This window comes from Novosphingobium guangzhouense (genome assembly GCF_002896965.1).
In the GTDB taxonomy this organism is placed as follows: Bacteria; Pseudomonadota; Alphaproteobacteria; order Sphingomonadales; family Sphingomonadaceae; genus Novosphingobium; species Novosphingobium guangzhouense.
Map to the genome: position 1 here is coordinate 111,655 of NZ_LYMM01000029.1, position 57,671 is coordinate 169,325.

Below are 57,671 nucleotides of genomic sequence, written 5' to 3' on the forward strand. Positions count from 1 at the left end.
GCGCGCATCGATTCTTGCCGCGATCCGCGCCACCTGTTCGGCCCGGCCGGTTTCGCCACCGGCGCCGACGCGCTGAGTGGCCTTGTCCCGCGCCAGCCGGAAGGCCACCCGCTTGTCGTCAGCATCGTTTACGGAAAGGACGACAAGGTGCACCCCGAAGCTCTGTTCCAGTGCCTGCGCGACGCCATGCGTGCCTGCCTTCCCGACCCTATGGCGCATCACCCGCAGTCAAGCGTCGAACAGTTCTCGCACGCCGCCTGACTTTACCCATTCCAACGGAAAAAGGCCCCGCGAGCAGTCTCGCGGGGCCTTTTTTTTTCTTTACTCAGGCGCTCAAGCCTCCTGACCGGCCATTCGGTTCAGGCGATCGGCATCTTCGTGGCGCATGAACATCTTCATGATATCGCCCGAAGTGACGGGGCGCACTTCACCCTCTTCCAGCGGGCGTTCGCCCAGCGAGGATTTGGGACTGGTATCGACGCCTGCGGCTGCCGCTTTCGCCCGTAGCGCGCCAACCGTCAGATCGGCTCGCGCATGGTGTCTGAACGGATCGAAGCGGAACCAGCGCATCGCATTGAGATGCGTGATCTTGTCTATCTGACTGTCTGTAAGGTGGTTGATCGTCGGCCAGAGCCGCTCGGGCACTTCGGGCCAGAGGGTGTCGGAATGCGGATAATCGCATTCGTAAGCGATGTTGTCCTCTCCGATGAAGCCGATGTTCTGCAGGCCGAACGCATCGTCGATGAAGCAATTCAGGAAATGGCGCCGGAACATCTCGCTTGGCTTCAGGTCCTGGAAACGCGAATGAGTCCAGTACTTGTGGCGGGAGTTCGAGAAGTCCGCGCGCTCGGTGAAGTAGGGCACCCAACCGATCGAACCTTCCGACAACGCGATGCGCATGTCGGGATATTCGTGCAGCGCCTCAAGCTGCAGCCAGTCGGAGGCGGCATAGGCGATGGTCATCGGCATGGTCGAAATCCATGCCTCGATCGGCGTTTCCATCGAGGCATGCGGCGCCGGGTTGCCGCCACCGATGTGGATGCAGATCGTCATGTCCAGTTCGTTGATGGCCTTGTAGAACGGCTTCCAGTATTCGTTGTGGATGCTCGGCAAGCCCTGGCACGTCGGGTTTTCGCTGATCGAGACGGTATGGCACCCCTTGGCGCTTACGCGTTTCAATTCGGCGACGGTGGCTTCCATGTTCCATGTCGGCAGGATGGCACAGGGGATGAAGCGCCCCGGATGCGCGCCGCACCATTCATCGATGTGCCAGTCATTGTAAGCACTGACATGCTTCACGGCGAGGTCGCGATCGGGCACGCGATGCAGGCGTCCGCCCGCAAAGTCGAACACCGATCCGAAGTTCAGCGAGGCCGCGATGCCGTTGACGTCCATGTCCTTCACGCGCTCGTCCACCATGTAGACGCCATCGCGAAGCTGGTCGAGCGAGGTCGGCTCCATGCCGTATTCCTCGAACGGGCGACCGACCACGGCGTTAAGCGCCACAGAGGCGAAGCTTTGCCCCTGATAGACCCAGACATCCTTGCCGTTTTCATCCTTCACCATCTTTGGCGCGGATTCGAGCAGATCACCGGACAAGTGGTTCCTGAACATGTCCGGCGGTTCGCTGATGTGGTCATCGACGCTGATGATGACCATGTCGTTCATTTCCATCTCTCGTCTCCCTTGCGTTTCGCCGGTGCTTCTTCCCGCTTCTGTTTTGCCCGCGAGACTATCGTTCCCATGTCTTGCTAGCCACACGCGCGCGCCACCCATCGCTTGTGCGATTGGCGCTCTCGTTCGCTCGCCGCATCGCGCCCGCGATTGCGGTCGGGGCCGGATTGAACGCCTTTCGAACCTGTGTTCAGGACCATGGAGAAGCAAAACGATAAGCTCCGGGAAAGCCTGACATGAACTTCGACCTCACCGACGAACAGGAAATGATGCGCGATACTTTCGCGCGCTTTCTCGACGAGCATTCAAGCATGGTCCGCGTCCGCAAGGCGCAGGAAACGGATGGGTTCGACCCGGCACTCTGGCACGGCCTTGCAGAGCTTGGCGCCTTCGCCATGCGGGTGCCCGAAGACGCGGGCGGCATGGACCTTGGCCTGTTCGATGCGGCGCTGCTGATGGAAGAAGCCGGACGCACGCTTGTCTCCGGCCCTCTTGCAGAAGCGCTGGTCGCCGCGCGCCTCCTTGGCCAGCTTGGCGGGCAGGAAGAACTGCTTGAAGCCGTGATCGGCGGCGAGGCTGTGGCGACGATCGCCATGCACGATGCTGCGCAGCACACCAAACAATGGATCGCAGGCGGGGCCGTGGCGAAAGCCGTGATCGCGCGGCAAGGTTCGGATGTGGTTCTGATCACGCCTGCCGCAGCAAAGGCGGAAGCCAACCTTGCCACCACGCCGATCGCAGAGATCGACCTGGCTGCAGGTGAAACGGTCATCCTCGGTTCGGGCGAAGAAGCGCTCGCGCTATTTGCAGCCGCGCTGGAAGAGTGGAAACTGTATATGTCCGTCGCCTTGTCCGGGATCGGGCGGCAGGCGTTGCAGATGGCGGCAGTCTACGCCGGAGAGCGCAAGGCGTTCGGACAGCTGATCGGCACCTTCCAAGGCATTTCGCACCCCCTTGCCGACCTTTTGTGTGATGTCGATGGCGCCAAGTTCCTGGCGTGGAAGGCGATCCGCGACATCTTCGACAATTCGGACGAAGCCGCCGCGACGATCTCGCTCGCCTACTGGTACGCCTGCGATGCTGCCGCGCGGTCCGTCGCGCAGGGCCTGCACACATTTGGCGGCTACGGCCTTTCCAATGAATACGATGTCCATCTCTACAATCTGCGCGCCAAGGCGTGGCCTCTGGTTGCGGGCGATCCGGCGCTGGCGCTGGAAGAGGCCGGCCGCCGCCTCTATGCGGGTGAAACCGTGCCCCTGCCCGCTTCCGGCGAAGTTCCGCTCGACTTTGACCTTGGTGACGAGGCCCGCCAGGTCTGCGCGGAAATCGCCGACCTGTTCGCCACCAAGGTGACGCCTGAACAGAAGGCCAGGTTCCACTACTCCTGGGAGGGGTATGTGCCCGAAGTGCACAAGATGCTGGCCGATCACAACCTGCTGTTCCCCGGCCTGCCCGAGCACTTGTCCGGCCGCAACATCACGCCCTATGCGCGCATCGCGGCGATGGGCGAAATGGAACGACAGGGCTACAACACGCCCGGCGCGAACGTCGCTGCGATGGTCGCGATGATGATCGACAAGTACGGTTCAGACGAACTCAAGGCCGAAGTGCTGCCCAGGATCGTGGGCGGGGACGTGCTGTGCTCTCTGGGCTATTCGGAACCCTCGTGCGGTTCGGACGTCTTTGCCGCGCAGTGCAAGGCGACGCAGCTTGAAGACGGTTCCTGGCGGATCGACGGCACCAAGATGTGGACCAGCGGCGCCAACCTTTCCAGCTACGTGCTGATGCTGACGCGGACCAACCCGGATGTGCCCAAGCACAAGGGGCTGACGATGTTCATCGTGCCCCTCAAGACCGAGGGCGTGACGGTGCAGGCCGTTCACACCTTCCAGGACGAACGCACCAACATCACGTTCTACGATGGCGTCGTCATCCCCGATTCCTGGCGTCTGGGCGAGATCGACGGCGGCACGAAGACGATGAGCGCCGCGCTTGAGCTGGAACACGGCGGCGGCTTCTCCAAAGTCATGAAAGCGATGATCGAGGCCGCAGAGGAAGTCACCGGCGAACTTGGCATCCTGGGAGAAGTGCGCACCCAATGCCGGCTTGCCCGCAGCGTGGCGCATCTGTGGATCTCGGACATGCTGACCTACCGCGCACAGTGGTCCAGCATCGAGAAGAAGCCCAACCACGCCTTCGGCCCGATGTCCAAGATGTATTCCTCCGAGAAGTTTCTCAGCGACAGTCGCGATCTGCTGGACCTGACGGCGCCTCTTTCTCTGTCCAAGCGCGAAGGTGCGGTGGCGCTGCTCAACCAGTGTTACCGCCATGCAGCCGGCACCACGATCTACGGCGGCACCAGCGAAGTGCATCGTTCGATGGTGGCCGAACGCGGGCTTGGCCTGCCGCGCACCCGCGGGTGAGGAGATGACGATGACCGAAAAAGCTCCGCACCTGCTGACCCAGGAAGTCGACGGCATTCTGATTGCCACGCTCAACCGGCCCGACAAGCTCAACGCCATCAGCCGCGAGATGATGGATCTGCTGACCGAGGCCGTGCTGCGCCTGCGCGAGCGGGAAGACCTCAAGGTCATGCTGATCCGCTCTGCCGGGCGCTATTTCAGTTCGGGCGCCGATTTGCGCGGTGGCAACCGCAACATCGTCTCTGATGCGAATGTCGCAGCCAATTCCGCCAGCAAGATCCGCGAGAACCACCGGCTCAACCTCAACAACATGCAGCAGCTCTGGGACGAGATAGAGCATGTCGAAAAGCCGATCGTCGCTGCCCATCACGCAATGTGCGTGGGCGGCGGGCTGGAGATGAGCCTGTCGTGCGACTTTCGCCTTGCCGCGAAAAGCGCCGCCTATGCCTTTCCCGAGGGGCTTTTCGGCGTGTTGCCGGCGTCGGGCGGCGTATCTCGGCTCACGCGGATCTGCGGGCCGCACTGGGCGCGCTGGCTGATCATGGCGAACAAGCCCGCCAGTGCCGACATGGCCTTCACCATGGGGCTGGTGCATCAGGTCTACGAGGATGAGGCGTTCGACGCGGAGGTGATGGATTTCTGCCGACACCTGGCGAAGCAGAATGGGGAACAGATGGGCGCGGCCAAGGTGGCTATCGAACTCTGCGCCGAACTTGGCCGCGATTCCGCACGCCATGTCGAGCGTATGGGGAACAGCGGCCTGATGCTGAACCCGGACTACATCAAGGGCATGGAAGCCTATCTGAAGGGAGTGGGTGGCAAGGGAAAGTGAGGGGCCGCCCCCTTCCCTCCCCGTTCATAACGCCCTGGCATCGCTGATGGCGAATTCCATCAGCCTTGCCCCCGGCACAAGGTAGCGATCCTCGCTCAGTTCCGGCTCGATACCGACGAGCTTGCGCAATTCCCTGTCCGTAACCAGCGTCACGGATCGTTCGATCCCGATCATCACCATCGTCGCCATGGAGGTGTGCGGCCCAAGGCCGACCGGTTCCTCTCCCATCTGCCGCACCAGTAGCGCAATGATCGGACGGCTGGAACGGATGCGGTGCTTCATCATCCGCGCATCCTGCTGGTCCGCCAGTGCATTGCGCATGTGCAGCAGGCGCGAATGCCGCGCCCAGAAACCATGGTAGGCGCGCACGAAAGCGTAGCAGCGTGCATAGAGTTCTTCGTCAGGCCAGCGTCCTTGCACCAGCGAAAGGTAATCGTCCTTCGCAGTGGCCATCACCGGATCGAGCACCGCCAGCAGCAACTCGGTCATGTCGGTGAAGTAGTTGTAGACCGAGGTCATGCCCAGCGACGCCGCTCGCGCCACGCGGGCCAGCGTCACCGGCTCTTCCGAAGCCTCGATCAGTTCGATCGCCGCCGCAAGAATGCGCTCTCGAGTCACCCTGCCCTTGCGGCCGAGCCGCTGGCCATTGAGATTGTGGCTGATCGCCCCGCAGGCGGTGGTCACCGCCTCGGCAAGCGGCAACGGCAGGGCCGCGAAATGATCGCTATCGCCAGCCCCGCCGTACATTGTGCCTCAGGCGGCTTCTACCTGACCGACGGGCCAGGCAAGCATCTTCACGTCGGTGAATTCCTCGATCCCTTCAAGGCCCCATTCACGGCCCATGCCGCTGGCCTTGAAACCACCGAAGGGAATATCCCCGGCGATGCACATGCCGTTGTTCACGCTCATAGATCCGGTGCGCACCTTGCGGGCGATGGCGATCGCGCGGTCATGGCTGCCCGACACACCGCCTGACAGGCCATAGGAACTTTCGTTGGCGATGCGCACTGCATCGTCGTCATCCTCATAGGGAATGACGACCAGGACCGGGCCGAAAATCTCTTCCTGGGCGATGCGCATGTCATTGGTAACGTCCACGAAGCACGTCGGCTCCACGAAATATCCACCGCCCTTGTCCGGGCGGATGTTGCCGCCTGCCAGCAGCGTGGCACCTTCTTCCTGACCAAGATCGATGTAGCCCTTCACCCGCTCCATCTGCCGACGTGACACGACCGGCCCCATGATGTGCGCGGGATTTTCCACGTCGCCCCAGTTGTCGCCAAAATTGCCGTAAGCGCCCTTGAGAATGGCCTTGGCTTCCTCATAACGGCTGCGCGGAACCAGCAAGCGCGAATGGACGGCGCAGCCCTGCCCGGCGTGGAACACCAGCATCGACATCGCCACGTCCATCGCGAAATTCGGCGCATCGTCGAGCACGATCTTGGCCGACTTGCCGCCCAGTTCCAGGAACACCCGCTTGAGGGTGCCCGCGCCCTGCTCCATGATGCGCTTGCCCACGCCTGTTGAGCCCGTGAACGAGATCAGGTCCACGCGCGGATCGGTGACCAGCATTTCACCCGCAAGCGCCGGATCGGCGCCGAACACCACGTTGATAACACCGTCGGGAAAGCCTGCTTCCGCCGCCAGTTCACCAAAGATCGCACCCATGCCGGGCGTGTCCGGTGCGGGCTTGAGGATCACCGTGCATCCCGCCAGCAGCGCGGCCACAACCTTGCCGATATTGACGTAGAGCGGGACGTTCCACGGCGTGATCGCACCGACGACGCCCACCGCCTCGCGCACGCCGATGCGCTTGTGGATCATGCCGAAGGCCGGCTTTTCGCCGTAATCCTTCTCCCATTCCAGCTTGTTGAACACGGCCATGTAATCGTCCCAGCCATCGATCGCCATGCCGACATGGGCGCGCCCGACCGCGCCTTGCGCCGCCCCTGCCTCATGGATCGCCAGCTGCGCCAGACGGGGACGTTCGCGTTCGAACAGTTCGCGGTACTTCTTCACCAATGCGACGCGCTTTTCGACATTGGTGGACCAGTCGGTCTCGTCAAATGCGTGACGGGCGGCGGCGATCGCCGCATTCACGTCATCGGTTGTGGCGTCGGCAGCCTTGCCAACCGGCTCGCCGGTCCAGGGGCTGATCACGTCGAAAGTCGCGCCGGAACTGGCGCCACTCAGCTTGCCGTCGATGTAGAGCCTGGCGTCGGGAAGAGTGGTCATTGTTCTTGTCCTTGGCAAAATGGGTTCAGGCCCGAATGGTCAGATCTTGCGTGCACCGATCGAGATATGGCTGACGCGCACGTCCGGCGGCAGGTCGATCACAGCGCGGAATACGCCGGTAGGCGAAGCCGAATGCGAGATCGGCCGCGCCCGCAGGTCGATACCGTTCTTCGCGCAGCCCATATGGAAGCGCATCGCCGCATCCCGATCCCAGTTGGGCGAAGACTTGCCTTCATCATACATCGGCCCCGCGCGCAGCAAGGCAACACGGATACCTGATTCCTCCAGCTCTGTTTCCAGCGCCGAAGTGAACATCTCCAGCCCGGCCTTGCTCGACTGGTAGAGCGACAGCATGACGAAGGGCACCGCCACCGACTCGCTGCCGACATTGATGATAAGCCCCCCGCTTTCCATCATCGGGATCGCCGCGCGGCAGCAGTATATCGGCCCCTTGAGATTGGTGTTCAGGATGCTGTCGATCTGCTCGTCCGTCGCCTCGGCCACGGTGAAGGGTTCGTAGATCCCTGCGTTGTTGATCAGCACGTCGATCCGGGGGTGCACTTCGGCAATCCGCGCGAAGGCCGCGCGCACCGATCCCGCATCAGCGACATCGCATTCCACCGCCATGGCCGGCGCGCCCAGTTCGTCCGCCAGGGACTGCACCTTGGACAAGGTGCGTCCAAGCAGGACCACGGTTTCGCCTTCGGCGGCAAAACGCTGCGCCAGAGCCTTGCCCAGCCCAGCCCCGGCGCCTGTGATCACGATGGTCTTGCCCACGCTTCCTCCGCTCCCTGCCGCCCGATAACTTCGCGGGTCGGCTTCTACACATTGCACCATAGCCGCTCGCCAGAGCGCCGCCTATCGCGACGCCACCCGCCGGGGCGATGAACCGCGCGAGCCGATCAGCCCGCAGGCTGCTCCACATCGAGGATAAGACGCGTCAGCCTCTGCTCGGCGATCTTCCAGCCTTGTGCCGTGCGCACGCACGTTTCGTGATAGTGACCATAGCCGGTCAGGGCGAAGTCATCCCTGATAACGCGGTCCTGCATCGCCCAGACAACCTGCGCCCGATCCCCGTCGATCTCGATCTGGGGCGAATGGATGTGATGCGCCGTCTTCGCGCCCGCCAGCGCGGCGCTGACTTGCGCCACGAATATATCGCGTCCCTGTTCCCGAGTTCCGCCGCTGTCGGTCGTGTCGAGCACGCAATCGACTGTGAAAAGCTGCTTCCAGCCTTCCCAGTCCTTGGTGTCGAGCAGGCGGCAATAAGCGGCCTTGAGGTTGCAGATCGCCAGCCAGTCGGCAAAATCCGGGACCGCCACCGTCAGGCGTCCGCCAGCCGCTCTGCCGCCAGCTTGCGCAAGTCGGCGGTCTTGATCTTAGCGCTGCCGGTCGTCTTGAGATCGCCCTCCGCCACGAACAGGATGCGCCTGGGCAGCTTGTAACTGGCGAGCTTTTCCTTGGCGAAATCGCGGATCGCATCGGCACTGGGGCTGGCCCCCTCCACCGGCACGATGCACGAGACGACAAGTTCGCCCAGCAGTTCGTCAGGCACGCCGACCGTCTGCGAAACCTTCACTTCGGGATGAGCGCGAATGACCTCGTCAATCTCAAGCGGGGATACGTTGGCGCCGCCGGTCTTGATGATATCGTTGAGGCGGCCTTCCCAGAACAGGCGACCTTGCGCGTCGACGTAGCCGCCGTCCGCGGTGCGCAGGAAACCGTCGCCGTCGGTCGATTCGTCAAGCGGGATGCCGATGTAGCCAAGCATTACCGTGGCGCCCTTGACCGCGATCTCGCCGCGTTCGCCAAGCGGCATCGTGGAGCCGGTCAGGGGATCGACGATCTTGATCGTCGAACCTGCGGTGGGGATGCCGTGCGACTTGGCCGCGATCGCTTCCGGCGTGCCCGCCGGGAACACGGTGATCAATGTGAAAGTCTCGGTATTTCCGTATGCCTGCCCCGGTTCGCGCCATGTGGTCGAAACCGTGGGCTGGCGCGCGATCGGCATGTTGGCATCGACATAGACCAGCGCGGACAAGTCCACGTCGCGGTAGTTCGGCGCGGCTTCCAGCTGCGGCCATTGGTGCGGCCAGGCCAGCGCCATGTTGGCGCGCTCTGCCGCCATGAGGTCAAGCGCTTCCACCGCGTCGAACCAGCGCTGCAACACGAGCGTCCCTCCGCGTGACAGCGTGCCGCCCAGCGCCGAGGCGAAGTTGCCCGACCAGAAGAAGCCGTTCGCGGACCATGTGCGGGCGGGAAGATCGTCCCGGATCGCGTACCACTGCGGCCAGCGCCACAACTGCAGGCACACCCCGCGATGCGCACTGAGGATGCCTTTCGCCTTGCCGGTCGAACCAGAGGAAAACAGCAGGATGCCGGGATCGGACGGGGCCACGGCATCGCTGGCCGCCAGCACCAGCTCTTCGGATACCGTTTCGCCGCGCGCGCGAAATGCCGCGAACGTCTCTATCATGCCGTGCGGCGCATCGCTGTCTATCATCGCCGCATAGCGCAGGAAGGGAAACTTGCGCGAGGCGAGCGTGCCCGGCCTTGCGGTCAGGACTTCAGGCTCCAGACCCGCGAGCATCTCGGCGAAGTCCTTCTTCAGAACCGCGCGCTCTAGCAGCAGCACCGACACGCCCGAAGCCTTTAGCACCACTTCGAGTTCGGCGGGAGTGAAGAACGTGCTGATCGGGGTTGCCACGCACCCAGCCAGCGCCGCACCGAACACGGCGGCAAGGAATTCGGGCCGGTTGGTCATCAGCACGCCAACGCGCGTTCCCTTGCCGGTGCCCAGCGCCAGCAGTGATTTCGCGACTTCCAGCGACCGGGCATAAAGATCGTCGTAGGTCCAGCGGATCACCTCTCCGTCAAGGTGGATGACCGCCGCCTCACGCGGGCCGTAGCGTGCCGTGACTTCACGCACGTAGCCGCCCAGCGTCAGCGCGCCGATGCCCTGTTCCTCATCCAGCGGAATGCCGTGGACAACGGAAAGGCCGTCCACCACCTTGACCGAACCCGTCATGTCCATCCTCTTCTTTATGGCGAAGCGGCGGGCACGCACCCGCCGCTTTCGCGATCAGGCGTTCACGTCGACGATGAAACGGCCCTTGACCTCACCCGACATGAACTTCTTCGCAGCGTCGACCGCATCGCCAAGGCCGATCGTCTGCCCGATGGTGTCGAGTGCTGCAGGGTCGAGGTCTTTCGCAAGACGATGCCATGCCTTCAGGCGCTTCGCCTTGGGCGCCATGACGCTGTCGATGCCCAGCAGCGCCACGCCGCGCAGGATGAAGGGCATGACGGTAGCGGGAAGGTCCGCGCCCTGCGCCAGACCGCATGCCGCCACCGCGCCGCCGTACTTCGTCTGCGCGCAGGCATTCGCAAGGGTGAAGCTGCCCGCAGTGTCGACCACGCCCGCCCAGCGCTCCTTCTGCAGCGGCTTGCCCTTTTCGGAAAGTTCCGCACGGTCGATGACGGTTTCTGCGCCGAGCGCCCTGAGATAGTCAGCCTCTGCGGGCTTTCCGGTCAGCGCGGCAACCGAATAGCCCAGCTTCTTGAGGATCGCGATCGCGACTGAGCCGACGCCGCCGGTGGCGCCGGTGACGAGCACTTCGCCCTGATCGGGCGTGACGCCCCAGTCCACCAGCGCATCGACGCAAAGTGCAGCGGTATAGCCCGCCGTGCCGATCGCCATCGCCTGCGCCGGAGTGAAGGCCGCAGGCAGCGGCACCAGCCAGTCACCCTTGAGCCGCGCCTTCTGCGCCAGACCGCCCCAGTGGACTTCACCCACGCCCCAGCCGTTGAGGACGACGGTGTCTCCGGCCTTCCAGTCGCCATGGCTGCTTTCGGTCACGGTGCCGACAAGATCGATGCCCGGCACCATCGGAAACTTGCGCACGACCGGCGAGGCGCCGGTGATCGCAAGCCCGTCCTTGAAGTTCAGCGTGGAGTAGGCAACGTCAATGGTCACGTCGCCTTCGGGCAGCGCGCTTTCGTCCAGCTGCTGCAGGCCGACGGTCTGGCCTTCTTCGGTCTTGTCGATGACGATGGCGGAAAACATCAGGTGCACACTCCTTCTTCGGCCCGATACGGGGTCGAACTCGCCATCCGTGCTGACGGGTTCGGACCCCATGCGTCAATGCCATCAGGACATGGCATCGCGGAGGCGAAATGGAAGTGCGCGGGCGTCATTTGCCCGGACCGGCGAAAGGGCTGGTCGAAGCCCCCTCGCAGTAAACTTCAGTTGCTTGAAGACGCAGCCTCTTCTTCGGCCTCAAGCCGCGCCGCCACTTCGGGGAAGCGCGCGGCGTTCATCGACCCGTACATCGACAGGCGCAGGATTTCGTGGCTGAAGCGCTTGGTCAAAGCGTTGCGCTCCTCTTCGTTCGCGGCATGGGCGCGCGCGAAGATCGGCCAGAAAAACACGCCCGCAAGGTTCATCACCGAAAACACTTCGGCATCGATCCCCGGCATCGCCAGCTTCGTATCGGCAAACCGCTGGAGCGATCCGGCATATTCGCGCCAGAAAGGGTCCTGGCTGGGATCGGGAGAGGCCAATACCTGCTGCAGCCAGACCCGGCAGATCTCGGGATTTTCCATGGCGAAATCGCACAGGCGGTCAGTCAATGCCGCCGTGTCGACTTCCTCCACGCGGCGATCGCCAATGGTTTCGGGATCGCCGAAGACGGCGCGGAAAAGCTTGTCGGAAACCCATTCGATCGTCGCCTCGATCAGCTTTTCGCGCGTTTCGAAGTGCTGGTACGCGGTGCCCCGGTTTACCGCCGCGAGATGCGCCACCGCGGAAAGGCTGACGCCCTCCAGCCCGTCCTTGGCAAGCAGGTTGCTTGCCGCTTCGAGGATCGTCTCGCGCGTCGCGATCGGGTCCCTGACCCGGCGCCTTGTCCTCGCTTCCATCACAGCCCCTTCATGCCCGGCCCCTAATGCCGGGAAAGCGGTCGGCTATAGCGAGGCGGTCATTGAACAGCAATGTTGACTGAGATGTGATACACAATCGATAGCAACATATCGTCGTCCCGGCATTCACCGGGACGACGCATCGATCACACCAGCGCTGCAACCTCGCGCAGAACCATCTCGGCGTGTTCCTTCCGGCAGATCAGCAGGTCCGGCATGTAGACGTCGCTCTGGTTGTAGACGAGCGGCGAACCATCGATCCGAGAGACATGGAGCCCCCAGCCGAGCGCCACGGCGGCAGGGGCACAGCTGTCCCATTCGTACTGCCCGCCGGAATGCAGGTAGATGTCCGCCTGCCCCAGCAGGATCGCCATCGCCTTGGCCCCGGCAGAGCCCATCGGCACCAGTTCCGCGCCGATCGTCTCGGCTACGCTGGTGGCCTCCCTGGCCGGGCGAGTACGGCTGACGACCATGCGCAGCTTGTCGGGCGCGGGTGGAACTTCGCCCGGCTGGTCGGAACGCAACACAAGATCCGCTCCTGGTAGCGCCACCGCGCCCAGCACCGGCTTGCCGTCCACCGCAAGGCCGACATGGACGGCCCAGTCGGACCGCTCCTCGCCGTATTCGCGGGTGCCATCCACCGGATCGACGATCCACACCCGGCTCATCGACAGGCGCTCGGCGTTGTCCTTCTCCTCTTCGGAGAGCAGGCCGTCTTGCGGGCGCTGTTCGCGAAGGGCGTGGCAAAGGAACTGGTTGGCGGTCTGGTCCCCCGCCTTGCCCAGCGCCTTGCCCCCGAACAGTCCGGAGGCACGCACGCTGAGCAGGATCTTGCCGGCCTCGTCCGCCAGCTTTGCCGCGAGATCGCCGTCGGTATAGGTCATCAGGCGTCTCCCAGCAGGGTGTTGACGATGATGTCAGCGGCTTCCTCGGGCGAGACAACGGTGGTGTCGATCCGCACTTCGGGATTGCGCGGCGCTTCGTAGGGGCTGTCGATCCCGGTGAAGTTCTTCAGTTCGCCAGAACGTGCCTTCTTGTAGAGGCCCTTGACGTCACGCGCTTCCGCAACCTTCAGAGGGGTATCGATGAACACCTCGATGAACTCTCCATCGGGCAGCATCGAACGCACCATCTCGCGGTCCGCCTGGAACGGAGAGATGAAAGCGGTGATCACGATCAAGCCCGCGTCGGTCATCAGCTTCGACACTTCGCCCACGCGGCGGATGTTCTCGATGCGGTCCGCCTCGGTGAAGCCCAGATCCTTGTTCAGACCGTGGCGCACGTTGTCACCGTCGAGCAGGAAGGTGTGCCGGTTCATCCGGTGCAGCTTCTTCTCGACCATGTTGGCGATGGTGGACTTGCCCGAACCCGAAAGGCCGGTAAACCACAGCACCGCAGGCTTCTGGTTCTTGAGCCCCGCGTGCTGCTTGCGATCGATGTCGACCGCCTGCCAGTGGACGTTCTGCGAACGGCGCAAGGAGAAGTTGATCATGCCCGCCGCCACCGTGGCATTGGTCATCTTGTCGATCAGGATGAACCCGCCCAGCGCGCGGTTGTCTGCGTAAGGTTCGAAGACCACCTGCTTGTCGGTCGTCAGTTCCGCCACGCCGATCGCGTTGAGGTCAAGCGTCTTGGCCGCCATGTGCTCCATGGTATTGACGTTGACGGTGTACTTGGGCGCGGCGACCGTGGCCGAGACAGTCTGCGTACCAAGCTTGAGCCAATAGGCACGGCCCGGCACCAGCGCCTCGTCGGCCATCCACACGAAAGTCGCTTCGAACTGGTCGGCCGTCTGCGGCGGATTGTCGGCAACGGCAATCACCGACCCGCGCGAGCAGTCGATTTCATCTTCGAAACACACCGTAACCGACTGGCCGGCCACGGCTTCGTCCAGATCGCCATCATATGTTACCACACGGGTGATCGTGCTGGTCTTGCCCGAGGGCAGAACGCGGATCTTGTCGCCCGGCTTGACCGATCCGGTCGCGATCAGGCCCGAGAAGCCCCGGAAATCAAGGTTCGGACGGTTCACCCACTGCACCGGCAGGCGCAGCGGCTTGTCGGCATCGACCGAGGACAGAACCTCCACGCTCTCCAGATGCTCAACCAGCGTCGGGCCGGTGTACCACGGCGTATTTGCCGAAGGCGTGGTGATGTTGTCACCCTTAAAGCCGGAGATCGGCATCGCGGTGAAGCTTTCGATCCCGATCGACTGCGCGAACTCGGAATACTCGGCAACGATATCGTCGAAGACCTTCTGGTCGTAGCCGACAAGATCCATCTTGTTGACCGCAAGCACCACGTTGCGGATGCCGATCAGGTGGCACAGGTAGGAATGGCGGCGCGTCTGCACCAGCACGCCCTTGCGCGCATCGATCAGGATCACCGCAAGGTCGGCGGTAGAGGCGCCGGTCACCATGTTGCGGGTGTACTGTTCGTGACCGGGGCAGTCGGCAACGATGAACTTGCGCTTCTCGGTGTTGAAGAAGCGATAGGCCACGTCGATGGTGATGCCCTGCTCACGCTCGGCGGCAAGACCGTCTACCAGCAGTGCGAAGTCGATCTCCTGCCCCTGCGTGCCGACCTTCTTGGAGTCCGACTGGAGCGCGTCCAGTTGGTCCTCGAAGATCATCTTCGAATCGTAGAGCAGGCGGCCGATCAGGGTGGACTTGCCGTCATCGACGCTGCCGCAGGTAATGAAGCGCAGCATCGTCTTGTGTTCGTGCTGGACGAGATAGGCGTCGATGTCCTCGGCAATCAGCTTGTCGGTGACGTAGACGGCTTCCTTGGTGTCGATATCGGCCATCAGAAGTACCCCTGCTGCTTCTTGACTTCCATGCCGGCACCGCCGGCGTCCTTGTCGATGGCGCGGCCCTGCCGCTCGCTGGTGGTGGTGAGGAGCGTTTCCTGGATCACTTCGGGAAGCGTCTTCGCCTCGCTCTCCACCGCGCCCGTCAGCGGGTAGCAGCCCAGCGTGCGGAAGCGGATCGAGCGTTCGACCGGCACCTCGCCTTCCCTGAGCGGGAAGCGTTCGTCATCGACCATCAGCAGCATGCCGTCGCGCTCCACGGTGGGGCGCTTGCCTGCGAAGTAGAGCGGGACGATGGGGATGTCGTTCAGGTGGATGTACTGCCAGATATCCAGCTCGGTCCAGTTGGAGATCGGGAACACGCGGATCGATTCCCCGCGTGCCTTGCGGGCATTGTAGAGGTTCCAGAGTTCCGGACGCTGGTTCTTCGGGTCCCAGCCGTGCGAGGAGGTGCGGAACGAGAAGATACGCTCCTTGGCGCGGCTCTTCTCCTCATCGCGGCGGGCGCCGCCGAAAGCCGCATCGAAGCCGTACTTGTCGAGCGCCTGCTTGAGCCCCTCGGTCTTCCACATGTCGGTGTGAAGCGCGCCGTGGTCGAAGGGATTGATGCCCTTCTCCGCTGCTTCCGGGTTCTGGTAGACCAGCAGTTCCATGCCGCTGTCGCGGGCCATCTTGTCGCGCAGTTCGTACATCGCCTTGAATTTCCACGTGGTATCGACGTGGAGCAGCGGGAACGGCGGCGGCGAAGGATAGAACGCCTTGCGCGCAAGGTGCAGCATCACGGCGCTGTCCTTGCCCACCGAATAGAGCATCACCGGCTTTTCGGCTTCGGCAACGACTTCGCGGATGATGTGGATGGCTTCGGCCTCGAGTCTGTCGAGGTGCGTCAGGGTTTTCATCAGGATCTCTGGTCCTTTGGCCTTCGCAGGGTCGCCCTCTTGATGGGCTCGAATCGCTCTTCGCAAGGATGACAAATGCGAGAACCTCCCATATGGGAGGAAGGTATGGCGCTTACATCGACAGACGAGACAGATTTGCTGCTGCCGCTGATAGCGGGAGTTGGCGATGCGGCTCAGTTCCGGGAGTTTCTGGAGCGGCTGCGTCGCCGCAGCGATGCCGAATACGTGAGCATCGTGATGAAGCTGGGCGACGGCGTGCATGCACAGATCACCGACTTCCACGCCGGGAGAGACTTGCGCAGCGAAGCACGCGAACTCGACCCATTCGAGATGCATGCGCTGGAACGCCTGCATTACGACCAGTTGCGTCCCGGCCGTGTCTACAGCGTAGGGGAGTTCGTCGATCACGACCCCGTCTTCCGGGCCGAGCGCATGGCCAAGATGTCCCGCCTCGGCATCGCGGATGAACGGGTGGTACGTCTGCCGGGGGTGCTGGGCACTGACGCCTGGCTGATCCTTGCCCGCGCGAAGCCGTGCGAGGCGGCGGACAGCGCCCTGCTTTCCGCGCTGGCGCCTTATGTGGGGGCGGCGCTGCGCAGTTACGTGACGCTGGAGGACCATCGCATCCGCGCCAGTGTCAGCACGCAGGGCATGGCCCGCAGCGCAACCGCGTGGATGGTGTTCGACCGCGACGCGCGGCTCTACGGCATCGACCTGCGCCTTGAAGCATGGATGCGCGCGAACCTTGGCTATGCTCCGCGCGTAGGCGATCGTCTGCGCGATATCGGCGTACATGCCGAGCGTGAACTGGCTGCGGCGGCGGTAGAGTTCACCTCGGACGCACCGCCGCCGCCGCGCGCGGTGATGCTGCATGAAGCGCCGCGTCTGGAGGCACTGCTGACCACCACCAGCGACATGCCGCGCCCTTCCATGCTGGCGCTCTGCCGTCTGCCCAATGCACGCACTCCTGAAAGTGTGGAGCGGCTGGCGCAGTTGTTCGACCTGCCCCCGCGCGAAGCGGAACTGGCGATCGCGCTCAACGAAGGACACTCCATCGCAGAAGCCGCCGACCGGATGGGCCTGACGCTGGAAACCGCGCGCAACTATTCCAAGCGTCTCTACGCCAAGCTGGGGGTGCGCGGACAGGCCGAACTGGTCCGGCTGGTGAGCGACAGCGTGGCGGTGATGGGGTAGATCAGCCCCAGAGCGCGGTCGCCGCGGCCAGACCCTGTTCTCCGCGCCCGCCCAGTTCGGCGGTCAGCAGCTTGAGGCGATAAGTCCACAAGTGCAGCGGATGCTCCAGCGTCATGCCCATGCCGCCAAGGAACTGGTGATAGTCGTAGCACACCCGCTTCGCCGCATCCTGCGCATGCAGCAGGGCCAGCGCGGCGTCCCCCGGATCGCCCGTCCCCGCCGCGCGCAGCGCCAGCCAGTAGACCGAATTGGTCATCACCTGATCTTCTGCCAGCCGATGCCGCATTGCCTGGAACGTCGCGAGCGGACGGCCGAACTGCTTGCGCTCCGACACGTAAGTAACCGTGGCAGCCAGAGCAGCCCCCAGCAGCCCCGCCATCTCTGCCGCGATCGCGACGCGCCACGCGCGCAGGACTTGCGCCGGGTCAGCCTCATGCGTGGCCATGCGGTCCGGCAGGGCGGTCAGGAAAGCGACTGGATAAGCATAGAGCGTATCCTCCTGCGCCGGTGCGATCATGCTGTCGTCCGCCGTGAAACTGCGCACGCCCGATGGTCCCACCACCACAATCGTAGCGCCGGGGCGCAGAAAGCGCACAGGGCCTGTGACACGCCCCTCTTCGACAAGGCACAGCGGGCGCGGCAATTCGGCATCGATCAGCGGGCGCACGAAGGACGATGCCGCCGCCTCCACCGCGAAGGGCAGCCGCGCCAGCTTCTCCACCACCAGTGCAGCGGTAACGGGGCCAAGTTCCTCGACCGCCATGACGTCGAGAAAGCCGTTTTCCAAGAGTTGCGCGTCAAGATCGGCGCTCTCCAGCGCCAGCGATACGTCGTGCAACGGCACCCCTGCAAAGGGCCGCGCAAGGCTGTCGATGAAGTCGAGAACCTGCCGCTGGTCCTCGTTGAGAGACAAGTCCATCAGCGCGGCTCCCGAGGCAGTTCCAGCACATCGCTGGCGATGATGTTGAGCTGGATTTCCGCAGCCCCCGCAGCCACCCCGGCAACGATGCCGCGCTGATGGTGCATCTTGAGGTAGGGTGAAGCGCCTGCAAGCGCTTCGGGCAGGAATTCGACCACGAATTCGCACACCGCCCGTTCGGCCATGACGGTGGCGTAACGCGCGGAACTGGATTCCGCACCGATCGCAAGGCCATCGACCCGCTTCTGGACGACCGCATAGTTCGCAGTACCCGCCGCTTCGCACAGAGCCGCGCAGCGCGCCGCCTCTATGCGCACGTGTTCGCGGGTGAAGCGTCCCTGCCCCTGCAGCATCGCCACTCCGCGATCGAGCGCCGCGCGCGCCAGCGTGAAGCGCGGAATGCCGAGACGTTCATTGCGCAGCGAATAGGCGACGATCTCCCACGCCTGCCCTTCCGCCCCGAAGCGCGCCGTTTCGGGCACGGTGACATCGTCGAAGAAGACTTCATGGATGTCCCCCTCCCCGATCAGTGAGGGGATCTGGCGCACGGTGATGCCGGGGGTATCCATCGGCACGAGGATGATGGTGATGCCCTTCTTGCGATCATCGCTGGTGCGCGTCAGCAGGAAGCAGGTGTCGGCAAGGCCTGCGTAGCTGGTCCAGATCTTCTGGCCGTTGATGACGTAGTTGCCGTCCGTCAGCGTCGCGCGGGTGCGCAGCGATGCAAGGTCCGATCCGGCGTCAGGCTCGGAAAAGCCCTGGCACCATAGCGATTCCCCGCGTGTGATCGGTTCCAGATAGCGCGCCTTCTGTTCCGCGCTGCCGTACTTTTCAAGCGTGGGGCCGATCCAGTTGACGTTCATGTACTGACCGCCGCGCGGCTCACCCGCGATCCACATCTCTTCGGACAGGATCTGCTGTTCCCACGGGCCCAGCCCCTCTCCGCCCATCTCCACCGGCCAGTGCGGGAACAGGATGCCCGCTTCGGCCAGCTTCACGCAGAATTCGCGCGCGAACGCGGTCAGCGCCGGGGATGCCGGGCCATGTTCGGAGAACTTCTCCCAGTCATCGGGAAGGTTGGCGTGCAGGAAGTCCCGGATCTTGTGCCGGAACGCGTCCTGCTCGGCGGTCCATTCGAATTGCATCGGGGCGGCGCCCTCCTCTCGACCTCTCGTTAGGCACAGGGAGGCGTGGCCCACAACCACGCGGCCGCTGCAATCGCCCGCACGATTGCCGCACAGGGCGCTACTGGCGCACCGCCCCTATGGCTGCGGGCGAAACATAGCGCGTGGTCGATATTCCCCCGTCCACCGCAATGGTCTGACCGTTGACGAAGCCGGCCTCGTCCGAGGCCAGGAACGCCACCATCGCGCCGATATCGGCGGCTGTGCAATCACGCTGCAGCGGTGTCAGTTCGTGGTTGGTGCGGCGGAAGAAGTCGAGATCCCAGAACGCGTCCGTCATCTCCGTGCGGACAACCGTTGGCGCCACGTAATTGGCGCGCACGCCGCGCGGCCCGTACTCTGCCGCCAGTGTCTGCATGAGGCCGATCTGCCCCGCCTTCACGGTGGAATAGGCGCCGCCGCCGGGCGTGCCGTAGATGCCCCAGGTAGACCCGATGAACACGATCGCCCCCCCTTCCGGCATATGGGCCAAAGCCTCGCGGCAGAGCCGAAAGGGCGCGCGCAGGGATATGTCGAGAACTTCGTCCAGCATCGCGTCAGTGGTCTGATCCACCGGGCCGAAATTGAACGAGCCGGCATTGTTGACCAGTACGTCCAGCCGGCCGAACTTCTCGACCGCGCCCTGCACGATCCGCGCCGGAGCGTCCTGCGCTGTGGCGTCCACGGCAACGAAATCAAACGCCACCGTATCGCCCAGCGCGCCCTTGAGCGCCGCCAGCTTCGCATCGTTTCGGCCTGTACCCAGCACCCGTGCACCCCGCGCCCCCAGCGAACGCACGATGGCCTCGCCGATGCCACCCGCCGCGCCGGTGACGATTGCGACCTTGTCCTTCATCCTGCGCTCTTCCTAGTTAACTGCCACCGGCGCACGGCCTTGCGCCGCATCGCCTGCTTCCAGTGCGCGTCGGTTCGCAGACCGCAGCGCGATATCGTTCGCGGCCACATAGCCGAACGTCATCCCCGGCCCGATGGTCGCCCCGGCCCCCGGATAGGTATCACCAAAGGGCGTGCCCGCATTGTTGCCCGCCGCATAGAGGCCGGGGATCGGAGCCCCCGCGCCGTCAAGCACCCGCGCCCGCGCATCGCACCTCAGCCCGCCTTTCGTGCCCAGATCGCCATTGTTGATCGGCACGGCATAGAACGGCGCGGTATCGATCGGACCCAGGTTGGGGTTCGGGGCGGAAGCGGGATCACCGAACATCCGGTCATAAGGGTTCATGCCCCGGCCGAATTCCGGGTCCACTCCGGTCTTCGCATAGGCGTTCATGTTCGCGACGGTCCTCATCACGGCCTCTGCCGGAAGATGGATCTTTGCGGCCAGCGCCTCTATGGTGTCGGCGCGGAAGACGTAATGGTCCCACCAGTCGGCAGGCACCTTGCGTTCCAGCGTATGGACCGTGGGCATGAGCCCGCCCGCACTGAACTTGCGCCGGAACTTGGCATCGAAGATCAGCCAGCACGGCATGTTGGCGCCGGTTTCCAGATGATCGCGCACCATGGCCTGCCCGAACCGGTCGTAGCCGCAAGCCTCGTCCACGAAGCGGACACCCTTGCGGTTGACGACGACGCTCCACGGACGCCCCACGTCGAAGGCGGCCTGATGGATTTCATGAAAGTTGGAGGCGCCCTTCATCGGCAGGGTCATCGTGGGAATCCACCAGCCCTGCGCCGTATGTTCGGTGCTGGCGCCGATGCGTTCGGCCGCAATCAGCGCCTCGCCACGATTGCCATCCTCAGGCGTGGAGGAATGGCGCGTCAGGCCAGGCACCGGGTAGAAGCGGTCGCGCAGTTCCTGGTTCCATTCGAACCCGCCCGCCGCCAGCACTACCCCATGCCGCGCCTCGATCGCATAAGTGCGGCCGAAGTTCGACACTTCCACCCCGCAGACCCGCCCGCCATCATCGACCAGCAGCCGGTCCAGCTTCGTTTCCAGCCTGAGTTCCACTCCGCGTGCGAACGCCTGCTCATACGTGGCGCCCATCAGCGCCGCACCCTGGGTAAAGCGCTTGTCGCGGTGGGAAACCTTGCGCGTCCCGCGATCGAGCCAGTACCGTCCGATCATCTTTCCCGCGACCGCGCGCCAGCCCTTCGACTGCATCATGAGCGCGAACGTCTCGGTCAGGTCCATGGCGTAGCGGCCGAACAGCTTGAAGCGGTTGTACTGCTCACGCATCAGCGCATAGCGTTCGTCGCCCAGCCGTCTGCCGTCGAACGTCGGCACGATCACGGAACGGTCGGCGCGCGCACCGGCGCGGTCAGGGAAATAGTCCGGCCAGGCCGCCGCCGCGACCGGCACGCCGGTGCTCTTGAGGTAGCGCAGCATTGCGGGCGCCTCATCGACGAACGCCTCCAGCCGCTCGCGGTTGACGGGCACGCCGATCGTCGCGTCAAGATATTGCAGAGCGGCCTCCCGACTGTCGCCCACATCGCTGTCGAGGCGGTGGTTGGGTATCCACATCACTCCGCCCGAAGTCGCCGACGTGCCGCCGAACTTGTGCGCCTTTTCGACGATCAGCACTTTCATGCCATGATCCGCGCTGCGCAGCGCCGCCATCGCCCCGGCCGCTCCCGATCCTACCACCACCACGTCGAAGCTTTCGGCAAATTGCACCCGTTCTCTCCCCATGGCTTCTGGCCGCGCCTTTCGTGCGTTATCGCGTCCACGGCTTGTGCTGGAAATGACCGGCAGGGTACTGCGGGTTGCTTGGCCCTGCGCTGGCCCCGCTGCGCCCCTTGCGTCGCAGGGCAAGGCACAGCAGGCCAACGGGTGAGAGATACGAAAGGATGCGGGTGAGCGAAAAGGCATTCGTCGCGGTGGCGAAACTCGAAGAGGTTCCGCAGGGCGGCAAGAAAGTGGTGGAGGTGAACGGGATCAGCGTGATCCTTGTCGGCGCGCGCGATCGTGTGTTCGCGGTGCGCAACTTGTGCAGTCACGCCTATGAGACGCTGGAATGCGGGCGCGTGCGCGCGGGGTGGATATCCTGCCCGGTCCACGGCGCACGCTTCGATCTGGAAACCGGCAAGCCGATGAACCCGCCCGCCTCCATGCCGATCGACACTTACGAAGTGCGGATCACCGGTGACGTGATCGAGGTGGCTGTCTAGGCAGCGATATCGCCCGCGCGTACCGCCGGTTCTGGACGTGCCGCCGCTGCCCGTGCTTGGACGGTCGCCATGACCGACACGCCCGATCTTGATGCGCTGCGCAGCGAAGTGCGCGCCTTTCTTGCCGCAGAAGCGCCTACCGGCTGGCGCGACGCAAGCCGCACGCAGGACGACTTCGTGCGCACGCAGCGGGGCTGGTTCGCGAAGCTGGTTCAGGCCGGCTATGCCGTGCCGCACTGGCCGGCCACGTTCCCCGGCGGCGGGCGCTCTCTGGCCGAACAGAAAGTCATCTACGAAGAGCTGGCCGGTGCCGACTGCCCGCGCCTGCTGCTTTCATTCGTGTCCACCTATCACGCCTTCGCCACGTTGCACGAATGCGCAAGCGTGGAGCAGCAGCAACGCTACCTGCCGCGCATCCTTGAAGGCGAAACCTGGTGCCAGGGCTTCTCCGAACCCGGCGCCGGGTCCGACCTTGCCGCGATCAAGACGCGCGCCGAGCGCAAGGGCGAAGTCTATGTGGTCAACGGCCAGAAGGTCTGGTCCACCATGGCGCAATTCGCCGACAAGTGCCTACTGCTGGTGCGCACGTCGGCCGATGGCCCCAAGCAGGCAGGGATCACCTACCTGCTGATGGACATGAAGACGCCCGGCGTTTCCGTCCGCCCGATCCACCAGATTCAGGGGGACGAGGAATTCGCGGAAATCTTCCTCGACAACGTGGAGATTCCCGTTTCCGAACGCGTCGGCGAAGAAGGCAAGGGCTGGGCCGTGGCGCAGGCGACACTGGCCTCCGAACGCGGGCTGACGCTGATGGAACTGTCCTATCGCATGCGCGGCGCCCTCTCGCGCGTCGCCGCGCTGATCCGCGAGAACGGCCGTCAGGACGATCGCGGGTGTCTGCGCGATTTCGGAGAACTCGTCACGCAGGTCGATGCAGTCTGTGCGGTGGCCGACCAGTTCCTCGACAACCGTATCAACGGGATCGAGCGGATCGGCGACGCCTCGATCGTCAAGAACAGCTACAGCCGCGCGCTTCGCGCTTACGCCAGGCTGGGCCTGAGGCTGGGCGGCATGGCAGAGCAATATATCGCGCCGATCACCTTCGGAGACCTCAACACCGGCAACTGGATGGCGGATTTCATGAACTCCTACGCCTGGACGATCGCCGGAGGGAGCGAGGAAGTGCAGCGCAACATCATCGCCGAACGCATGCTCGACATGCCGCGCGAACCGAAAGCGTGGGTAGCCTGACATGATCGAACTCAACGAACTGACCGACGCCGCGCAGAAGGCCTTCCCCGCCGACGCGCTTTCCCCCGGCCGCGACGAAAGCTGGCGGCTGGTGGCGGAAATGGGCTGGCTGATGGTGCGCCTGCCCGAGGAAGACGGCGGGCTTGGCCTTGGGCGCGAAGCCTCTAGCGCCATCCATTTCGAAATGGGCCGCGTACTGTCGACAACGCCGCTGATCCCCGCACAACTGGGCCTGCTGGCGGTGCTGGCAAGTGCAATCCCCGCCCGAGGTGAATGGCTGGAACGGATGGCGGCAGGTGATTACGTCCCGCTGCATCTGCTACCGACACGGCTGAAGACAGCCGCCGATGGCGCGATCTCCGGCACGGTCGGCGGGGTCTTTGATGGAGACATGGCGGTGGGCGTCATTGCCCGGCTGCCCTGCGGCTATGTGCTGGTTCCACTCGACGCGCCCGGAGTATCCGTGGTGGAACGGCCGATCTGGGATACCAGCCGCCGCCTGTTCGATCTGGTTCTGGAAGGCTTCAAGCCTGATCCCGCGCTGATCCTGACCGACGACGCCGGCGCCCATGCCCTGCACGACGCGATCTCGCCCGAAGCGCACCTTGCCATCGCGGCGGATTGCCTTGGCGCTGCCAATGCCGCGCTGGAACTGACGATCGAATACATGAAGATGCGCCGCCAGTTCGACCGGCCCATAGCGATGTTCCAGGCGCTCAAGCACCGGGCGGCCGACATGAAGACCCGCATCGCCGCCGCTGAAGCGCTGCTGTGGAGCCGGGTGCGCGATGAAACCGCCACTTACGTTCAGTGCGGCGCGGCCAAGACGCTGGCAGCCGAGGCTTTCGCCTTCGTGACCGAAGAGGCGATCCAGCTTCACGGCGGCATCGGCCTGACCGAAGAGCACCCGATCCATCGCTTCATGAAGCGCGCAATGCTGAACCTGCAGCTATGCGGCGCACCGGACTGGTGGAACGAACAGGCCGGGCGCGCGGCACTGGCGGCTTGCAGCGATGGCACCTTGACGGACGCAGGCTGAGCCCGCCGCTCCTTGCGCGAAGCGGGGCATGCAACGCCCCGCCGCCATGCTCGTTAAGACCGGCATGGCCAAGACTTCCGGACATTTCCGAGAGAACATCGTCCTTTATGGCGCGCTTGCCGCAAACATGGGCATCGCCATCGCCAAGTTCGTGGCGGCCGGGATCGGTGGCTCATCCGCGATGGCGACAGAGGGTGTCCACTCTCTGGTGGACAGCGGCAATCAGATCCTGCTGCTTTACGGCCAGAAGCAGGGCAAACGCGCGCCCGATGCGGCGCATCCCTTCGGCTATGGCCGAGAGCTTTATTTCTGGGCTTTCGTGGTCGCGATCCTGATCTTCGCGGGTGGCGCGGGGATTTCCATTTACGAAGGCATCGCCCACATGCGGGAGCCGCACCCGATCGAAGACCCCTCCCTAAGCTACATCGTGCTGGGCATGGCCTTCGCGATGGAGGGGGCGTCCTGGGCAATCGCGGTGAAGGAATTCAACCGGGGCCGCGCCGGGCAAAGCTGGTGGCAGGCAATCCGCCGGTCGAAGGACCCGCCGGGCTTCATTGTCCTTTTCGAAGACAGCGCTGCGCTTATCGGTCTTGTCATCGCGGCGCTTGGCATATGGTCAGCCGGGTATTTTGCCGAACCCCGGCTTGATGGTGCGGCATCGGTTCTGATCGGGCTGGTGCTGGCAGCGGTGGCCGTATTGCTGGCGCGTGAATCCAAGGGCCTGCTGATCGGCGAAGCTGCCGATCCAGCGCTGATCGCCCAGTTACGCAACGTGATGGAGGGCAACCCGCATATCACCTCGGTCAACCACGTCAGGACCGTCCACAGTGGGCCGGACTCCGTGTTCGTGGCCATCAGCGCAGACTTTGCCGACGATCTTCCGATGGGTGAGGCGGAAACCCTGATCGAAGATCTTGAGCTTCGGATGAAGGCGCTCTCCCCCAAGATCACATCGATCTATATCAGGCCGGAAAAGCGCGAACAGGCGATGCTGGGATAGCCTGCCCTGCCCCCTCCCCCAAGCGGGACAGGGGGCAGAAGGCTTGGCTCAGATCGCCAGAAGCCGCTTGGCCTCTGCCACGATTTCGGGCGGCTGGACGAGATAGGCGTCCTCAAGCTTCTTGGCGAAAGGCACCGCGCAGTAAGGCGCGCCAAGGCGGCCGACCGGCGCCTTGAGCTTGCCGAACAGCACTTCCTGCGCGGTCGCCGCGATCTCTGCGCCGGGGCCGAAGTTGCGCCCTGCCTCATGCACCACCAGCAGGCGGCCGGTCTTCTCTGCCGAGGCCAGAACCGTTTCCTTGTCCCACGGCGAGATCGTGCGCAGATCCACCACTTCCACCGAAATGCCCGCCGCCGTCAGTTCCTCGACAGCCTGCATCACGGTAAACATCATCTGCCCATAGGAAACGATCGTGAGGTCGCTTCCCGGCATCACCACGTTGGCCTTGCCGATCGGGATCGGGCCCTGATTGACGGGCACGTCCATCGGCACGAACAGCGTCTTGCCGCTTTCGATGATGATGACAGGATCGGGATCCTGGATCGCCGAAAGGTAAAGGCCCTTCATGTCCGCCGGGGTCCAGGGGATCACCACCTTGATGCCGGCGGTATGCGCGAACCATGCCTCGTAGAAGTCGGCATGCTGCCCGGCAGTCTGGTTGCCCGCGCCGGTCAGGGTACGGATCACCAACGGCACCTGGCTCTGCCCGCCCGACATGAAGCGCAGCTTGGCCGCATGGTTCACGATCATGTCCATGGCCACGGTCGTGAAGTTCATCAGCATGATTTCGGCGACCGGCTTGTAACCGGCCATCGCCGCACCGATCGCCGCGCCCATGATCGCCTGTTCGGAGATCGGGGTGGAACGCACGCGCAGGGTGCCGAACTTGCTCGACAGCCCGCGCGTCACACCGACGACACCGCCACCTTCATTATCGGCGATATCCTCGCCCAGCACGAGAACCTTGGGATCGGCCTCCATCGCCTCCATCAGCGCGGCGTTGATCGCCTGCAGGCCGTTCATCTTCACCGTTTCGACAACGGGTGCTTCAAGAGTATCGGTGCTCATGCCGCAATCTCCTCGGCAAAGACGTCGCGGCGCAGTTCGTCGTCGGACGGGAATTCGCAGGCCATGGCATATTCGATGGCGTCGTTGACTTCGGCTTCGATCTTCGCGGTCAGCGCATCGAGTTCATCGGCGGTGGCAACGCCATCGTCGATCAGCTTCTGACGGAAGCGCGGCAGCGGATCGGCCTCGATCGCGGCGGCCTTTTCTTCCTTGGTCATGTAGGCGTCGTTATCGCCGAAGACATGGCCCATGAAGCGGAAGGTCTTGCACTCCAGCAGGGTCGGGCCTTCACCGGCGCGGGCGCGCTCGATCGCGGCATGGGCGTGGGCGTAGACGTCCAGCGGATCGTTGCCGTCCACGGTGTAGCCGGGCATGCCATAGCCGATCGCGCGCTTGGCGATGAAGTCCACCGAAGTGCCGTTTTCATACCGCGTATGCTCGGCAAAACCGTTGTTCTGGCACACGAAGATCACCGGCAGCTTCCAGACGGAGGCAAGGTTGAGCGCTTCGTGGAAAGCGCCGATGTTGCTGGCACCGTCCCCGAAGTAGGCCACCGTTACCTGCTTCGTCCCGTCAAGCAGCGACGCCCAGCCGAAGCCATTGGCAATCGGCATGGAGGAACCGACGATGCCCGTCGTCACCATCACGCCGGTTTCCGGGTGAGTGAGGTGCATCGGGCCGCCCTTGCCCTTGCAGGTGCCGTCGACACGCCCGCAGATTTCCGCCCACAGGGGGCGCAGCGGCATGTCCTTGGCAACCATATCGTGGATGCCGCGATAGATCGTGCAGATCTTGTCGTCGTCGTTCAGCAGCACCGAGATCGACGAGGGAATGCACTCCTGCCCGCGCGCCGAATAATACGGCGCGGTAATACGGCCGCGGCGGATCTGCTGGCGGGTGAGATCGTCGTTTCGCTCGATGCGGATCATCCGCCGATAGATATCGAGCTGCGTGGCGGCGTCGGGGGTGGCCCGGTTCTGTAGCGTGTCGCTCATGGTTCCTCTCTCGGACAGCTCTTCGCTGCTGGGATTGCTGAACATTGGTTCAGGGCAGGCCCCGCTGGCAAGGACGGGCGAACCGCCCCTGCGGTATCTGCGGGATCAGGCGCCCTGGCCGGACGCCTGCCCAGGCACCTGCCCCGACACCTGCCCCGGCACCTGATTACCAAGGCCCGCCGCGTGCTTGGCCGCGATCCAGCCGAAGGTCATCGACGGCCCCACGCTTGCCCCCGCACCGGGGTAGACGCGCCCCATAGGCGATGCGGTGGTGACGCCGCAGGCATAGAGCCCCTCGATCACCGAGCCGTCCTTTCGCAGCACGCGCGAATCGCAGTCGCACACGACGCCGCCGTAAGTGCCGACGTCGCCCGGATAGACGGCGAAGGCATAGAACGGCCCCTTGTCGATGGAGCCCATCGTCTGGTTGGGGCCACCCTTGAAGAAGGGGTCGCCCAGGAAGTTGTCGTAGGCGCGTTCTCCGCGCTGGAAATCCTCGTCGCGGCCGCCGCGCACGAAGCCGTTCCATCGCGTGACGGTTGCCTCCAGCGCCCCCGGTGGCACGCCGATCGCCTCGGCCAGCGCGCCGATGCTATCGGCCCGGCGCATCCAGCCGGAAGCAAGCCACTTGGTCATGTTCTTCTTCGCCATGCCCTTACCGGCGACGGCGTATTCGTCCATGTACTGCTGGTCGAGGATCGCCCAGCTGGGCACGGCGGGCACGGTGCGGTTACGCACCAGCATCGTTTCGCAGAACTCCTCGTAGGAACCGCCTTCGTTCATGTAGCGCAGGCCCGACTGGTCCACCTGGATCGCGTGGGGCTTGGCCGTGGTGCTCTGCGTGCCGGGCTTGACGTAGTCTGTGTCCCAGCCGGGCGCGTCGGTCATCTGGAAGCCGACCATCTGGTCCATCTGCGCCAGCGCGGCGCCTTTCGCAGCCAGTTCGCGGTGCATGTCGCCGGTATCGGTTTCAATGCCGTTGGACCACTTCGCCTGCGTTCCGGGCATATAGGCATCGCGCATTGCCTGGTTCATGGCAAAGCCGCCCGCGTTCATCAGGATGCCCAGCCGGGCGCCCACGCGCCAGGGCTTACCGTCCTTCTCGGTGACGACGCCCACTGCCTTGTCGCCATCCATGACCACTTCGCTGACCGGGGAATTCACGCGGACATCCGCCGCCTGTTTCTCAAGCACGGCCTTGAGCATCCGCCCCTGTAGCGCCGCGCCCGCGGTAACCCAGTGCTTGCCGGCAATCTTGCCCGCCACGAACTTGAAGGCGATCTTGATGAAAGTCCGCTTGATCGCCCAGGAATGCTTCATGAAGGGCAGCTTCATCCCGTCGTCCAGCTTCACCGGCACTTCCAGGAAGCCCTTGCGCAGCTTGCCCGCCCATTCCTTGCCCAGTTCGTTCTTGTCGAACGGCAGCGCGGTTACGGTGCGGCTGGTCTTCATGCCGCCGGGAAGTTCATCGTAGTAATCCGGCCAGAAGGTGGAGCCGCGTTCCATGCGCACCCCTTGCGAGACGATGAAGTCCAGCATCCGGGGTGCCTCCACCGCATACGTGCGGCGGCGCGCCGGGCTGGTGCCAGGGGAATCGGCATCGTCCGGCACAACGGCGTCAAGGTACTGGCAGGCGCGTTCCAGACTGTCCTCGCCGGGGTCCATGAAGCGGTTGTTGGGTATCCACATGACCCCGCCGGACTTCGCCGTGGTGCCGCCGACCCATTGCGCTTTTTCAAGGATCACCACCGACTTTCCAGCCTGCTTCATCAGCAGTGCCGAAGCCATCGAACCCGCCCCGCTACCCACGACCACCCAGTCGAAAGTCTCGTCGAACTGCGTCATCGTGCCATCACCTCTCCACCGTGCCGCGCTGCTGCGCATGCGTTCAGCCCGGTAGATCGGACTTCGCCGGCTTTGGCAACGCGGGGGCGCAAGGTTTCGCCCGAGCGAAGGGTTGGGCGTGAAATGCGTTTTCCTGTGGCTCTCGCGCGCGTGCGTCCTAAGACGCTGGAGGGAAGAGGAGACCTGCCGAAATGACCGATACCGCACCGACGCTGCCCCCGACGCTGCCCACCCTGGCGACGATCGCGATGGCCCGCGAAGGACGGCTGCTGCGCATCACGCTCAACCGGCCCGATGCGCTGAACGCGGTGAACCTTCAGCTTCACGACGATCTGGCAGAGGCGATGTGGTTCGCGCAGGTCGATACCGGATCGGACGTTATCGTGCTGACCGGCGCCGGGCGCGCCTTTTCGGCAGGCGGCGACCTTGACCATATCGAGAACAACGCAAGGAACCCGCACCTCTTCGACCACGAGACGCGCGTGGCAAAGCGCATCGTCTCCACCCTGCTGGATATCGACAAGCCGGTGGTGTGCCGGATGAACGGCCATGCGGTGGGCCTTGGCGCGACACTGGCGCTGCTGTGCGACGTGATCTTTGCCGCAGAGGGCGCAAGGATCGGCGATCCGCACGTCGGTCTGGGCCTTGTGGCGGGGGATGGCGGGGCCGTGATCTGGGCACAGCGCATCGGCCTGACGCGGGCTAAGGAATATCTCCTGACCGGCGATCTGCTTACCGCGGCAAGGGCGGCCGAGATCGGCCTGATCAATCATTGCGTCCCGGCGGATGAGCTCGACGCGCGGGTGGACGCATTCTGCGCAAAGCTGCTGGCCGGCGCGATGGTGGCAATCCGCGCCACCAAGATCCTGACCAACCTTGAACTCAAGCGTCTGGCGACGGCGCTGATGGATGCCGGGATCGCCTATGAAAGCGTGTCCGTGCGCAGCGCCGACCATCTGGAAGGCATTCAGGCGCTGAGGGAAAAGCGCCCGCCGAACTTCACCGGGCGCTGAACCTTTCGGCCGCCTTCAGCCCTTAGCCCTCAGCCCGGAACCACGCGTTCGCCATGTTCGGTGAACAACGCGGTGTAGCAGGTGCCGAAGTCCTGCGCGTCGCTCTGCGTCAGTTCGCCGGACTTGGACGCCGCACCGATCGCGCTCAGGAACGCCATCGGGTCGTCCGCTTCGATATCGTAGATCGCAAGGTATTCGTTGGGGTCCTCGCCCATCAGGCGCGCGGCCAGCTTGTAGCGCTGCGCGCCTGCCATGCCGAACGTGTTGACCAGTTCGGGCAGGTGCTTGGTATCATACCATTCGTGGTACTCCGCCTCACGGCCGGGCTGCGGACGGGTAAGCGCGACGAGCTTCATCTTCATGGGTATTCCCCTTCTTCTGGCTTCCTCGCGGAAACGATCAGCCAGCCCCGGCAGCGATGCAAGCGGGCACTATCCAGCGCGCGCAAAGCATCGCCCCGCCGTACTTACTGCAGCAGGCTGCTGGATACCGGGTATGGCGCGGGATAGTCCGCGAAAGGTTCGGCGGGGGTGGCCGCAACCGCTTCTTCCACCACGCTTTCCCCGCGATATTCGCGCGGATTGGCGCCGAACACGCGCTTGAACATGCGGCTGAAATGCGCCGGGCTCTTGAAGCCCACACCATAGGCGATCTCGCTGATCGATATGTCGCGCGGGTCAGAAGCGGAAAGCCACGCCTTGGCCTTGGCCAGCCGCTGCTCCCACACCAGTTCCGAAAACGAGGTATCGCGCAGCCGCAGCAGGAACGAGAGGTAGCGCGGAGAAATGCCGCAGCCCTTGGCAACCATCGCGGTGGAAAGCTGGGGGTCGGACAAGTGCACCTCTATAAAGCGCAGCACGTCCTCCAGCCGCCGGTCGGCGATCGACTGGCGCGGCGGCGCCATATCCTCGCTCGCACGGATGGCGTTGCCGATCAGGCCCAGCGCGGTATCCACCAGCAGGCGCGCCGATGCCTCGCCGATGCGGCCGTCATCCGTGAAAACCTCGGTCAGCAGGGTTTCCGCAAGGGCAAGTTCGGCCCGCTCCATCGCCATGAACAGGCCGGTGCTGAAATCCTGCCGCACGAAACCGCGCAGGATGTGGGTCGGCACCGTGACGTGCAGCACTTCATGCGTGCCGTCATCCCCGGTGCGGCATTCCATGAAGAAGGGCGACATCGAACGGGTGATGATGAAATCCCCGGCCCTGGCCACTTTCCCGCCGCACTGGTTGGAGACGGCAAGTTCGCCGCGCTTGACGAACCACAGGACCGAAAGGTCCGTGGCGTCTTCGCGGATATGCTGGCGCGATCGGCGGAAGAACAGGTTCGCTGCCGACCGCTGCCGGATGATCGAGATCGCGCCCACCGCCTTGCGTTCCGAACGCACGTCGATGGTGGTGGAGCCATCCTCTATCCAGAAGTCGCCGTGATAGTATTCCTGGCCTCGGGTGCCGCGAAACAGGGTCTGGCAATCGCGGTAATTGCGCTTGTCGAACGAGAACAACGTCTCTGCCATGGCTCTCTCCCAATGGCGGGCCGAAGCGCGTCTTGCGGCGTCGTCGATCCCACCCGTGCTGCCGCCGACTCTGCGCCGGTCTGGCCTGACTTCATTCGTATCAGCTGCGCCCGAAGGTACTCGACAATGCGCGCAAATCGATCCGCATTGCGCGCATTGCAGATGCCATCGCCGGGGCGTTTACTGGAAATCCGGCAGCGGCCGGATTTCCAGGCGGACTGTCAGCCCTTGCGCCCTTCCTTGGAGAGCCGCCATTCGGGCGGATAATTGCGATCGTGGTTCTTCACCACTTTGCCGATGCCCTGCTGGAACGTGCCGTTCTTGCCGAGGTTGACGTCGTCTGCACCATCGTCCTTCATCAGCGGCAGCATGCCTTCCAGCCAGCCGGTAAGCAGGCTGCCCATGTATTCGCCGCGATACTGCTTGTACGCCTCGATGAAGGTCTTCTGCGCCACCACCACATCGGTCGGCCGGGTGATCGAGCAGGCGTGGGCGTACTTCGCCGTTTCCGCCTCCAGCCGATCTCGCGGGACGACGGAGTTCACGAAATTGCAGTGGAACATCTCGTCCGCCGTAAAGGGACGGCCGGTGAACAGCATTTCCGAGAACCGGCGCAGGCCGACCATCTCCAGCCACTGCCACATGCGCGGCCCCCACCCGGCATAGCGGAACGAGGGGTGCCCGAAGAGCGCATCGTCGGAAGAAACGATGATGTCGGCATCGGCGCACTGATAGAAGTGCCAGCCATAGCAATAGCCCTTCGCCTCGACGATGGAGATTTTCTTGAATTCCTGCAGCGGCCGGTTCCCCGATCGCGCCTTGGCGTAATAGTCGGTCAGGCCGTGCAGATAGCGATAGGAGCCGGGCGGCGGGTATTTCACGTCGGGGTCCTCGATCTCCATGTCGACAAGGAAGCCCTGCCCCGGCTTGGGGTTCAGGTAGAGGTCGCCATGCTCGTCAAGGTCGCCGCCGCTGCCAAGGTTGTCGCCCTCGCCACGGATCACCAGCACCTTGACGTCATCATCGATGTTGGCGCGGAACACCAGTTCGCCAAAGCGCGCGCGCATGCCGATGGTGGCGGTGTTGTGCTTGTCGATCCGACTGAAGGTGATGGTGGCGATCTTAGTCGCCTTGTCCTTTTCATAGCGGATGTGCTGGTCGGCCGCCTGCTTGTGGTCGGCAATCGTGTTCATGGCTTTCCTCTCCCGCCCGTTCGAGCTTTCCCGTCTGCTGCCACAGGCAAGCCGCGGGGGATTGGCATTACGCGCAAGGCTCTCGATACTGGGCGCCGTGGCAGGACGAACGCGTCCGCCCGCCAGAGGGAGCAGGGCCATGGGTCAGGACAGTTTCTTCAGCCTCGACGGACCGCTGGACGTCACCCCCGGCGGCGGCCAGGTGCGCGCGGCCAACTTCGCCGGGCTGGCCGGCCTTGCGCGCGATTACGGACGCGACGCGCGCGGAATAGTCGAGCGGCACGGCATGGAGCCGCGGGTGCTGATCGACCCGGAAAGCCTCGTCGCCCCGCAGCAGGTGGCCGACACGTTCGAATATTGCAGCACCCTGTTCGACGATCCGCTGTTCGGCCTGCACATAGCCCAGGCGCAGGACCCCGAGGTATTCGGCTGCGTTACCGCGCTGTGCCGCTCCGCCCCCACCGTGCGCGCCGGAATACGGTGCCTGATAGACTTCCTTCCTGTCGTCCACGCGCCCGACTGCGAAGTGGTGCTGATCGAAGGGCGCGAGACGGCGGAACTGACCTGGCTGGTCAACACCGATATCGGCGTCAACGACCAGGCACATTACCAGGCGGCCATGCTCAACGTGAAGCTGCTGCGCGCGATCGGCGGGCCGGGCTTCCGGCCCAGCTGGGTCAGCCTTTCCGCCGACCCGCGCGCCACCGACCTGCCGGAACTGGAAAAGACGCTCGGCTGCCGGGTGCAGAGCCGCGCCAACCGCAATTCGGTGGTCTTCCCCGTCCGTTCGCTGGAGCAACCGGTGCCAAGCGCCAACCGGCTGCTCTACCGTCTGCTCGGCTCCTACTTGCAGCGGGTGAAGTCATCGCACGGTCAGTCGATCATCGACAAGGTCGACAGCTACATCCGCGGCGCGCTGGCAACCGGCTCCTGCGCGATAGAACGCTGCGCGGAGAAGACCGGCATGTCGGTCCGCACCTTGCAGTCACGGCTTGCGGCAGAGGGGGCGAAGTTCTCCGAACTGGTCGAGCAGCAACGCGAAACGCTGGCAAGGGCGCACCTTGCCGAAGGCCGCCTGTCGCTGGACGAGATCGCGGACAGGCTGGGCTATGGGGAACAGACCAGCTTCGGCCGCGCCTTCAAGCGCTGGACCGGCCAGACCCCGCAGCAGTTCCGCGCGGCGAGTTGAGGGCCTTTCACCCCATCACCAGCACCACGCGTCCCGCCGGTTTGCCGGAAAACGCCGCGTTCATGGCCGTGGCGTAATCCTCAAGCGGATAGCGCTCTGCAATGGCGGGGGAGAACGCGCCTTCGCCCGCCAGTTGCATCACCTTGCGCCGCATCGCGGCCGCCTCCTCCGGTCGCCGCAGCGCGTGGTCGCGCATCTGCACGCCGACAAGGCTGGCGCTCTTGAGCAGCGGCAGGTTCATCCGCAGCGCCGCGATGCCTGCGGTGAACCCGATCACCAGATGCCGCCCGTCATAGCCAAGGTTGCGGAAAGCCGGTTCGCTGGCCTCGCCGCCCACGGGATCGAAGACGAGGTCGATGGGTTTGCCGTGGTTCGCCGCCATGACCTGATCGCGCCAGTCCTGCGCCCCGGTGGTGACGACCGCATGCGCCCCGCCCGCCAGCGCCGCCGCCTGCTTTTCCGCGCTGGAAGCAGAAGCGATCACGTGCAGCCCAAGGTGGCGGCCAACCTGGATCGCCGCATAGCCCGTGCCCCCCGCCGCGCCGAGCACCAGCAGCGTCTCCCCCGGCTTTGCCCGTCCGCGATCGGCAAGGGCGTAGTAGGCCGTCTGATAGTTCACCGCGAAGACGGCGGCCTGCTCGAAGCCCATGACATCGGGCACTTTGGCCATGTTCGCGGCATCGAACAGGTTGGCCTCTGCGAAAAGGCCGCCCAGCCCGCCGCAGAACACCCGGTCGCCGGGGACAAGGTGCGTAACGCCCGGCCCTACCCCTTCAACCACGCCTGCCGCCTCGCTGCCGGGGATGAAGGGCAGCGGCGGCTTGAACTGGTAATGCCCCATCGCCGTCAGCACATCGACGTAGGACACCCCCGTCGCCCTGATCGCCACGCGCACCTGCCCTTCGCCGGGGCTGCCGGGGTCGAACGCTTCAAGGGCGAAGCTTTCAGGCGGGCCGAAAGCCCGACCGATGACCGCCCGCGCGCTCAATGCTGCCCCCCGTCGCAGCGCACGATCGAACCCGTCACATTGACCGAGCCCGGACTGGCAAGGAACAGCGCCGCCGTCACGATTTCCCCCGGCTCTGCCGCATGGCCGCGCGGGATCGGGATCGGCCCCTGCCCCTTGTCGGGCCATGCCTCAACGATGTCGGTGCGGAATGCGCCGGGCGACAGCGTGTTCACCCGCACATGCGGCGCATATTCCCACGCCAGCGACCGGCTCATCGCATTGAGCGCAGCCTTGGATGAGCCATAAGTCACAACCTGCGGCAGCGGCATCATCGATCCGGACGAGGTCACGTTGATGATGCAGCCGCCCGGCCCGCCCGCCTCGGCGCGGTCGAACATCCGCTTGCCCACCAGCGTGGAGAGCCGGAACGGCCCCTTGAAGTTCAGGTTGAGCACGGAATCGAACAGTTTTTCGGTGACTTCGTGGCTGGGCATGCGCGGGCTCATCCCCGCATTGTTCACAAGGATATCCACAGCCCCGAAGGCCCCATAAGCCTCCTCCACAAGCCGCTCGCATTCATCCCAGCGGCCGACGTGCGCGCTGATCGCCAGTGCCTTGCGGCCAAGGTCGCGCATTTCGTTACAGACCGCCTCGCAGGCATCCCGCTTGCGGCTGGCGACGATCACATCCGCTCCCCGCTCCGCAAAGGCACGGACCATCTGATAGCCCAGCCCGCGCGAACCGCCGGTTACAAGCGCGACCTTGCCGGTGAAATCGAACAGCGGGTCCATCTCAGGCATCCGCCGATCCGGCCCCCGAACCGCCCCCCGATCCGGCGCGCGCGTGGGGGTAGCGTTCAAGCGCCCGTGCCGTGCGGGTCGGGATATGCTCCGAAGGAAACACCCCTTCCGCCGGCTTCACCCGCTTCATGTACGCCCGCGCCAGCTGTGAACGGTGGGCATCGGTGGGGCCATCCGCGAAGGCCAGCGCCATGTTGCCGCCGTACCATTTCGCCAGCGGCATATCGAGCGAGATGCCCAGCGATCCATGCACCTCCAGCGCCCGCCCGACGATATTGGCATAGACGGAGGCCATCGCCACCTTGCACATGCCGATATGCTTGCGCGCGGCGCCGTGCTTCATGCGGCCCGCCTCGATCTCGTCAATCAGCCATGCGGTCTTGAGCACCAGCAGGCGGAACTGCTCCAGTTCGATCACGGAGTCGGCGATCTTGGCCTGCACCAGTTGATGATCGCCCAGCATCGCTCCCTTCGTATGCCGCGAAACCGCGCGTTCCAGCATCATGTCGAGCGCGCGGTTGCACATGCCCACCGTGCGCATGGCGTGATGGATGCGCCCGCCGCCGAGCCGCGCCTGCGCCACCTTGAACCCCTCTCCCGGAGCGCCGAGCATATGGTCAAGCGGCACTTTCACCCGGTTGTAGCGGATGTGGGCGTGATGGCCGTTTTCGGGATCGAAGTCCCCGGCGATGGCCACATTGCGCAGGATCTCTATCCCCGGCGTGTCGGCAGGAACCACGAACATGCTCATCCGCTCCGTCAGCGGGGCGTCCGGGTCGGTGACCGCGATGACCAGCAGGAAGGTGGCGAACTTCGCATTGGAGGAAAACCATTTCTCCCCTTCGATCACCCATTCGTCCCCCTCACGCACGGCGCGGCACGTGAAGACGTCGGGATCAGCACCGCCCTGCGGCTCGGTCATCGAAAAGCACGATACGATCTCGCCCGCCATCAGCGGGCCAAGGTACTTCTGCTTCTGCTCCGCCGTGCCGAACAGGGCGAGGATTTCCGCATTGCCGGTGTCAGGCGCGGCAGTGCCGAAGACCGTCGGCGCCCAGGTGGAGCGGCCGATGATCTCGTTCATCAGCGCCAGCTTGACCTGCCCGTAGCCCGGCCCGCCCAGATGCGGCCCAAGGTGGCAGGCCCAGAGCCCTTGCGCCTTCACCTGATCCTGCAACGGCTTCAGATGCCGCCGCGCCGCCGCATAGGACGGGTCGAACTGCGCGCCCTGTTCGGGAAACAGCAGGTCCATCGTCTCGCACTCGTCGCGCACGAAGCGCTCCATCCAGTCGAGCTTCGTCTGGAATTCGGGGTCAGTCGCAAAGTCGATCATCGTTCTCTCCCATTCCTCTCTCCGCATCGGGAGGAACTTACTGCAGGCGCTGCACCTGCTCGGCGGTCTCACGGAAACATTGCTCGACGATCCGCGCGAAGAAGCGCCCCGTCTCCTTCGGCAGAATTCCCGCCTCGGCCTGTGCCACCTTGTATTCCAGCAGGCACCCGGACTTGAATTTCGACAGCACGGAAAACCACGCGAAGTCGCGGATATCGCGTCCCGTGCCCGCGCAGTAATAACGCGCCAGTTCCTGCTTGGTCGGGAAGTTGGCCGGGTTGTTGAGCGCGGTGGGAAACGCCTTGTCGGGATCGTCCTCGTCCCGCATGCCGCCGGTGAACCAGCCAATATCGATCATCGGATCGCCGATGGTGGAAAGCTCCCAGTCGATCATCGCCGCCAGCCGCGCGGGCGGGCCATGGCGGAACATCATGTTGGGGGTGCCGACATCGCCGTGAATGATCCCGCGCACTTCGGTCGGCATACGCGCATGGCGCAGCCATTCCTCGGTCTCGGCATACCCTTCGAGCACGCGGCCTTCGTATCCGTAGCGCTGCTTGTACGATGCCAGTTGCCCCGCCCAGCGATCGACCTGCCGTTCCAGGAACCGCCCCGGCTTGCCATAGTCCGCCAGCCCGATCGCCTCATGATCGACATTGGCCAGCGCGATGAGGCCATCGACGATGGCAAAGGGGATGCCGTATTCGTAAGGCATGCGATCGAAGGGCGCTTCGTTGTGGATCTTCTCGTCCCGCAAATTCGGCGCCCAGCCCTCCACCTTGTCCATGACATAGAATGGCGCGCCCACCACGCTGTCGTCGGAACAGGCGCCGTGGCACACCGGATGGGGCACCTCGGTGCCGTTCAGAGCCGTCAGAATCCGCGCTTCGCGCAGCACGCCCTTCTCCGCTCCGGGCGGCGGGACGGCAGGCGGGCGGCGCATGACCATGGGCCTTTCGCCACGGTCCAGCGTCAGTACGACGTTGGACGTGCCCCCTGAAAGCACCGCCGTCTTCAGCGGCCCGCTCCCCAGTTGCGGCACATGGGCATCAAGCCAGTCGGTCAGCGGCCCTACCGGCGCAAGCTGTTCAAGATCGGCGTCCATCACCCTCTCCTTACCGGGCGCAGATGCGCCTCTATCTGGCGCCGGATCGCCCGCAGTCCGGCCGCCGCCGCCGCGACTTGCGCGGGGTCCAGCGAAGGCACCAGCTGGGCGGCGATGGCATCGGCGCTGGCATCGATCCGGCGCTTGAGCGCCTCTCCCTTTGCAGTCGGACGCAGCAGCATGGCGCGCTTGTGATCGGGGTTGTCGAACGTCTCGATCAGGTCCGCATCGCGCAGGGCATTGGCCGCGCGCTGCACCAGCTGGCGCGGATGCCCCAGCGAACGGCCGATCTGCGCGACGGTGGGCGGCACTTGCGCCTCGACCACCGCGCTGAGCACCATATGCTCGCTGTCGTTGAGCGCCAGGCCCGCCCGCGCCTCGCCGAAGACGCTGCGCAGGCGGCCGTTCAGGCGGAGGGTCTCATCGACCAGTTCCACCAGCGGATGACGCGAATCAGGTGCTCCCGGTTCCATGGGAGCGGGGTGTCATATTGACACGATCGTGTCATTTCTTCGCGGACGCACCCTCATCAAGCATCGCCCGAGCGACGTGGAGGAACGCCGCCGTATCGGTCTGCGCGGAAGGGATCGCCTTGCGGAAGGTCGCGAAGCCGTGGATCAGTCCGCGCCCTTCGTAATAGGCAGTCGGCACCCCGGCCTCCACCAGCTTCGCCGCATAGGCACGGCCCTGATCGCGCAAGGGATCGAGGCCCGCCGTCACCAGCACTGTCGGCGGCAGGCCCGCCAGATCACCCAGGATCGGCGACGCGCGCGGGCTCTTCGGATCGGCCGCATAGTGTTCGGTGAAGCTCGCCATGCTCTTTTCGTCGAGCATGTAGCCTTCCGCGAACAGTTTCGATGAGGGGTAGAGCTTGCCGAAATCGGTCGCAGGATAGATCGGGATCTGCATCATCACCGGCACCGCCGCCGGCTTGTCACGCAGGGCCGCCGCGGTGATCAGCGCAAGATTGCCGCCTGCACTGTCGCCGCTGAGGACCAGCCCGGTGAAGGTGCGCCCCAGCGCCTTGCCGTTCGCCGCCACCCAGCGCGCCGCCGCTTCGCCATCGTCAGGCGCAGCGGGCCAGGGGTTCTCGGGAGCAAGGCGGTATTCGACCGAAACCACCGGCAGGTCCAGTTGCCGCGCGATCTCCGCGGCCAGACCGGCATGGGTATCGATGCTGCCCAGCACGTAGCCGCCGCCGTGGAAGAACACCACGACCGGGCCGGGCCCGCGATCGGGCCGGGGGTCGAACAGACGCAGCGCCATGGGACCGCCGGGTCCGGGCATCGTCACGTCCTTCGTCGTCACATTGCCGATGGGAAGATCCTGCTGCGCCATCGCCGCGAGCGCGGTGGGCGGCAGCTTGTGGATCTGCATCAAAAGTTCGCGCGTGAAAGGCGGGTTCGGCTTCGCGTAATACCCCTTGAGGTACGCCGCGACCTCCGGGCGGACGTAGGGTTCGGCGCTTGCCTCCTGCGCTGCCGGGGCCTCCTGCGCTGCCGGGGCCGCCTGCCCCGAGGCGACCGAGCCCGTCACCAGCGTCAGCATCGCGACGCCGCAGCCCATCAGGCCGCGCATACCTGCCATTCTCTTCATCGACTTCCCCTCCTGTTCGGCCGGCCGCGTTATGGCGATCCGGCCCCGGCGGGGGTCAGTATACCCCGCCCTGCTGCTCCGCAAAGTTGCCCATGTCACCCGCCGCAGCCGCCGCGCTTGCATCGCGGGCATCGCGCGCGTTGCGGATCGAGGCGACCAGCGCATCGCGGCGACGGGTGAATTCATCCTCCGCCGTGTACTGGCGCGGTTCGGTGTCCGGCTTGAACGCTTCCCAGATTACTGCGGCTTTCGGCTCATCCCCAGGCTCCACGCCCATGACGCGCTTGCCGGTGACGCGGTCGATGCGGACCATGCGGATACCCTGCGGCGCAACGAAAGGCTGATGCGACCAGCGCCCCGGCGTCGCCAGCACCACGTCCTTGAATATCGGCGCGGCGATACGGCCGCCTTGCGCATAACCACCCAGCGAGCGCGGCGTGTCATATCCGATATAGACGCCGCCCACGTAGTCCTGGTTGCCGCCCATGAACCACACGTCGGTCGGGCCGTTGGTGGTGCCGGTCTTGCCGAACATCGGCAGCTTGAGGTCGCGCAGACGCTCTGCAGTGCCGCGCGTGACGACGCCTTCGAGCATGTGCACGGTCTGGTAGGCCGTCGGCGCATCGATCACCTGCTTGCCCACGCGCTGGATGCGCGGCATCGGCTTGCCGTCCCACTGGGCCATGTTGCAGCCGTTGCAGGTGCCCTTGTCGGCACGCCAGATCACCTTGCCGTTGCGGTCCTGCACATAGTCGATCACCGAGCCGGAGAACTGCACGCCATTGTTGGCCAGCGCCGCATAGGCGTTGATCATGCGCGCCACGGTGGTTTCGCCCGCGCCAAGCGCGAACGACAGGTACTTCTGATAATCGCCGATGCCCATGTTGTGGAACGTGCGCGTCACCTTGCCCATCCCGACATCGTTGGCGATGCGCACGGTCATCAGGTTGCGCGACTGTTCAAGGCCCCAGCGCATGGTGTGGCTGCCCGAACCGCCCGCGCCGCCGAAGTTGCGGAAGCACTTGTTGCCAAGCCCCGCCCCCTGGAACACGCAGAACGTGCCGTCGAGCACCTGCGTCGCGGGGGTCATGCCGTTCTGCAGCGCGGTGGCGTAGACGAAAGGCTTGATGGTGGAGCCCGGCTGGCGTTCTGCCTGGACCGCGCGGTTGAAGCTGTCGATGCCGGAATCGAAGCCGCCCTGCATGGCAACGACGCGGCCAGACCCCGGCTGCTCGATGATCATGCCGCCCGATACCTCGGGAATGCCGCGCAGCGCCCAGGTGCTGGTGCCGACCGGCTGAGCCGCGACAAGATCGCCGACTTTCGCCTTTTCGGAAACGCCCGTCAGGGTAAAGACATTGCCGTCCGAGAAGCCGATGCGCCCCGTAGTGCCCGACTTGTCAAGGATCACGCCGACGCGCCAGTCCTTGTAGTCGATCGTCTTGTTGGCGACGACAAGCTGGCTCTGCCAGTTCTCAAGGTCGTTGAGATGCGCGATCGGGTGCACGAAACCGCGATTGCCGTGGTACTGCAGCAGCCCCTTGCGCAGCGCATCGCGCACCGCAACCTGCATCGCCGGATCAAGCGAAGTGCGCACCCACAGACCGCCCGCATAGACGCTGTTCGGACCGTCTTCCGCCTTTTCGCCGTACCTTCCGATCAGGCGGCGGCGGACTTCTTCAAGGAAGTAACCGTTGGACGGCTCATACTTGCTGGTGCGCTGGGTGACGAGGCCGAGCGGTTCGGCCTTGGCGGCTGCGGCGGCCTGAGGCGTGGCCCAGCCGTTGCGCACCATCTGGTCGAGCACCCAGTTGCGACGTTCGATCGCGCGTTCCTCGTTCTTCTTGCGGCCGTAGACTTCCGGCGCGCGCGGCAGGATCGCAAGAAAAGCCGCCTGACTGAGCGTCAGGTCTTCAACGTCCTTGTCGAAATAGGCGCGCGACGCGGCCTGCACGCCGAACGAGCGGCGGCCAAGCGGGATCTCGTTGAGGTAGAGTTCAAGGATCTGCTGCTTGGTCAGCACGCCTTCGATGCGGCGGGCTACGATCATTTCCTTGAGCTTGCGCGTCACGGAATATTCGTCACCGATCAGGATGTTCTTGGCCACCTGCTGCGTGATCGTGGAACCGCCCTTGGCGCGCTGGCCCGAGCCGTACTTGGTGACATAGTCCACCACCGCGCCGGCAAGGCCGCCGATATCGACGCCGCCATGCGTCCAGAACGTGCGATCCTCCGCCGAGAGGAAGGCGTTGACCAGCGGCCGGGGGAAATCGACGAAACGCAGCTGAACGCGCCGCTCGCGGGCGTAGGAATAGACGATCTCGCCGTCGGCCCCGCGCACCATGGTCGGCAGCGGCGGCTGATATTCCAGCAGCTTGTTGGCATCGGGCAGATCGTGGGCAAGGAAAACCCAGAAAGCGGCAATGCCGGCGAACCCGGCCACGCACAGATAGCCGAAACGGCGCAGCCACTTGCGTTCGCGCCAGGCCTTTCCAAACGCTGCGAACCGGCCTGCACCCTTGCGGCGAATGCGGTAGGTCGCGTCTTCGGACGGCTGTTCGCCGGGATCAATCGCATCGGTCATTGCGTGCGCCCTCTAGCACGGCGTTTTGCCGCAAGGCCAGACGGCTTGCGACATGAGCTTGCGATCAGGCACCCGCGTTCCTCGCGAAATAGGCCCGGATCGCCTTGGCGCCTGCCTCTGCCAGCACCGCCTGCCCCTGCCTGGAACCCAGCGTCTTCGCATCGTCCACGTTGTTGATATAGCCGGTCTCGAACAGGATCGAGGGAATGTCCGGCGCCTTCAGAACCGCCAGCGCCGCCGTTTCCGGCCGGTCGCGGTGCATGCCCACGCCTGCATCGCCAAGTTCGCGCAGCAGCAGCGTGGCCGCCTGGGTCGAGCGCGATTGCGCCCGGCGCTGCGAAAGGTCGAGCAGGATCGCCCCCACTTCGGCGCTTGTCCGCGACAGCCTGATGCCGTTGACGCGATCGGCGCCGTTCTCGCGCTCGGCAAAGCGTTCGGCCGCTTGGCTCGATCCTTTTTCCGAAAGAACATAGACACTTGCCCCGCGCGCCGAATCAGCTTCGGCACTGTCGGCGTGGATCGAGACGAAGAGGTCCGCGTTCAGCCGCCGGGCAATGTCAGGCCGATCGCCAAGGGCGATGAAGCGGTCGGTGTCGCGGGTCAGGGCCACCCGCAGCCCGCCGCCCGCCAGCAGCTTGTCCCGCAGCAACAGCGCGATCTGGAGAGCGACGGCCTTTTCCTTCAGCGCCCCGGCCCCCGCACCGGGATCGAAGCCGCCATGGCCCACATCGATCACCACCAGCGGACGGCTTGCATCGGGCGGGCCGTCCACGCGCGGCAGGTCTATGGGCGTGTTCGCGCCGGGCAGGTCGAAGCGGATGACATAGTCGTAAGCCCCCGCGCGGGTCGGCCACGCGCCGCTCAGCACGAATGCGGCGACAAGCACCGCCAGCGGAGCGAAGAAAACAAGGATCAGCTGCAAGGTGCGCGACATTTCCACCAAGGACTAAGCGCCCTTTCCCCGGCGGGCAATCCTGCCCCACCGCGCTTTCCCACAGGCTGATCAGCGATAATGGAGCTGCTTGGGAACCGCCAAATTCCAGCAGTCCAAGCAACTTGCCGTCTTGCGTCATGAATGCTAGGCCAGCAGAACCGAGGTGAGGAATGCGCGTCGGTCCTCGCAATCCGGCAATCCCATACCCATATGGCGCCGGACGGGACCGGCAGAGCCAGACGCAAGCCTCGGCCCAGGGAGCCGGAAATAATCCTTTTTCCGGAGAGCCTCACAGGTTGAAGCGAGCCATGAGAAGCCAGTTGCCGCCTTGCCATTCGACGCCCGAAAGGGCGCGGGCGGCGTGGTCGCAACTTTCCGCGCGTGCCTATGCGCCGCGCGTGTCTTCGCTCGCAGACACATCTGCTGCCACATATTCTATTGGGGCAGCCATTACTTTCGCCGCGCATGGAGCGCTGGATTGCTCCACCATTGCGCCAAATCTCGCCCCCTCCGCATGGAACGCCGCCGGAAATGGCCGCGTCGTGATGCCGAGGGGCGCATCCGCCTACAGTGAAAATACGCGCATCCGCCTGGCTGATCCGGCCGGGCGTCGACGCGCATGGAGACTATCAAATGGCAACGCGCATGCTGATCGATGCGCGCCACCCGGAAGAAACGCGGGTGGCGGTCGTCAAGGGAAACCGCATTGAAGAGTTCGACTTCGAGTCGACCGAACGCAAGCAGATCAAGGGTAACATCTACCTCGCCAAGGTAACGCGCGTGGAGCCTTCGCTCCAGGCCGCGTTCGTGGACTTTGGCGGCAACCGCCACGGCTTCCTCGCCTTCAGCGAAATTCACCCTGACTACTACCAGATCCCCAAGGAGGACCGCGAGGCCCTGCTGGCGGAAGAAGCCGCCCATGCCGAGGAAGAAGCCGCCCTGCGCGCTTCGGAAGGCGACGATGAAGACGAGGACGGCGACGATTTCAACGATGACGGCGGCCTGACCGAAGTCGATACGTCCGAGAAGGACCATGTCGCCACGATCGAGGACGGTTCCGTCGAGAACCCGTTCCACACCGACGAGGAAGGCGAAGCCGGCGACGAAGAGTCGGAAGGCAATAGCCGTCGCGGCCGTGGCCGTCGCCGTCAGGGCAGGCCCTCGGGCCGCTCCAAGGAAGCCGACGACCTGCGCGCCAAGCGCATGGCGCTGCGCCGCCGCTACAAGATCCAGGACGTCATCCAGCGCCGCCAGGTGCTGCTGGTCCAGGTCGTCAAGGAAGAGCGCGGCAACAAGGGTGCGGCTCTTACCACTTACCTCAGCCTCGCGGGCCGCTACTGCGTGCTCATGCCGAATTCGAGCCACGGCGGCGGCATCAGCCGCAAGATCAGCTCGGCTTCGGACCGCAAGCGCCTGAAGTCGATCATCGCCGAAATGGACCTGCCGCGTTCGATGGGCTGCATCGTGCGCACTGCCGGCCTCCAGCGCACCAAGACCGAGATCAAGCGCGACTTCGACTACCTCGCCCGCCTCTGGGACGAACTGCGCGAACAGACGATGCGCTCGGCCGCGCCTGCGCTGATCCATTCGGACAGCGACCTCATCAAGCGCGCCATCCGCGACATCTACAACCGCGACATCGAAGAAGTGATCGTCGAGGGTGAAGAAGGCTACCGCGCGGCCAAGGACTTCATGAAGCTCCTGATGCCCAGCCACGGTCGCAAGGTTAAGCCTTACGCCGATCCGGTTCCGCTGTTCCAGCGCTTCGGCGCCGAAGACCAGCTGACCGCGATGTACGACCCCGTCGTGCAGCTGCGTTCGGGCGGCTACATCGTCATCAACCCGACCGAAGCGCTGGTGTCGATCGACATCAACTCGGGCCGCGCCACCAAGGAGCACGGGATCGAGCAGACGGCGGTTGCCACCAACCTTGAAGCCGCTGCCGAAATCGCCCGCCAGCTGCGCCTGCGCGACATGGCCGGCCTCGTCGTGATCGACTTCATCGACATGGAGTACGGCTCCAACGTCCGCAAGGTCGAGAAGGCGATGAAGGAAGCGCTCAAGAACGACCGCGCCCGCATCCAGGTTGGCCGCATCTCCAGCTTCGGCCTGATGGAAATGAGCCGCCAGCGCCTGCGTACCGGCGTTCTGGAAGCGACCACGCGTTCGTGCCCGCACTGCGACGGCACCGGCCTTGTCCGCACCGCCAGCTCCGCCGGCCTTTCGGCGCTGCGCCTGATCGAAGACGAAGCGGCCAAGGGCAAGGGCGTGGTCGTGTCGCTGTTCGCCTCCACCGAGGCGGCCGTGTACATGCTCAACGCCAAGCGCACCGACCTTGCCGACATCGAGGAACGCTACGGCGTCACCGTCGAAGTCATCCCCGAAGGTGAGAACGAAGGCGCCAAGATGCGCGTCATGTCGTCCGGCCCGCGCAACGAATTCGTGCCCCGCTTCGACCCCATCGCCGAAGACGTCGAGGACGACTTCGTCGAGGACGAGTACGAGGACGAAGAGCTGGAAGCCGAAGAGGCCGCTGAGCGCGCCGAAGCGTCCGAAGACGGCGAAGGCCGCCGCAGCAAGCGCCGCAAGCGCCGCCGTGGCCGCAACCGCGATCGCCGCGAAGACACGGTCGAGACCGCCGAGGTCGAAGCCGCTGACGAAGGCGAAGAAGCCGAAGACGCCGAGGATGGCGACGCTGCCGCAACCGAAGGCGTAGCCGCCGAGGGTGACGAAACGAACGCGCCCAAGAAGCGCCGCCGTCGCGGTGGTCGCCGTCGTCGCGGTCGTCGCGGTGAAGGTGAAAACGGCGTCGAAGGTGCCGAGGGCGATGATGCCGTGATCGGCGCCGAAGGCCTCGAACTGGCAGCCGAAGAAGCCGCTCTCCCGGTGGCCGACGGTGGCATCAGCGCCGAGCCGATCGTCCCCGCCGAGCCGGAAACGGTCGCCGAGGAAGCACCGGCAAAGCCCAAGCGCACCCGTCGCAAGAAGGCGGATGTCGCGGCAGAAGCGGCTCCGGCTCCGGCTCCGGCTCCCGAGCCTGTCGCTGAGGAAGCGCCCGCTCCGGAAGCTGCGGCAAAGCCCAAGCGCACCCGTCGCAAGAAGGCGGACATCGAGGCGGAAGCTGCTGCCGCTCCGGCGCCCGAACCGGCCGCGGAAGAAGCGCCCGCAAAGCCCAAGCGCACCCGTCGCAAGAAGGCGGACGTCGAGGCAGAAGCTGCTCCGGCTCCGGCTCCGGCTCCTGAACCGGTCGCTGAAGCCGCTCCGGCCGAAGACGCCGCCCCGGCTCCGCGCCGTGGCTGGTGGCAGCGCACTTTCGGCGAATAATCGCCCAAAGCGCTAAAAAAACGCAGGCGCCGCGCGCGATCCCAAGGGGTCACGCGCGGCGTCTTCGCGTTTGGCGCCCACATTACCTTCGCCACCGCCCCCCGTTCCTGAAACCACCCTGCCCTATGACATGTCGGAGTGGCTGTTCTCCTCTGCCCAAACCTACAGTGCGCCTGCCATAAACAAGCGGCAGTGACGGCGGCAGCAACAAACCCTGCGCCGATCCTGTCGCAGCCAATCGGCCTGTTGGGAGACGGACTGGATGACACAAGAGGTGACCTGGGATCTTGAGGCGGACGTTGTCGTCCTCGGATCGGGCGGCGCGGCCATGACGGCGGCAATCGCCGCCCACGATTTCGGCGCAAAGGACGTGGTGATCCTGGAAAAGACCGGCATGGTCGGTGGCACCACCGCAATGTCAGGCGGCATGCTGTGGATTCCCGGCAACCATCACCAGATCGAAGCGGGCATCACCGAAGACGACGAGGATGTCGTCGCCTACCTCGATTCGCTGGCGCCCGGTGCGCTCGATCCCGACACACTGATGGCATTCATGGAAACCGGGCCGGAAATGATCCGCTATCTGGCGGACAAGACCCCCGTGCGCTTTCACGCCTACGCAGATTTCCCGGACTACCAGCCCTACATGCCCGGCGCGAAGCCGGATGGCGGCCGCTCGCTCGACAATGACGCCTTCTCTTTCGAGCGGCTCGGCAAGTGGGCAACCCGCGTAAACCCGACCAAGATGGCCTATCCGGTGCGCGGCAGCCTGATGGAAGCGATCAACGGCACGCTTGACGATGCCACCCTGGCGCACCGCGAATCAGGCGATTATCGCGGACTGGGGCAGGCGCTGGCCGGATCGCTGTTCCTTGCCGTGATCGAACGCGGCATTCCCGTGGAATTCGAAAAGCGCGCCCGCAAGCTCATCAAGGACGGTGAGCGCGTGATCGGTGTCGTCGCCGAAGACGCCAGTGGCCGCGATTACAGCGTGCGCGCGCGGCGCGGCGTGGTCATAGCCACGGGCGGCTTCGAATGGAACGAAACGCTGGTGAAGACTTTCCTGCGCGGCCCCCTCACCGGCCCGGTCAGCGTGCCCGAAAACGAAGGCGACGGGTTGCTGATGGCGATCGAGGCGGGCGCTCAGCTGGGGAACATGCAGCACGCTTTCTGGCAGCAGAGCGTGCTCGAATTCAAACCGCAGCACCGCGACGCCAAGCCCAACTACCTGCTGGGATCGGACGAGCGCGCGCGCCCCGGCGCAATCCTCGTCAACCGCGCAGGCAAGCGCTTCGTGAACGAGGCGGCCAATTACAACGCCATGGGCAAGGCGCTGCACGCTTTCGACGCGGGCACTCACGCCTACGCCAACCTGCCGTACTGGCTGATCATCGACCAGCGCTATCGCAGCAAGTACCAGACCTTCAACACCCCGCCGGGCGGCCCCGTCCCTTCGTTCATGATCGAGGCCGACACGCTGGAGGAACTGGCGCAAAAGACCGGGATCGACCCGCAGGGCCTGGCCTCCACGGTCGCGCGTTTCAACGACATGGTGCGCAAGGGCCACGATGACGATTTCAACCGCGGCGACAACACTTACGACAACTTCTATATGTGGGGCGATGCCGATTTCGATCCCCCATACCGTACCCTGGGGGTGATCGATCAGGGGCCGTTCTTCGCGGTGAAGATGGAGGCCGGCGCGCTCGGCACAGCCGGTGGTCCGAAGACCAACGCCGATGCGCAAGTGCTCGACTGGAGCGGCAACCCTATCCCCGGCCTCTATGCGGCAGGCAATGTGATGTCTGCCGTGCTGGGCGAGGCCTATGGCGGTGCGGGCGGGACGCTCGGCCCCGGCATGACCTTCGGTTACATCGCCGGCAAGCATCTGGGCACCCACCTGCCCAATTTCTGAACCCGGCTTTCCTACACGGGCATGGGCGGGGTATTTTCCGGCCCATGCACCTTTTTCGTTTTCCTCCCTCGCGAAGACCCGTTCTCCGGCAGGCGGTATTCGGGCGCAAGGTGACAGGTCCGACCGCCAAGGTGACACTTCGGATCTGCAAGGTGACACATGCCCACCTCAAGGTGACACGCAAGGTGACACATGCCCACCTCAAGGTGACACGCAAGGTGACACATTCCCGCTTCAAGGTGACACCCAAGGTGACACCCGTTGGCGCGCAAATGGCGGATTTGCGTGGAACGGGTCCGGTTCAAGGGCATAAGGTGACAGGTTTTCTCTCTGGACCGTGTAAACCGTGTAAACCTTCACCACCCTGCCCGGCCGCGACTTTCGCAACGGCTCTTGCAATCGGCGCGCGCCCAAAGCGCGCTGCAGCGCCGATATCCGTGCATTTCCCCCCAATGCACCGCTCACCTCGCCATAGTCACCCCTTGCCCTATGCGGACGAATCGCTAGAGGGGTCCACAAGCGGTTCATGCCGCACTGCAAGATCACGGGGATTCTTTCATGGCGACCTTCACCCTCCCGGCGAACAGCAAGATCAGCAAGCGTGGCAATGTCCACAAGGCTGAGGGCGCCACCAAGGTCAAGAAGTTCACCGTCTACCGCTACGACCCGGACTCGGGCGAGAACCCTCGCTACGACCAGTTCGAGATCGACCTCGACAACTGCGGCCCGATGGTTCTCGACGCGATCATCAAGATCAAGAACGAAATGGACCCGTCGCTGACGTTCCGCCGCTCGTGCCGCGAAGGTATCTGCGGTTCGTGCGCGATGAACATGAACGGCAAGAACGGCCTCGCCTGCACCACCGCGATCGAGGATCTGAAGGGCGATATCCGCATCACCCCGCTGCCGCACATGGACGTGATCAAGGACCTCGTTCCCGATTTCACGCACTTCTACGCGCAGTACGCATCGATCCGCCCCTGGCTGCAGACGGTGTCCACCACCCCGTCGGGCAAGGAACGCCTGCAGAGCCCCGAACAGCGCGAAAAGCTGGACGGCCTGTACGAGTGCATCCTGTGCGCCTGCTGCTCGACCTCGTGCCCGAGCTACTGGTGGAATTCGGACAAGTTCCTCGGACCCGCAATTCTGCTGCAGGCCTACCGCTGGCTGGCAGACAGCCGCGACGAAATGACCGGCGAGCGTCTGGACGAGCTGGAAGATCCCTTCCGCCTCTACCGCTGCCACACCATCATGAACTGCGCGAACGTGTGCCCCAAGGGCCTCTCGCCCGCGCGCGCCATCGCCGAAATCAAGAAGATGCAGGCAGAGCGCCAGGTCTGAGCCTTCGGGCTCCGACCGGTATCTTCCCGTGTCGCAGGACGGTGCATTCATCCACGTGCCGGACCCGGAGTTTCCGGGCTGGCATACGTGGCAGCTGAACGAAGGTTCGCGGTTCAATTCGCAGGGCCTCGGTCGCATGATCGTGCGCCGCGAAGGCGGGCGCGCTGCCCGGCTGCGCCTTGTCGATGTCGGCGCGAAGCACAGCAATGTGCTTGACGCGGTTCACGGCGGTGTCACCCTCGCGCTGATCGACGTTGGCATGTTCGCGGCCATGTATACCGTGATCGGCGAAGACGCTGTTGGCGCAGTCACGCTCGAACTGACCAATCAGTTCATCGGCGCAGGCCGCGTCGGCGAACCGCTCGATGTCATCGCGGAAATCATGAAGGAAACCCGCCGCCTCGTTTTCGTGCGCGGCACGGTCGAGCAAGGCGATCACCTTGTTGCCAGCTTCATGGGCACCCTGCGCAAGCCGAGCGCGCCGCGATGAGTGCGATGCTTGAACGCTACGAAGCGCTGGTGGCCACCGGCGAGCTGCGCTCCGACCCGGAGCAGGCAGCGGCAGCAGAGCGACTGAGCCGACTCCAGCGCGAATTCTACAAGTCATCGTCTTCAACCGGCCTGTTCGGCAAGCTGATGGGCAAGAAGGCGCCACCGCCGCGCGGGGTTTACATGTGGGGCGGTGTCGGGCGCGGCAAGTCGATGCTGATGGACCTGTTCGTCCAGACGCTGGACGTTCCCGGCAAGCGGCGCGTTCACTTCCACGCATTCATGCTCGAAGTGCATGCCCTGTTGCGTGATGAGCGCAAGAAAGAAACCGGCGACCCGATTCCTCCGGTCGCTGCGGCCATCGCCCGCAATGTACGTTGCCTCGCTTTCGACGAGATGGTCGTCAACAACTCGGCCGATGCGATGATCATGAGCCGGTTGTTCACGCACCTGATCGCCAATGAGGGCGTGACGATCGTGACCACATCGAACCGCGCGCCGTCCGAACTCTACAAGGATGGCCTCAATCGCGAACACTTCCTGCCATTCATCGCGCTGATCGAGCAGGAACTTGACGTCCTGACGCTGAATGGCCCAACCGATTATCGCATGCAGCGCCTTGGTGGAATGGCGACCTGGCACCAGCCGCTGGGAGAGCCGGCCACTGAAGCCGCACGCGAAGCATTTTATCGCCTCACCGATTATCCGCCCGAAGACAGCGAACATGTTCCGTCAGCGGACATTGACGTCGGTGGTGGACGGATGCTGCACGTACCCAAGAGCCTCAAAGGCGTGGGCGTATTCAGCTTCAAACGCCTTTGCGGCGAAGCCCGCGGCGCAGCCGACTATCTGGCAATCGCACGCGCCTATCACACGGTAATCCTCGTCGGCATCCCGAAAATGGGCCCGGACCGTCGCAACGAGGCCGCTCGTTTTGTGACGCTGATTGACGCACTCTACGAAAACAAGGTCAAGTTGATCGCTGCAGCCGATGCAGCACCTGAAGACCTTTATGAATCCGGCTCTGGCCGCTTCGAATTCGACCGCACGATCAGCCGGCTTAACGAAATGCAAAGCGCCGATTATCTTGCGCTGGGCCACGGCGAAGGCTGAATTCGTTAACGCGTCCCGAATCGGGATGCCAATCCTTGTGCGCGAAGCACTTTGCAAGCAACCTCAACAGCTCATTCCAGCTTACAAATGCAGGACTGCAGCGGGTGACTATGCGACCACGCACGCCACCTTGGGACGCCTCTGAAACCCGATAAAGAAAAAGCGCTTTCCAAAAGACAGGAGTTCTTCTGGAAAGCGCTTCGTTTTATTTGCAGTGGCTTGGGCTAATCACCTCAAGCTGAGTGCAACAGGAGTCTCTATTAGAGACCGCTGCCCCACCAACCACCACCCCAGATGTCCTTGTTCATCATATTTCCCCATGTGAACGACCGCATCCCTGCGGCCGAGCTCATGGATAATAGTTAGTTAACAAGTCATCAAGGAATTTTTAACCAATCAAGCGAGCCCTTCTCCCTGATACGAAGTCCAGGAAATCCCGAAACGGGACAGGGCGGCTCACATGGTAGCCCTGCACAAGATCGCAATGCAGCCCCGACAGCATATCGAGAACTTTAGCTGTTTCGACCCCTTCTGCCACCACTACCCGGTCAAGAGAGTGTGCCATCTCGATGATCGACTGCACCAGCAGAAGGTCCTCCTTGCTGCCTTCCATCGATGAAACGAACGTCTTGTCGATCTTCACCTCGCTCGCGGGAAGATAGCGCAGATAATCAATCGTTGCGTTGCCAGTACCGAAATCGTCGATCGACAGACGCAGGCCCGACTGCACCAACCGTTGCAGCATCTGGAACGTCTTGGAGCTGCGATCCAGCCGGTCAGTCTCGGTAATTTCCAGAATCAGGCGGTTTGGCGACAGGCCGTGCGCCGCAAGAATCTCCGAAATCATTCCGGGCAAGCCGGGATTGCGCAGCAACTGGGCGGAGATGTTGACCGACATGGTCATCTCGTAACCGTGCCGTTCCAGTTCGACCGCCACCCTTACCGCGTCGTTGATGACGAAGCGGGTAATACGTTCGATACGGTGGAATTCTTCGGCGATGCGGATGAACTTGTCGGGGCCGATCGGCCCGCGCTCCGGATGCGTCCAGCGAACCAGCGCTTCTGCCCCACTGATGCGGTTGGAGCGCAGATCCAGCTTTGGCTGATACGCAACCCAGACCTCACCATTGTCAATCGCTCGATCCAGCGAGGTCAGCAGCGAGATCTCCCACTGCGCCTCGTGCTTTCGAGCGTCGTGCTGGTAAACGAGTTCATCGTTGCGCACCGCCTCTTCGGCGGCCTGCATGGCGCTGGCGACTCGTCCCGACAGCGGACGATCGAATTCTGAATCGATCCCGCAGTTGAAAGACAGGTCGATGTCGATGCCGCCAACCTGGATGCCATTCTGGACGATCCGGTGGAGCCCTTCGAGGTTTTCGAAAAGGTCGAACGTGCTGCGGATGGACGACAGCCACACGAACATTCCACCTTCGTGGTAGATCAGCACGCTTTCATCGCTGATGCGGATGCGCCTTACGATCTCCTTGGCGAGTTGCCCTTCGACATGTTCCGCAAAGCTGCCGATGATCCCGCCGTAGTTGCGGATCTTCAGAGATACCAGGATACGGGTCGACAAATCAGGAGAATTGCGCAGCGCCTGAACGCTGGGCAGACCTGACCCGGCATTGGTTTCGCCTGCCTCTTCTACCCGATCAAGATTGCGCATGCGGATCACAGCGACCAGTGCCACCGAGAATGCGGGAATAACCTCCACCTGCACGTTGATGTAATCAAGCAGGAACGGAACCGCACCTACTACCGCGACCAGCCCGGTGAAGCGATAGACGTCCAGAACCCGGCCACGCCCCAACCCCGACACGATGACGACCAGCACCAGCAGATAGGCGGGAAACCATCCATATTCGTGCGGCATGCCAAGCTTGAGAGTATCCGCGCCAATCGCATGGAAATACCCTCCCGGCGCATTGATATCCTGCCCCGGAATCGAATGAATATCGTTGAGCGAGACTGCCGCCGGGATGACCAGCACATCCTTGTCACGTACAAGCGAGCGATCGAACCGCCCACGCATGACATCGATATAGCTCAGAGTTGGATATGAACCGACCGCGATGGAAAAGTCCGGGAAGAACAGATCTTCAGTGCTGCCATCGACGCCCGCTATTGCAGCGGCGAGCGACGGAATCTTTCCTGCCGGGCTATCCGATGCATAAGGAAGCTGCACGTTCTGATTAAGCGGTCGATGCCGCACAAGGACGGAGGCCACGCCCGCGTGCTCGCGATAGGCTTGCAACGGAACCTTTCCGGCAAAATTTCCGGCGCGCCCGTTGCCGTCAACGCCCGCACCCAGAACAACTTTGCCCGAATGGGCCTTCAGCGCCGCGATGAATTGGGCATCGTCTGTCGCCGTGCCTGGCATTGCGAATGAGCGATTGAAAAACACCCGCTTCGCGCCTGCTGCAAAAAGCTGATTTATCGCCGCAGCGTCGTTGCCATGCGTGATGTCATTCGCGCCAAGCTGGATCAGTGTCTGCGAATCCTGCAGAACGATCACAATGTCGCCGCTTGCCGGTTGTGTGCGAGACATCCAGCGAACGTTGCGCAAGTAGTCCTCAAGCGGCAGCCCAAGGCCGCTGATGCCCATTGCGAGACCAGTCAGCGCCGCCCAGAATACAATCCGGACGCGAGGCTTCTTCCAGAAACCATGAATCTGCCGCCAGACACCGGTCATGGGGCCTGCCTTGCCGGCTTCGCGGAATTGGCGCGCGCGCACGGCATTCCCGCGGAAAGCGTCCGCTTTGAATAACGGTGATGACGACCACTCTTGTTCATTCATGCCCTGCGAATGAGGCTTGGGTGAGCCCGAGATATCGCAAAGGTACTAAGAAACTGTGTAGTTAATGGGCGACGGCAAGGAGCGCCTTACATCCGTATGGCGCAGTTAGCTGACGCCGAGTGACGCGAAAGCCTTGTTAAGCATGAGCATTTGCCAAAGCAGCCGGGAATTGTCCGCAACGCCTGCGACATGGGCATCGACCAGAGACAGCAGCCGCCGCTGATCGAACCACCCGGTTCGCGCCAACGCAGCCCCACCGGCGATTTCTCTTGCCTGTGCCGCCAGTGGTCCCCTGAACCACTGCGAGATCGGCGTTACGAAGCCCTGTTTCGGCCGATAAAGCACGTCTTCGGGCAAGTAGCGCCGCATAGCCTTCTTCATCAGCCACTTACCCTGCCCACGCTGTACGCGCATATTTTCCGGCAAGCTTGCCGCGAATTCGATCAGTCGATGATCCAGCAACGGCTCGCGCACTTCCAGGCTGACAGACATGCTGGTCCGGTCGACTTTGTTCAGGATGTCACCGGGCAGCCAAACCTTGAGATCCGCATACTGCGCCCTGTCCAGCCCGGAGCGTGCAGGAGCCTCGTTCATGAGCGCAAGGACCGGATCCTCGGCGCGATACTCTCCACGCAGACGGCGGAAATCTTCGGAATAGATGCCGTCGCGCAACTCCGGCGCCAGAAATGCCATAGATCTTGCGTAACCGGCGACCGAATCGCCGGCAAGCGACAGCAATGTCGATTTCGCCCGCAATGGACGCGGAGCCCAGTCCGCCTTGGGATAGGCTCTGCCGATCGCTCCGAAGACCGGGCCTCGCAGCGATTGCGGAAGCAGCGCGCGGACCTTGTCCTCACCGGCCTGGAAGACATGTCGGCGGTAACCACCGAACGCCTCATCCGCGCCGTCGCCCGATAGTGCTACAGTTACGGACTGACGCGCCAGCTGGCATACGCGCCATGTCGGCAGCGCGGATGCATCTGCGAAAGGCTCGTCAAACATTCGGGCGAGCTTGTCGATGGCGGAAAAATCATTGGACGATACCACGCTTGAGACATGGTCCGTGGCAAATTGCTGAGCGACCCTTGATGCATAGGCGCTCTCGTCCAGTTCAGCTACGTCGAAGCCAATCGAACAGGTGCGCACAGGGTTGGCGCTAGCCTCGGCCATGAAAGCAACAACGCTGGAGCTATCAACACCGCCCGAAAGAAACGCGCCAAGCGGCACGTCGGCCACCATCCGGGAAGCAACTGCCTGCCGCATAAGGTGCACCAGTTCAGCTTCAAGATCGGCCGGCTTGCCCTTGCGGCGGTCGGCGAATGAAACGTCCCACCACTGCCTCGGCTGCGGCATGGGTGTGCCATGCCGCAGCAGCAGCGAATGGCCCGCAGGCAGCTTGCTGACACCCTTGAGGATCGCCCGATGATCCGGGACGTAGCCCCAGGTGAGGTAGTCTTCCACCGCCAGTGGATCAATTTCGCGACGCAGCAAAGGATGGGCGACAAGCGCCTTGAGTTCCGACCCGAACGCCAGACTGCCATCACTCAGCAGCGCGTAGTACAACGGCTTCACGCCTAGCCGGTCACGCGCCAGGAACAGCGTGCGCGCTTCGAGATCGTAAATCGCGAACGCGAACATGCCGAACAATCGCGTCACACAATCCGGCCCCCAGCGGCGCCATGCCGCCAGAATGACTTCACTGTCGCCGTCGGTCCGGAACTTTTCGCCCACCGCTTTCAGTTCATGGCGTAGTTCGCGGTAATTATAGATCTCGCCGTTGAAGACGAGCATTGCGCGGCCATCCTCAGCAGCCATCGGCTGTGGCGACCCTGCAATATCGATGATGGAAAGACGCCGATGCCCCAGACCGACGCCGGGGGCGGTCCAGACCCCTTGTCCATCAGGGCCACGATGGGCGATCGCATCGCACATCGCCTCCACGCGGGCGGCATCCACCGGTTTGGGTGTTTCAAGGTGATAAATGCCTGCGATACCGCACATAGTCCGATGCCCTACTTGACCTGAGCGATACCGTCCATCCAATCGGCGAGCGAGCCGGTGGAGGCACGAAATGCATGGATCGCCTGCTCTGCCGTGCCGCGCGGAAAATCTTCGGCCGAGAGGATCAGCATCGTCGTGGGTTTCGCCCGGAACATCAGGCGATCGGCAATGACCTTCAGCTTGAGCCCCGTATTGCTGCCGCTCAGGAAGCCGCCCTGCCGATACCAGGTGACTGCGACCCGCTCGACACGGCCATTGCCAAGCATACGATCGCCCTTTCCGCCTTCGAACCCCGATGCCGTGGATTGCCAGGCCCATGCGCTGGCCGGGACGAGCGCCCCCTGGCCGAAGCCTCCCGCTTCACGCCCTTCGCCCTGACTGGCGTACAGTGCGACAAACACGTCCACCTGCCGGCCCCCGCCATCACTGTAGCGGCCCAACAGGCGATGACTGGCACCCTGCGCACGCGGCTCCCACCAGATGATCGGCGTGTAATCCACCCGCTCCCACCGTTGGACTGCGGGCAGGCTGATGTGATCAGGCATGGGCGCAACAAGGGTATCTGCAGCCAGAGCCCAACAACGCATCGCAACCAGAAGCGCGAAAAAGCCTGAAAGAGCAAGATTACCGGGCATACGCAATCGTTCGAGACGGGACAGCCATGGGGCATGCTGGATAACACCCAGATCGACCACCGGAACATGCAACGGCCGATCGAAGAAGCGCCACGCGCAACCGATCACGAGCGCCAGAACGATCGCGAAGAAAAACCAGCCGTATACGATATGATCGAAACCAGCGGCGGCCTCGACACCGAATATCTGCGCGGCATAGATAGTACCCCACGCACGGATGCCATTGGCCAGGATCGGCACCACGACACAGGCAAGCATCATTGCGGCGCGCCTGCGCCAGCTCAAGAAGCATGCGTTCGCGGCAAGCGCTCCGAAAGCGATCATTGCAATCAGGAACTTCACGCCGGAACAGGCTTCGGCAACCTCGAAAAGTCCGGCCGGCGTATCGATGAAGACGCCGTCGATCTCTGCCGGAACACCGCTCAGATGCGTCAAAGCAATCGTGATCTTCG

47 protein-coding genes (2 of these 47 only partly in view) are annotated in these 57,671 nt (G+C 64.0%); 15 read left to right on the top strand and 32 right to left on the bottom strand.

The window, feature by feature from the left end; all coding sequences use genetic code 11:
* Positions 1-261, top strand: the end of a protein-coding gene (locus tag A8V01_RS09785; protein ID WP_103095658.1) for a helix-turn-helix domain-containing protein. It extends 552 nt beyond the left edge of the window; only the last 261 of its 813 coding nucleotides appear in the window; its start codon lies beyond the left edge, outside the window; the stop codon is at positions 259-261.
* Between the two features lie 72 nt (positions 262-333).
* On the opposite strand, the gene A8V01_RS09790 is transcribed toward A8V01_RS09785, so the two are convergent.
* On the bottom strand, positions 334-1,674 hold the full coding sequence (locus tag A8V01_RS09790) for an amidohydrolase family protein (RefSeq protein WP_103095659.1): 1,341 nt from the start codon (positions 1,672-1,674) through the stop codon (positions 334-336).
* 236 nt (positions 1,675-1,910) lie between these two features.
* On the opposite strand from A8V01_RS09790, the gene A8V01_RS09795 reads away from it, so the two are divergent.
* Positions 1,911-4,097 carry an acyl-CoA dehydrogenase family protein gene (locus tag A8V01_RS09795; RefSeq protein ID WP_103095660.1) on the top strand — a complete coding sequence of 729 codons (2,187 nt, stop codon included), beginning with the start codon at positions 1,911-1,913 and terminating at the stop codon, positions 4,095-4,097.
* Positions 4,098-4,107: 10 nt separating this feature from the next.
* Positions 4,108-4,929 (top strand): enoyl-CoA hydratase/isomerase family protein, encoded by an 822-nt coding sequence (locus A8V01_RS09800; protein ID WP_103095808.1) that lies wholly within the window; start codon positions 4,108-4,110, stop codon positions 4,927-4,929.
* A 24-nt stretch (positions 4,930-4,953) separates the two neighbouring features.
* Here the strand turns inward: A8V01_RS09800 and A8V01_RS09805 are convergent, their stop codons facing one another.
* The 10 genes from A8V01_RS09805 to cysD form a co-directional block, all read right to left on the bottom strand.
* The gene (locus A8V01_RS09805; RefSeq protein WP_103095661.1) at positions 4,954-5,676 is read right to left on the bottom strand and encodes a TetR/AcrR family transcriptional regulator; all 723 of its coding nucleotides are present in this window, start codon (positions 5,674-5,676) and stop codon (positions 4,954-4,956) included.
* Positions 5,677-5,682: 6 nt separating this feature from the next.
* Positions 5,683-7,164, bottom strand: a complete 1,482-nt coding sequence (locus A8V01_RS09810; protein ID WP_103095662.1) for an aldehyde dehydrogenase family protein — start codon at positions 7,162-7,164, stop codon at positions 5,683-5,685.
* 39 nt (positions 7,165-7,203) lie between these two features.
* Complete coding sequence (locus A8V01_RS09815) at positions 7,204-7,941, bottom strand: SDR family oxidoreductase (RefSeq protein WP_103095663.1); 738 nt, start codon at positions 7,939-7,941, stop codon at positions 7,204-7,206.
* Positions 7,942-8,066: 125 nt separating this feature from the next.
* Positions 8,067-8,486 (bottom strand): nuclear transport factor 2 family protein, encoded by a 420-nt coding sequence (locus tag A8V01_RS09820; RefSeq protein WP_103095664.1) that lies wholly within the window; start codon positions 8,484-8,486, stop codon positions 8,067-8,069.
* Between the two features lie 2 nt (positions 8,487-8,488).
* Positions 8,489-10,192, bottom strand: a complete 1,704-nt coding sequence (locus A8V01_RS09825; RefSeq protein WP_211294994.1) for a class I adenylate-forming enzyme family protein — start codon at positions 10,190-10,192, stop codon at positions 8,489-8,491.
* Between the two features lie 54 nt (positions 10,193-10,246).
* Positions 10,247-11,230, bottom strand: a complete 984-nt coding sequence (gene acuI / locus A8V01_RS09830) for an acrylyl-CoA reductase (NADPH) (protein WP_103095810.1) — start codon at positions 11,228-11,230, stop codon at positions 10,247-10,249.
* Between the two features lie 179 nt (positions 11,231-11,409).
* Complete coding sequence (locus A8V01_RS09835) at positions 11,410-12,084, bottom strand: TetR/AcrR family transcriptional regulator (protein WP_103095665.1); 675 nt, start codon at positions 12,082-12,084, stop codon at positions 11,410-11,412.
* 146 nt (positions 12,085-12,230) lie between these two features.
* The gene (locus A8V01_RS09840; RefSeq protein WP_103095666.1) at positions 12,231-12,968 is read right to left on the bottom strand and encodes a 3'(2'),5'-bisphosphate nucleotidase CysQ; all 738 of its coding nucleotides are present in this window, start codon (positions 12,966-12,968) and stop codon (positions 12,231-12,233) included.
* On the bottom strand, positions 12,968-14,890 hold the full coding sequence (gene cysN, locus A8V01_RS09845; RefSeq protein WP_103095667.1) for a sulfate adenylyltransferase subunit CysN: 1,923 nt from the start codon (positions 14,888-14,890) through the stop codon (positions 12,968-12,970). The genes A8V01_RS09840 and cysN overlap by 1 nt, the downstream gene beginning before the upstream one ends.
* Positions 14,890-15,792, bottom strand: a complete 903-nt coding sequence (cysD, locus tag A8V01_RS09850; RefSeq protein ID WP_103095668.1) for a sulfate adenylyltransferase subunit CysD — start codon at positions 15,790-15,792, stop codon at positions 14,890-14,892. The genes cysN and cysD overlap by 1 nt, the downstream gene beginning before the upstream one ends.
* A 75-nt stretch (positions 15,793-15,867) precedes the next feature.
* Here cysD and A8V01_RS09855 point away from each other — a divergent pair, with 75 nt between their 5' ends.
* Positions 15,868-16,986 (top strand): helix-turn-helix transcriptional regulator, encoded by a 1,119-nt coding sequence (locus tag A8V01_RS09855; RefSeq protein WP_245892405.1) that lies wholly within the window; start codon positions 15,868-15,870, stop codon positions 16,984-16,986.
* A 1-nt stretch (position 16,987) separates the two neighbouring features.
* Here A8V01_RS09855 and A8V01_RS09860 read toward each other — a convergent pair whose 3' ends face one another.
* From A8V01_RS09860 to A8V01_RS09875, 4 genes are all read right to left on the bottom strand, one after another.
* A complete protein-coding gene (locus A8V01_RS09860; RefSeq protein ID WP_103095670.1) occupies positions 16,988-17,905 on the bottom strand; it encodes an acyl-CoA dehydrogenase family protein in 918 nt (305 codons plus the stop codon).
* Complete coding sequence (locus A8V01_RS09865; protein ID WP_103095671.1) at positions 17,905-19,050, bottom strand: acyl-CoA dehydrogenase family protein; 1,146 nt, start codon at positions 19,048-19,050, stop codon at positions 17,905-17,907. Before A8V01_RS09865 ends, A8V01_RS09860 begins: the two co-directional genes overlap by 1 nt.
* 100 nt (positions 19,051-19,150) lie before the next feature.
* Positions 19,151-19,924 carry an SDR family NAD(P)-dependent oxidoreductase gene (locus tag A8V01_RS09870; protein WP_103095672.1) on the bottom strand — a complete coding sequence of 258 codons (774 nt, stop codon included), beginning with the start codon at positions 19,922-19,924 and terminating at the stop codon, positions 19,151-19,153.
* Positions 19,925-19,936: 12 nt separating this feature from the next.
* Complete coding sequence (locus tag A8V01_RS09875) at positions 19,937-21,700, bottom strand: FAD-dependent oxidoreductase (protein ID WP_281256487.1); 1,764 nt, start codon at positions 21,698-21,700, stop codon at positions 19,937-19,939.
* Positions 21,701-21,879: 179 nt separating this feature from the next.
* On the opposite strand from A8V01_RS09875, the gene A8V01_RS09880 reads away from it, so the two are divergent.
* The 4 genes from A8V01_RS09880 to A8V01_RS09895 all read left to right on the top strand — a co-directional run bounded on the left by A8V01_RS09880 (position 21,880) and on the right by A8V01_RS09895 (position 25,484).
* Entirely contained in the window at positions 21,880-22,194 is a 315-nt protein-coding gene (locus tag A8V01_RS09880) for a Rieske (2Fe-2S) protein (RefSeq protein ID WP_103095674.1), read from the top strand.
* Positions 22,195-22,263: 69 nt separating this feature from the next.
* Complete coding sequence (locus A8V01_RS09885; RefSeq protein ID WP_103095675.1) at positions 22,264-23,445, top strand: acyl-CoA dehydrogenase family protein; 1,182 nt, start codon at positions 22,264-22,266, stop codon at positions 23,443-23,445.
* A gap of 1 nt (position 23,446) precedes the next feature.
* Positions 23,447-24,484 carry an acyl-CoA dehydrogenase family protein gene (locus A8V01_RS09890; protein ID WP_103095676.1) on the top strand — a complete coding sequence of 346 codons (1,038 nt, stop codon included), beginning with the start codon at positions 23,447-23,449 and terminating at the stop codon, positions 24,482-24,484.
* Between the two features lie 64 nt (positions 24,485-24,548).
* Positions 24,549-25,484, top strand: coding sequence for a cation diffusion facilitator family transporter (locus tag A8V01_RS09895; protein WP_103095811.1), 936 nt, complete (start codon positions 24,549-24,551; stop codon positions 25,482-25,484).
* 48 nt (positions 25,485-25,532) lie between these two features.
* On the opposite strand, the gene A8V01_RS09900 is transcribed toward A8V01_RS09895, so the two are convergent.
* From A8V01_RS09900 to A8V01_RS09910, 3 genes are all read right to left on the bottom strand, one after another.
* Positions 25,533-26,552, bottom strand: coding sequence for an alpha-ketoacid dehydrogenase subunit beta (locus A8V01_RS09900; RefSeq protein WP_103095677.1), 1,020 nt, complete (start codon positions 26,550-26,552; stop codon positions 25,533-25,535).
* Positions 26,549-27,547, bottom strand: coding sequence for a thiamine pyrophosphate-dependent dehydrogenase E1 component subunit alpha (locus tag A8V01_RS09905; RefSeq protein ID WP_103095812.1), 999 nt, complete (start codon positions 27,545-27,547; stop codon positions 26,549-26,551). The genes A8V01_RS09900 and A8V01_RS09905 overlap by 4 nt, the downstream gene beginning before the upstream one ends.
* A gap of 105 nt (positions 27,548-27,652) precedes the next feature.
* On the bottom strand, positions 27,653-29,392 hold the full coding sequence (locus A8V01_RS09910; RefSeq protein WP_103095678.1) for an FAD-binding protein: 1,740 nt from the start codon (positions 29,390-29,392) through the stop codon (positions 27,653-27,655).
* Positions 29,393-29,583: 191 nt separating this feature from the next.
* On the opposite strand from A8V01_RS09910, the gene A8V01_RS09915 reads away from it, so the two are divergent.
* Positions 29,584-30,405 carry an enoyl-CoA hydratase/isomerase family protein gene (locus A8V01_RS09915; protein ID WP_103095679.1) on the top strand — a complete coding sequence of 274 codons (822 nt, stop codon included), beginning with the start codon at positions 29,584-29,586 and terminating at the stop codon, positions 30,403-30,405.
* 29 nt (positions 30,406-30,434) lie between these two features.
* On the opposite strand, the gene A8V01_RS09920 is transcribed toward A8V01_RS09915, so the two are convergent.
* From A8V01_RS09920 to A8V01_RS09930, 3 genes are all read right to left on the bottom strand, one after another.
* On the bottom strand, positions 30,435-30,767 hold the full coding sequence (locus tag A8V01_RS09920; RefSeq protein WP_103095680.1) for a DUF4286 family protein: 333 nt from the start codon (positions 30,765-30,767) through the stop codon (positions 30,435-30,437).
* A gap of 104 nt (positions 30,768-30,871) precedes the next feature.
* Positions 30,872-31,921 carry a helix-turn-helix domain-containing protein gene (locus A8V01_RS09925; RefSeq protein WP_103095681.1) on the bottom strand — a complete coding sequence of 350 codons (1,050 nt, stop codon included), beginning with the start codon at positions 31,919-31,921 and terminating at the stop codon, positions 30,872-30,874.
* A gap of 221 nt (positions 31,922-32,142) precedes the next feature.
* Complete coding sequence (locus A8V01_RS09930; RefSeq protein WP_103095682.1) at positions 32,143-33,114, bottom strand: enoyl-CoA hydratase/isomerase family protein; 972 nt, start codon at positions 33,112-33,114, stop codon at positions 32,143-32,145.
* 139 nt (positions 33,115-33,253) lie between these two features.
* On the opposite strand from A8V01_RS09930, the gene A8V01_RS09935 reads away from it, so the two are divergent.
* A complete protein-coding gene (locus A8V01_RS09935) occupies positions 33,254-34,303 on the top strand; it encodes an AraC family transcriptional regulator (RefSeq protein WP_103095683.1) in 1,050 nt (349 codons plus the stop codon).
* Between the two features lie 7 nt (positions 34,304-34,310).
* Here A8V01_RS09935 and A8V01_RS09940 read toward each other — a convergent pair whose 3' ends face one another.
* From A8V01_RS09940 to A8V01_RS09975, 8 genes are all read right to left on the bottom strand, one after another.
* The gene (locus tag A8V01_RS09940; protein WP_103095684.1) at positions 34,311-35,291 is read right to left on the bottom strand and encodes an NADPH:quinone oxidoreductase family protein; all 981 of its coding nucleotides are present in this window, start codon (positions 35,289-35,291) and stop codon (positions 34,311-34,313) included.
* Positions 35,288-36,052 (bottom strand): SDR family NAD(P)-dependent oxidoreductase, encoded by a 765-nt coding sequence (locus A8V01_RS09945; protein ID WP_245892406.1) that lies wholly within the window; start codon positions 36,050-36,052, stop codon positions 35,288-35,290. The genes A8V01_RS09940 and A8V01_RS09945 overlap by 4 nt, the downstream gene beginning before the upstream one ends.
* Positions 36,045-37,385, bottom strand: a complete 1,341-nt coding sequence (locus A8V01_RS09950) for an acyl-CoA dehydrogenase family protein (protein ID WP_103095686.1) — start codon at positions 37,383-37,385, stop codon at positions 36,045-36,047. The genes A8V01_RS09945 and A8V01_RS09950 overlap by 8 nt, the downstream gene beginning before the upstream one ends.
* A gap of 37 nt (positions 37,386-37,422) precedes the next feature.
* Positions 37,423-38,490, bottom strand: coding sequence for a phosphotransferase family protein (locus A8V01_RS09955; RefSeq protein ID WP_103095687.1), 1,068 nt, complete (start codon positions 38,488-38,490; stop codon positions 37,423-37,425).
* Positions 38,490-38,963: a MarR family winged helix-turn-helix transcriptional regulator gene (locus tag A8V01_RS09960; RefSeq protein WP_103095688.1), complete on the bottom strand. Its 474-nt coding sequence runs from the start codon at positions 38,961-38,963 to the stop codon at positions 38,490-38,492. Before A8V01_RS09960 ends, A8V01_RS09955 begins: the two co-directional genes overlap by 1 nt.
* Before the next feature lie 31 nt (positions 38,964-38,994).
* Positions 38,995-40,077 (bottom strand): alpha/beta hydrolase, encoded by a 1,083-nt coding sequence (locus A8V01_RS09965; protein ID WP_103095813.1) that lies wholly within the window; start codon positions 40,075-40,077, stop codon positions 38,995-38,997.
* 64 nt (positions 40,078-40,141) lie between these two features.
* Positions 40,142-42,670, bottom strand: a complete 2,529-nt coding sequence (locus A8V01_RS09970) for a penicillin-binding protein 1A (RefSeq protein ID WP_103095689.1) — start codon at positions 42,668-42,670, stop codon at positions 40,142-40,144.
* A 64-nt stretch (positions 42,671-42,734) separates the two neighbouring features.
* A complete protein-coding gene (locus A8V01_RS09975; RefSeq protein ID WP_103095690.1) occupies positions 42,735-43,604 on the bottom strand; it encodes an N-acetylmuramoyl-L-alanine amidase family protein in 870 nt (289 codons plus the stop codon).
* A 633-nt stretch (positions 43,605-44,237) separates the two neighbouring features.
* Here A8V01_RS09975 and A8V01_RS09980 point away from each other — a divergent pair.
* The 5 genes from A8V01_RS09980 (at position 44,238) to zapE (ending at position 51,786) form a co-directional block, all read left to right on the top strand.
* Complete coding sequence (locus A8V01_RS09980) at positions 44,238-46,928, top strand: Rne/Rng family ribonuclease (RefSeq protein ID WP_103095691.1); 2,691 nt, start codon at positions 44,238-44,240, stop codon at positions 46,926-46,928.
* Between the two features lie 262 nt (positions 46,929-47,190).
* A complete protein-coding gene (locus A8V01_RS09985; RefSeq protein ID WP_103095692.1) occupies positions 47,191-48,843 on the top strand; it encodes an FAD-binding protein in 1,653 nt (550 codons plus the stop codon).
* 558 nt (positions 48,844-49,401) lie between these two features.
* Positions 49,402-50,184 carry a succinate dehydrogenase iron-sulfur subunit gene (locus A8V01_RS09990; RefSeq protein WP_103095693.1) on the top strand — a complete coding sequence of 261 codons (783 nt, stop codon included), beginning with the start codon at positions 49,402-49,404 and terminating at the stop codon, positions 50,182-50,184.
* A gap of 28 nt (positions 50,185-50,212) precedes the next feature.
* Positions 50,213-50,674 (top strand): PaaI family thioesterase, encoded by a 462-nt coding sequence (locus tag A8V01_RS09995; protein WP_103095694.1) that lies wholly within the window; start codon positions 50,213-50,215, stop codon positions 50,672-50,674.
* Positions 50,671-51,786, top strand: coding sequence for a cell division protein ZapE (gene zapE / locus A8V01_RS10000; RefSeq protein ID WP_103095695.1), 1,116 nt, complete (start codon positions 50,671-50,673; stop codon positions 51,784-51,786). The genes A8V01_RS09995 and zapE overlap by 4 nt, the downstream gene beginning before the upstream one ends.
* Positions 51,787-52,174: 388 nt before the next feature.
* On the opposite strand, the gene A8V01_RS10005 is transcribed toward zapE, so the two are convergent.
* The 3 genes from A8V01_RS10005 to xrtA form a co-directional block, all read right to left on the bottom strand.
* Positions 52,175-54,583 carry an EAL domain-containing protein gene (locus A8V01_RS10005; RefSeq protein WP_245892407.1) on the bottom strand — a complete coding sequence of 803 codons (2,409 nt, stop codon included), beginning with the start codon at positions 54,581-54,583 and terminating at the stop codon, positions 52,175-52,177.
* A 105-nt stretch (positions 54,584-54,688) separates the two neighbouring features.
* Positions 54,689-56,584 (bottom strand): XrtA/PEP-CTERM system amidotransferase, encoded by a 1,896-nt coding sequence (locus tag A8V01_RS10010; protein ID WP_103095696.1) that lies wholly within the window; start codon positions 56,582-56,584, stop codon positions 54,689-54,691.
* An 11-nt stretch (positions 56,585-56,595) separates the two neighbouring features.
* Positions 56,596-57,671, bottom strand: partial view of an exosortase A gene (gene xrtA, locus A8V01_RS10015; RefSeq protein WP_245892408.1) — the 3' portion only. It continues 451 nt past the right edge of the window; 1,076 of the gene's 1,527 nt are visible here — the last part of the coding sequence; the start codon falls outside the window, past its right edge; it ends in the stop codon at positions 56,596-56,598.

Coding starts and splice junctions, on each gene's coding strand:
- A8V01_RS09790 (WP_103095659.1), bottom strand. CDS start 1,674: ATGGAAATGAACGACATGGTCATCATCAGCGTCGATGACCACATCAGC.
- A8V01_RS09795 (WP_103095660.1), top strand. CDS start 1,911: ATGAACTTCGACCTCACCGACGAACAGGAAATGATGCGCGATACTTTC.
- A8V01_RS09800 (WP_103095808.1), top strand. CDS start 4,108: ATGACCGAAAAAGCTCCGCACCTGCTGACCCAGGAAGTCGACGGCATT.
- A8V01_RS09805 (WP_103095661.1), bottom strand. CDS start 5,676: ATGTACGGCGGGGCTGGCGATAGCGATCATTTCGCGGCCCTGCCGTTG.
- A8V01_RS09810 (WP_103095662.1), bottom strand. CDS start 7,164: ATGACCACTCTTCCCGACGCCAGGCTCTACATCGACGGCAAGCTGAGT.
- A8V01_RS09825 (WP_211294994.1), bottom strand. CDS start 10,192: ATGACGGGTTCGGTCAAGGTGGTGGACGGCCTTTCCGTTGTCCACGGC.
- acuI (WP_103095810.1), bottom strand. CDS start 11,230: ATGTTTTCCGCCATCGTCATCGACAAGACCGAAGAAGGCCAGACCGTC.
- A8V01_RS09835 (WP_103095665.1), bottom strand. CDS start 12,084: ATGGAAGCGAGGACAAGGCGCCGGGTCAGGGACCCGATCGCGACGCGC.
- A8V01_RS09840 (WP_103095666.1), bottom strand. CDS start 12,968: ATGACCTATACCGACGGCGATCTCGCGGCAAAGCTGGCGGACGAGGCC.
- cysN (WP_103095667.1), bottom strand. CDS start 14,890: ATGGCCGATATCGACACCAAGGAAGCCGTCTACGTCACCGACAAGCTG.
- cysD (WP_103095668.1), bottom strand. CDS start 15,792: ATGAAAACCCTGACGCACCTCGACAGACTCGAGGCCGAAGCCATCCAC.
- A8V01_RS09855 (WP_245892405.1), top strand. CDS start 15,868: ATGCGAGAACCTCCCATATGGGAGGAAGGTATGGCGCTTACATCGACA.
- A8V01_RS09860 (WP_103095670.1), bottom strand. CDS start 17,905: ATGGACTTGTCTCTCAACGAGGACCAGCGGCAGGTTCTCGACTTCATC.
- A8V01_RS09865 (WP_103095671.1), bottom strand. CDS start 19,050: ATGCAATTCGAATGGACCGCCGAGCAGGACGCGTTCCGGCACAAGATC.
- A8V01_RS09870 (WP_103095672.1), bottom strand. CDS start 19,924: ATGAAGGACAAGGTCGCAATCGTCACCGGCGCGGCGGGTGGCATCGGC.
- A8V01_RS09885 (WP_103095675.1), top strand. CDS start 22,264: ATGACCGACACGCCCGATCTTGATGCGCTGCGCAGCGAAGTGCGCGCC.
- A8V01_RS09890 (WP_103095676.1), top strand. CDS start 23,447: ATGATCGAACTCAACGAACTGACCGACGCCGCGCAGAAGGCCTTCCCC.
- A8V01_RS09895 (WP_103095811.1), top strand. CDS start 24,549: ATGGCCAAGACTTCCGGACATTTCCGAGAGAACATCGTCCTTTATGGC.
- A8V01_RS09900 (WP_103095677.1), bottom strand. CDS start 26,552: ATGAGCACCGATACTCTTGAAGCACCCGTTGTCGAAACGGTGAAGATG.
- A8V01_RS09905 (WP_103095812.1), bottom strand. CDS start 27,547: ATGAGCGACACGCTACAGAACCGGGCCACCCCCGACGCCGCCACGCAG.
- A8V01_RS09910 (WP_103095678.1), bottom strand. CDS start 29,392: ATGACGCAGTTCGACGAGACTTTCGACTGGGTGGTCGTGGGTAGCGGG.
- A8V01_RS09915 (WP_103095679.1), top strand. CDS start 29,584: ATGACCGATACCGCACCGACGCTGCCCCCGACGCTGCCCACCCTGGCG.
- A8V01_RS09920 (WP_103095680.1), bottom strand. CDS start 30,767: ATGAAGATGAAGCTCGTCGCGCTTACCCGTCCGCAGCCCGGCCGTGAG.
- A8V01_RS09925 (WP_103095681.1), bottom strand. CDS start 31,921: ATGGCAGAGACGTTGTTCTCGTTCGACAAGCGCAATTACCGCGATTGC.
- A8V01_RS09930 (WP_103095682.1), bottom strand. CDS start 33,114: ATGAACACGATTGCCGACCACAAGCAGGCGGCCGACCAGCACATCCGC.
- A8V01_RS09935 (WP_103095683.1), top strand. CDS start 33,254: ATGGGTCAGGACAGTTTCTTCAGCCTCGACGGACCGCTGGACGTCACC.
- A8V01_RS09945 (WP_245892406.1), bottom strand. CDS start 36,052: ATGCCTGAGATGGACCCGCTGTTCGATTTCACCGGCAAGGTCGCGCTT.
- A8V01_RS09950 (WP_103095686.1), bottom strand. CDS start 37,385: ATGATCGACTTTGCGACTGACCCCGAATTCCAGACGAAGCTCGACTGG.
- A8V01_RS09955 (WP_103095687.1), bottom strand. CDS start 38,490: ATGGACGCCGATCTTGAACAGCTTGCGCCGGTAGGGCCGCTGACCGAC.
- A8V01_RS09960 (WP_103095688.1), bottom strand. CDS start 38,963: ATGGAACCGGGAGCACCTGATTCGCGTCATCCGCTGGTGGAACTGGTC.
- A8V01_RS09965 (WP_103095813.1), bottom strand. CDS start 40,077: ATGGCAGGTATGCGCGGCCTGATGGGCTGCGGCGTCGCGATGCTGACG.
- A8V01_RS09970 (WP_103095689.1), bottom strand. CDS start 42,670: ATGACCGATGCGATTGATCCCGGCGAACAGCCGTCCGAAGACGCGACC.
- A8V01_RS09975 (WP_103095690.1), bottom strand. CDS start 43,604: ATGTCGCGCACCTTGCAGCTGATCCTTGTTTTCTTCGCTCCGCTGGCG.
- A8V01_RS09980 (WP_103095691.1), top strand. CDS start 44,238: ATGGCAACGCGCATGCTGATCGATGCGCGCCACCCGGAAGAAACGCGG.
- A8V01_RS09985 (WP_103095692.1), top strand. CDS start 47,191: ATGACACAAGAGGTGACCTGGGATCTTGAGGCGGACGTTGTCGTCCTC.
- A8V01_RS09990 (WP_103095693.1), top strand. CDS start 49,402: ATGGCGACCTTCACCCTCCCGGCGAACAGCAAGATCAGCAAGCGTGGC.
- zapE (WP_103095695.1), top strand. CDS start 50,671: ATGAGTGCGATGCTTGAACGCTACGAAGCGCTGGTGGCCACCGGCGAG.
- A8V01_RS10005 (WP_245892407.1), bottom strand. CDS start 54,583: ATGAATGAACAAGAGTGGTCGTCATCACCGTTATTCAAAGCGGACGCT.
- A8V01_RS10010 (WP_103095696.1), bottom strand. CDS start 56,584: ATGTGCGGTATCGCAGGCATTTATCACCTTGAAACACCCAAACCGGTG.